General features: G+C 57.8%; 66 protein-coding genes and 1 tRNA gene (2 of these 67 only partly in view). 40 read left to right on the top strand and 27 right to left on the bottom strand.

Annotated features, from left to right (window positions below; translation table 11 throughout):
* The 8 genes in view from ACQAYK_RS12150 to ACQAYK_RS12115 are tightly spaced (at most 57 nt apart) and all read right to left on the bottom strand, a layout consistent with a single transcriptional unit that may run on beyond the window.
* On the bottom strand, positions 1-599 hold the 5' portion of the coding sequence (locus ACQAYK_RS12150; RefSeq protein ID WP_480082191.1) for a hypothetical protein. The gene continues 13 nt to the left of window position 1, outside the view; only the first 599 of its 612 coding nucleotides appear in the window; its start codon is at positions 597-599; the stop codon falls past the left edge of the window.
* Positions 600-615: 16 nt separating this feature from the next.
* A complete protein-coding gene (locus tag ACQAYK_RS12145; protein ID WP_483167648.1) occupies positions 616-1,140 on the bottom strand; it encodes a hypothetical protein in 525 nt (174 codons plus the stop codon).
* Between the two features lie 56 nt (positions 1,141-1,196).
* Positions 1,197-1,814, bottom strand: a complete 618-nt coding sequence (locus ACQAYK_RS12140; RefSeq protein ID WP_480082189.1) for a hypothetical protein — start codon at positions 1,812-1,814, stop codon at positions 1,197-1,199.
* Positions 1,815-1,830: 16 nt separating this feature from the next.
* On the bottom strand, positions 1,831-2,355 hold the full coding sequence (locus ACQAYK_RS12135) for a hypothetical protein (protein ID WP_215870559.1): 525 nt from the start codon (positions 2,353-2,355) through the stop codon (positions 1,831-1,833).
* Positions 2,356-2,412: 57 nt separating this feature from the next.
* Positions 2,413-3,024, bottom strand: coding sequence for a hypothetical protein (locus ACQAYK_RS12130; protein ID WP_215873384.1), 612 nt, complete (start codon positions 3,022-3,024; stop codon positions 2,413-2,415).
* Between the two features lie 16 nt (positions 3,025-3,040).
* Positions 3,041-3,565 carry a hypothetical protein gene (locus ACQAYK_RS12125; RefSeq protein ID WP_215890356.1) on the bottom strand — a complete coding sequence of 175 codons (525 nt, stop codon included), beginning with the start codon at positions 3,563-3,565 and terminating at the stop codon, positions 3,041-3,043.
* 2 nt (positions 3,566-3,567) lie between these two features.
* Positions 3,568-4,782 carry a hypothetical protein gene (locus ACQAYK_RS12120; protein ID WP_215885415.1) on the bottom strand — a complete coding sequence of 405 codons (1,215 nt, stop codon included), beginning with the start codon at positions 4,780-4,782 and terminating at the stop codon, positions 3,568-3,570.
* Positions 4,783-5,454 carry a hypothetical protein gene (locus ACQAYK_RS12115; protein WP_215871047.1) on the bottom strand — a complete coding sequence of 224 codons (672 nt, stop codon included), beginning with the start codon at positions 5,452-5,454 and terminating at the stop codon, positions 4,783-4,785.
* A gap of 114 nt (positions 5,455-5,568) precedes the next feature.
* On the opposite strand from ACQAYK_RS12115, the gene ACQAYK_RS12110 reads away from it, so the two are divergent.
* The 5 genes from ACQAYK_RS12110 (at position 5,569) to ACQAYK_RS12090 (ending at position 10,527) form a co-directional block, all read left to right on the top strand.
* Positions 5,569-5,772, top strand: a complete 204-nt coding sequence (locus ACQAYK_RS12110) for a hypothetical protein (protein ID WP_215871046.1) — start codon at positions 5,569-5,571, stop codon at positions 5,770-5,772.
* A gap of 123 nt (positions 5,773-5,895) precedes the next feature.
* Complete coding sequence (locus tag ACQAYK_RS12105) at positions 5,896-6,504, top strand: OmpA family protein (protein ID WP_215871045.1); 609 nt, start codon at positions 5,896-5,898, stop codon at positions 6,502-6,504.
* Positions 6,501-8,414 carry a peptidoglycan D,D-transpeptidase FtsI family protein gene (locus ACQAYK_RS12100; RefSeq protein ID WP_215871044.1) on the top strand — a complete coding sequence of 638 codons (1,914 nt, stop codon included), beginning with the start codon at positions 6,501-6,503 and terminating at the stop codon, positions 8,412-8,414. Before ACQAYK_RS12105 ends, ACQAYK_RS12100 begins: the two co-directional genes overlap by 4 nt.
* A gap of 139 nt (positions 8,415-8,553) precedes the next feature.
* Complete coding sequence (gene pyrC, locus ACQAYK_RS12095) at positions 8,554-9,606, top strand: dihydroorotase (RefSeq protein ID WP_255789765.1); 1,053 nt, start codon at positions 8,554-8,556, stop codon at positions 9,604-9,606.
* 9 nt (positions 9,607-9,615) lie between these two features.
* Positions 9,616-10,527, top strand: coding sequence for a phospholipase D-like domain-containing protein (locus ACQAYK_RS12090; protein WP_215871042.1), 912 nt, complete (start codon positions 9,616-9,618; stop codon positions 10,525-10,527).
* Here the strand turns inward: ACQAYK_RS12090 and lysA are convergent.
* The 4 genes from lysA to ACQAYK_RS12070 form a co-directional block, all read right to left on the bottom strand.
* A complete protein-coding gene (lysA, locus tag ACQAYK_RS12085; RefSeq protein WP_215871041.1) occupies positions 10,524-11,774 on the bottom strand; it encodes a diaminopimelate decarboxylase in 1,251 nt (416 codons plus the stop codon). The genes ACQAYK_RS12090 and lysA overlap by 4 nt on opposite strands.
* Positions 11,774-11,905: an LPS translocon maturation chaperone LptM gene (gene lptM, locus ACQAYK_RS12080; RefSeq protein WP_215871040.1), complete on the bottom strand. Its 132-nt coding sequence runs from the start codon at positions 11,903-11,905 to the stop codon at positions 11,774-11,776. The genes lysA and lptM overlap by 1 nt, the downstream gene beginning before the upstream one ends.
* The gene (gene argH, locus ACQAYK_RS12075; RefSeq protein ID WP_483167647.1) at positions 11,902-13,290 is read right to left on the bottom strand and encodes an argininosuccinate lyase; all 1,389 of its coding nucleotides are present in this window, start codon (positions 13,288-13,290) and stop codon (positions 11,902-11,904) included. The genes lptM and argH overlap by 4 nt, the downstream gene beginning before the upstream one ends.
* A gap of 223 nt (positions 13,291-13,513) precedes the next feature.
* The gene (locus ACQAYK_RS12070) at positions 13,514-14,497 is read right to left on the bottom strand and encodes an integron integrase (protein WP_483167646.1); all 984 of its coding nucleotides are present in this window, start codon (positions 14,495-14,497) and stop codon (positions 13,514-13,516) included.
* A 151-nt stretch (positions 14,498-14,648) separates the two neighbouring features.
* Here ACQAYK_RS12070 and ACQAYK_RS12065 point away from each other — a divergent pair, with 151 nt between their 5' ends.
* The 13 genes from ACQAYK_RS12065 (at position 14,649) to ltrA (ending at position 23,618) form a co-directional block, all read left to right on the top strand.
* Positions 14,649-15,059 (top strand): SRPBCC family protein, encoded by a 411-nt coding sequence (locus ACQAYK_RS12065; RefSeq protein ID WP_483167645.1) that lies wholly within the window; start codon positions 14,649-14,651, stop codon positions 15,057-15,059.
* A 203-nt stretch (positions 15,060-15,262) separates the two neighbouring features.
* Entirely contained in the window at positions 15,263-15,616 is a 354-nt protein-coding gene (locus ACQAYK_RS12060) for a GNAT family N-acetyltransferase (protein ID WP_483167644.1), read from the top strand.
* 29 nt (positions 15,617-15,645) lie between these two features.
* Positions 15,646-16,014, top strand: coding sequence for a bleomycin resistance protein (locus ACQAYK_RS12055; protein WP_483167643.1), 369 nt, complete (start codon positions 15,646-15,648; stop codon positions 16,012-16,014).
* Positions 16,015-16,122: 108 nt separating this feature from the next.
* Entirely contained in the window at positions 16,123-16,521 is a 399-nt protein-coding gene (locus ACQAYK_RS12050) for a GFA family protein (RefSeq protein ID WP_483167642.1), read from the top strand.
* Between the two features lie 101 nt (positions 16,522-16,622).
* Complete coding sequence (locus tag ACQAYK_RS12045) at positions 16,623-17,231, top strand: alpha/beta fold hydrolase (RefSeq protein WP_483167641.1); 609 nt, start codon at positions 16,623-16,625, stop codon at positions 17,229-17,231.
* Positions 17,232-17,615: 384 nt separating this feature from the next.
* Positions 17,616-18,404 (top strand): DUF7946 domain-containing protein, encoded by a 789-nt coding sequence (locus ACQAYK_RS12040; RefSeq protein ID WP_483167640.1) that lies wholly within the window; start codon positions 17,616-17,618, stop codon positions 18,402-18,404.
* Positions 18,405-18,501: 97 nt separating this feature from the next.
* Positions 18,502-19,272 (top strand): DUF3825 domain-containing protein, encoded by a 771-nt coding sequence (locus tag ACQAYK_RS12035; RefSeq protein ID WP_483167639.1) that lies wholly within the window; start codon positions 18,502-18,504, stop codon positions 19,270-19,272.
* 266 nt (positions 19,273-19,538) lie between these two features.
* Positions 19,539-19,643: transfer RNA gene (locus tag ACQAYK_RS12030), tRNA-Gly, on the top strand.
* A 22-nt stretch (positions 19,644-19,665) separates the two neighbouring features.
* Positions 19,666-19,971: a hypothetical protein gene (locus ACQAYK_RS12025; protein ID WP_483167638.1), complete on the top strand. Its 306-nt coding sequence runs from the start codon at positions 19,666-19,668 to the stop codon at positions 19,969-19,971.
* A gap of 76 nt (positions 19,972-20,047) precedes the next feature.
* Positions 20,048-20,677 carry a hypothetical protein gene (locus ACQAYK_RS12020; RefSeq protein WP_483167637.1) on the top strand — a complete coding sequence of 210 codons (630 nt, stop codon included), beginning with the start codon at positions 20,048-20,050 and terminating at the stop codon, positions 20,675-20,677.
* Between the two features lie 91 nt (positions 20,678-20,768).
* Complete coding sequence (locus ACQAYK_RS12015) at positions 20,769-21,494, top strand: hypothetical protein (RefSeq protein ID WP_483167636.1); 726 nt, start codon at positions 20,769-20,771, stop codon at positions 21,492-21,494.
* Positions 21,495-21,582: 88 nt separating this feature from the next.
* Positions 21,583-22,086, top strand: coding sequence for a class I SAM-dependent methyltransferase (locus ACQAYK_RS12010; protein WP_483167635.1), 504 nt, complete (start codon positions 21,583-21,585; stop codon positions 22,084-22,086).
* A 371-nt stretch (positions 22,087-22,457) separates the two neighbouring features.
* A complete protein-coding gene (ltrA, locus tag ACQAYK_RS12005; RefSeq protein ID WP_483167634.1) occupies positions 22,458-23,618 on the top strand; it encodes a group II intron reverse transcriptase/maturase in 1,161 nt (386 codons plus the stop codon).
* Between the two features lie 26 nt (positions 23,619-23,644).
* Here ltrA and ACQAYK_RS12000 read toward each other — a convergent pair whose 3' ends face one another.
* Positions 23,645-24,913: an ISNCY family transposase gene (locus ACQAYK_RS12000; RefSeq protein WP_215870423.1), complete on the bottom strand. Its 1,269-nt coding sequence runs from the start codon at positions 24,911-24,913 to the stop codon at positions 23,645-23,647.
* Positions 24,914-25,408: 495 nt separating this feature from the next.
* Between ACQAYK_RS12000 and ACQAYK_RS11995 the strand changes: the two genes are divergently transcribed.
* The 3 genes from ACQAYK_RS11995 to ACQAYK_RS11985 are packed head-to-tail and all read left to right on the top strand — an operon-like array spanning position 25,409 to position 26,164.
* The gene (locus ACQAYK_RS11995; protein ID WP_215872077.1) at positions 25,409-25,651 is read left to right on the top strand and encodes a type II toxin-antitoxin system Phd/YefM family antitoxin; all 243 of its coding nucleotides are present in this window, start codon (positions 25,409-25,411) and stop codon (positions 25,649-25,651) included.
* Positions 25,648-25,911, top strand: a complete 264-nt coding sequence (locus ACQAYK_RS11990) for a Txe/YoeB family addiction module toxin (protein ID WP_215872076.1) — start codon at positions 25,648-25,650, stop codon at positions 25,909-25,911. The genes ACQAYK_RS11995 and ACQAYK_RS11990 overlap by 4 nt, the downstream gene beginning before the upstream one ends.
* Positions 25,904-26,164: a hypothetical protein gene (locus tag ACQAYK_RS11985; protein ID WP_226827707.1), complete on the top strand. Its 261-nt coding sequence runs from the start codon at positions 25,904-25,906 to the stop codon at positions 26,162-26,164. The genes ACQAYK_RS11990 and ACQAYK_RS11985 overlap by 8 nt, the downstream gene beginning before the upstream one ends.
* A gap of 22 nt (positions 26,165-26,186) precedes the next feature.
* Here ACQAYK_RS11985 and ACQAYK_RS11980 read toward each other — a convergent pair whose 3' ends face one another.
* Positions 26,187-26,525 (bottom strand): BrnA antitoxin family protein, encoded by a 339-nt coding sequence (locus ACQAYK_RS11980; protein WP_226827704.1) that lies wholly within the window; start codon positions 26,523-26,525, stop codon positions 26,187-26,189.
* A complete protein-coding gene (locus tag ACQAYK_RS11975; RefSeq protein WP_215872075.1) occupies positions 26,497-26,826 on the bottom strand; it encodes a BrnT family toxin in 330 nt (109 codons plus the stop codon). The genes ACQAYK_RS11980 and ACQAYK_RS11975 overlap by 29 nt, the downstream gene beginning before the upstream one ends.
* A 203-nt stretch (positions 26,827-27,029) precedes the next feature.
* Here ACQAYK_RS11975 and ACQAYK_RS11970 point away from each other — a divergent pair, with 203 nt between their 5' ends.
* Entirely contained in the window at positions 27,030-27,281 is a 252-nt protein-coding gene (locus ACQAYK_RS11970; protein WP_226827702.1) for a type II toxin-antitoxin system RelE/ParE family toxin, read from the top strand.
* 3 nt (positions 27,282-27,284) lie between these two features.
* Complete coding sequence (locus ACQAYK_RS11965) at positions 27,285-27,575, top strand: addiction module antidote protein (protein ID WP_215872074.1); 291 nt, start codon at positions 27,285-27,287, stop codon at positions 27,573-27,575.
* A 225-nt stretch (positions 27,576-27,800) separates the two neighbouring features.
* Here ACQAYK_RS11965 and ACQAYK_RS11960 read toward each other — a convergent pair whose 3' ends face one another.
* A complete protein-coding gene (locus ACQAYK_RS11960) occupies positions 27,801-28,388 on the bottom strand; it encodes a cytochrome b/b6 domain-containing protein (RefSeq protein ID WP_215872073.1) in 588 nt (195 codons plus the stop codon).
* A gap of 98 nt (positions 28,389-28,486) precedes the next feature.
* On the opposite strand from ACQAYK_RS11960, the gene ACQAYK_RS11955 reads away from it, so the two are divergent.
* Entirely contained in the window at positions 28,487-28,795 is a 309-nt protein-coding gene (locus ACQAYK_RS11955) for a hypothetical protein (RefSeq protein WP_215872072.1), read from the top strand.
* 12 nt (positions 28,796-28,807) lie between these two features.
* On the opposite strand, the gene ACQAYK_RS11950 is transcribed toward ACQAYK_RS11955, so the two are convergent.
* The 3 genes from ACQAYK_RS11950 to ACQAYK_RS11940 are packed head-to-tail and all read right to left on the bottom strand — an operon-like array spanning position 28,808 to position 30,815.
* On the bottom strand, positions 28,808-29,776 hold the full coding sequence (locus ACQAYK_RS11950; RefSeq protein WP_226827699.1) for a homoserine kinase: 969 nt from the start codon (positions 29,774-29,776) through the stop codon (positions 28,808-28,810).
* Positions 29,745-30,077 (bottom strand): DUF2782 domain-containing protein, encoded by a 333-nt coding sequence (locus ACQAYK_RS11945; RefSeq protein ID WP_215872071.1) that lies wholly within the window; start codon positions 30,075-30,077, stop codon positions 29,745-29,747. Before ACQAYK_RS11945 ends, ACQAYK_RS11950 begins: the two co-directional genes overlap by 32 nt.
* Positions 30,078-30,095: 18 nt before the next feature.
* Complete coding sequence (locus ACQAYK_RS11940) at positions 30,096-30,815, bottom strand: LOG family protein (RefSeq protein WP_215872070.1); 720 nt, start codon at positions 30,813-30,815, stop codon at positions 30,096-30,098.
* A gap of 66 nt (positions 30,816-30,881) precedes the next feature.
* Between ACQAYK_RS11940 and polA the strand changes: the two genes are divergently transcribed.
* Positions 30,882-33,587: a DNA polymerase I gene (gene polA, locus ACQAYK_RS11935; RefSeq protein WP_215872069.1), complete on the top strand. Its 2,706-nt coding sequence runs from the start codon at positions 30,882-30,884 to the stop codon at positions 33,585-33,587.
* A 3-nt stretch (positions 33,588-33,590) separates the two neighbouring features.
* On the opposite strand, the gene ACQAYK_RS11930 is transcribed toward polA, so the two are convergent.
* Positions 33,591-34,049: an NAD-binding protein gene (locus tag ACQAYK_RS11930; RefSeq protein WP_215872068.1), complete on the bottom strand. Its 459-nt coding sequence runs from the start codon at positions 34,047-34,049 to the stop codon at positions 33,591-33,593.
* A 44-nt stretch (positions 34,050-34,093) separates the two neighbouring features.
* On the bottom strand, positions 34,094-34,840 hold the full coding sequence (gene yihA / locus ACQAYK_RS11925) for a ribosome biogenesis GTP-binding protein YihA/YsxC (protein WP_215872086.1): 747 nt from the start codon (positions 34,838-34,840) through the stop codon (positions 34,094-34,096).
* A 97-nt stretch (positions 34,841-34,937) separates the two neighbouring features.
* On the opposite strand from yihA, the gene ACQAYK_RS11920 reads away from it, so the two are divergent.
* Together ACQAYK_RS11920 and ccsB are read left to right on the top strand one after the other, a co-directional pair.
* Positions 34,938-36,761, top strand: coding sequence for a cytochrome c biogenesis protein ResB (locus tag ACQAYK_RS11920; protein ID WP_215872067.1), 1,824 nt, complete (start codon positions 34,938-34,940; stop codon positions 36,759-36,761).
* A 26-nt stretch (positions 36,762-36,787) separates the two neighbouring features.
* Complete coding sequence (gene ccsB, locus ACQAYK_RS11915) at positions 36,788-37,966, top strand: c-type cytochrome biogenesis protein CcsB (protein WP_215872066.1); 1,179 nt, start codon at positions 36,788-36,790, stop codon at positions 37,964-37,966.
* A gap of 2 nt (positions 37,967-37,968) precedes the next feature.
* Here ccsB and ACQAYK_RS11910 read toward each other — a convergent pair whose 3' ends face one another.
* Both ACQAYK_RS11910 and panD read right to left on the bottom strand, forming a co-directional pair.
* Positions 37,969-39,198, bottom strand: a complete 1,230-nt coding sequence (locus ACQAYK_RS11910; RefSeq protein ID WP_226827692.1) for an MFS transporter — start codon at positions 39,196-39,198, stop codon at positions 37,969-37,971.
* 6 nt (positions 39,199-39,204) lie between these two features.
* Positions 39,205-39,570 carry an aspartate 1-decarboxylase gene (gene panD, locus ACQAYK_RS11905; RefSeq protein WP_215872065.1) on the bottom strand — a complete coding sequence of 122 codons (366 nt, stop codon included), beginning with the start codon at positions 39,568-39,570 and terminating at the stop codon, positions 39,205-39,207.
* Between the two features lie 236 nt (positions 39,571-39,806).
* Between panD and ettA the strand changes: the two genes are divergently transcribed.
* The 8 genes from ettA to ACQAYK_RS11865 all read left to right on the top strand — a co-directional run bounded on the left by ettA (position 39,807) and on the right by ACQAYK_RS11865 (position 46,287).
* Entirely contained in the window at positions 39,807-41,474 is a 1,668-nt protein-coding gene (gene ettA / locus ACQAYK_RS11900; protein ID WP_215872064.1) for an energy-dependent translational throttle protein EttA, read from the top strand.
* A 64-nt stretch (positions 41,475-41,538) separates the two neighbouring features.
* The gene (locus ACQAYK_RS11895; protein ID WP_215872063.1) at positions 41,539-42,138 is read left to right on the top strand and encodes a nitroreductase family protein; all 600 of its coding nucleotides are present in this window, start codon (positions 41,539-41,541) and stop codon (positions 42,136-42,138) included.
* A gap of 90 nt (positions 42,139-42,228) precedes the next feature.
* Entirely contained in the window at positions 42,229-42,669 is a 441-nt protein-coding gene (gene aroQ, locus ACQAYK_RS11890; RefSeq protein ID WP_215872062.1) for a type II 3-dehydroquinate dehydratase, read from the top strand.
* Positions 42,670-42,690: 21 nt separating this feature from the next.
* Positions 42,691-43,164 (top strand): acetyl-CoA carboxylase biotin carboxyl carrier protein, encoded by a 474-nt coding sequence (accB, locus tag ACQAYK_RS11885; protein ID WP_215872061.1) that lies wholly within the window; start codon positions 42,691-42,693, stop codon positions 43,162-43,164.
* A 1-nt stretch (position 43,165) separates the two neighbouring features.
* A complete protein-coding gene (gene accC, locus ACQAYK_RS11880; protein WP_215872060.1) occupies positions 43,166-44,512 on the top strand; it encodes an acetyl-CoA carboxylase biotin carboxylase subunit in 1,347 nt (448 codons plus the stop codon).
* The gene (gene prmA / locus ACQAYK_RS11875) at positions 44,509-45,411 is read left to right on the top strand and encodes a 50S ribosomal protein L11 methyltransferase (protein ID WP_215872059.1); all 903 of its coding nucleotides are present in this window, start codon (positions 44,509-44,511) and stop codon (positions 45,409-45,411) included. The genes accC and prmA overlap by 4 nt, the downstream gene beginning before the upstream one ends.
* Positions 45,386-46,030 (top strand): zinc-ribbon and DUF3426 domain-containing protein, encoded by a 645-nt coding sequence (locus ACQAYK_RS11870; RefSeq protein ID WP_215872058.1) that lies wholly within the window; start codon positions 45,386-45,388, stop codon positions 46,028-46,030. Before prmA ends, ACQAYK_RS11870 begins: the two co-directional genes overlap by 26 nt.
* Positions 46,027-46,287: a helix-turn-helix domain-containing protein gene (locus ACQAYK_RS11865; protein WP_255789764.1), complete on the top strand. Its 261-nt coding sequence runs from the start codon at positions 46,027-46,029 to the stop codon at positions 46,285-46,287. The genes ACQAYK_RS11870 and ACQAYK_RS11865 overlap by 4 nt, the downstream gene beginning before the upstream one ends.
* On the opposite strand, the gene ACQAYK_RS11860 is transcribed toward ACQAYK_RS11865, so the two are convergent.
* Together ACQAYK_RS11860 and ACQAYK_RS11855 are read right to left on the bottom strand one after the other, a co-directional pair.
* On the bottom strand, positions 46,269-46,922 hold the full coding sequence (locus ACQAYK_RS11860) for a lytic transglycosylase domain-containing protein (protein WP_215872057.1): 654 nt from the start codon (positions 46,920-46,922) through the stop codon (positions 46,269-46,271). The genes ACQAYK_RS11865 and ACQAYK_RS11860 overlap by 19 nt on opposite strands.
* Positions 46,919-47,332 (bottom strand): ClpXP protease specificity-enhancing factor, encoded by a 414-nt coding sequence (locus ACQAYK_RS11855; protein WP_255789763.1) that lies wholly within the window; start codon positions 47,330-47,332, stop codon positions 46,919-46,921. The genes ACQAYK_RS11860 and ACQAYK_RS11855 overlap by 4 nt, the downstream gene beginning before the upstream one ends.
* Before the next feature lie 215 nt (positions 47,333-47,547).
* Between ACQAYK_RS11855 and ACQAYK_RS11850 the strand changes: the two genes are divergently transcribed.
* From ACQAYK_RS11850 to ACQAYK_RS11830, 5 genes are all read left to right on the top strand, one after another.
* Positions 47,548-48,474: a zinc ribbon domain-containing protein gene (locus ACQAYK_RS11850; RefSeq protein WP_215872055.1), complete on the top strand. Its 927-nt coding sequence runs from the start codon at positions 47,548-47,550 to the stop codon at positions 48,472-48,474.
* 25 nt (positions 48,475-48,499) lie between these two features.
* Entirely contained in the window at positions 48,500-49,150 is a 651-nt protein-coding gene (locus ACQAYK_RS11845) for a hypothetical protein (RefSeq protein ID WP_215872054.1), read from the top strand.
* A gap of 48 nt (positions 49,151-49,198) precedes the next feature.
* Complete coding sequence (locus ACQAYK_RS11840; RefSeq protein ID WP_215872053.1) at positions 49,199-50,041, top strand: zinc ribbon domain-containing protein; 843 nt, start codon at positions 49,199-49,201, stop codon at positions 50,039-50,041.
* A 4-nt stretch (positions 50,042-50,045) separates the two neighbouring features.
* Positions 50,046-51,242, top strand: coding sequence for a zinc ribbon domain-containing protein (locus tag ACQAYK_RS11835; protein WP_226827689.1), 1,197 nt, complete (start codon positions 50,046-50,048; stop codon positions 51,240-51,242).
* Between the two features lie 100 nt (positions 51,243-51,342).
* Positions 51,343-52,089: a complement resistance protein TraT gene (locus ACQAYK_RS11830; protein ID WP_215872052.1), complete on the top strand. Its 747-nt coding sequence runs from the start codon at positions 51,343-51,345 to the stop codon at positions 52,087-52,089.
* A 66-nt stretch (positions 52,090-52,155) separates the two neighbouring features.
* On the opposite strand, the gene ACQAYK_RS11825 is transcribed toward ACQAYK_RS11830, so the two are convergent.
* A complete protein-coding gene (locus tag ACQAYK_RS11825) occupies positions 52,156-53,160 on the bottom strand; it encodes a class 1 fructose-bisphosphatase (RefSeq protein WP_215872051.1) in 1,005 nt (334 codons plus the stop codon).
* Between the two features lie 23 nt (positions 53,161-53,183).
* Positions 53,184-53,251 carry the end of a cell division protein ZapD gene (gene zapD / locus ACQAYK_RS11820; protein WP_226827686.1) on the bottom strand. 640 nt of this gene lie beyond the right edge of the window, so 68 of the gene's 708 nt are visible here — the last part of the coding sequence; its start codon lies off the right edge, out of view; the stop codon is at positions 53,184-53,186.

Here is a 53,251-nt window from a genome sequence, read left to right as displayed (position 1 = left end):
GGGCTTTGTTGGTAATAGACCCATTCCCAATCCGTCACTTCGGCAAAGCGCTCCCCATTGGCGGACAGAGTCATGAGGGTTTCCGCGTCGGCGGGAGTGAAAGCCCCCTTACGCGCCCCGCGACCGAGCCAGGCAACGGGAGGGTAGGGGTGCTCCTGATTCTTGTTCTCGACATACTCCCGAAAGTACGCCATAGCCTCGGGGGCATTGACGCACCAGACGCGATATTTTCCGTTTGCATCGCGCTGCCAACCCGGCCGCTGCGGATCTGGCACAGCGAGGACCAGACGTTTATCCCGCAGGAGGATTTCGATCAAGGCCAAGAAAAGGGAGTGTCGCTCTGCATCGCTGTTGGCAACAGGCCGATGCAGTAGCTCGAGGAAGTCTTTTCTGACCTGCAGGTCTCCACGAACTATCGACTCGTCCTCGGGGATCACTTTGTCCGGTAACGACTGGGCCAACTTCAGGAAGCGGTGATGCAAGACATCGGCATTGAATAATGACCAGACCTCTGGCAGCCCTGCGGGGGCCACGGAGGTACAAAATACATCATAGTTCCTGAAGTAGGGGATTTGGGTGTAGAGCTCTATTGGTTCCATGCGTTCTCCTTTTCGTCTAGATACGGACATATCTGGGTTTGGGGACGGGATCCAGGTGGACCCATTTCCATTCTGCTGGTGAGGCAATGCAGAATCCGTCTGTCCAGAGGCTCATGGGATGATCATACTGATCATACCCAAGTTCCAGATCCTTGGTGGCTCCCCGTCCCAGCCAGGCGGTTACCGGAAAATAGGGATACAAGCCCGCCTCTTTGCGATCGTAGGAGGGAGCGTGAGGATCGGGTAAATACTCGCGCAGGTACTGGAGTATGGTGGGGATCTCGGTACACCACACTCGCTGCAGGCCATCCTCATCTCTATGCCAGCCTGATTGATCCTCTGGGGTGCCGAAGACCAGACGCTTTTCGCGCAGCAGGCGCTCGATGATGGTGATATAGAGCTCAAAGTGCTCTATATTGCTCATTTCGACGTTGGTGAGAGAATCCCATATATGATGCGTTTGCACTCCCCAACTCGCATCACAAAATTCTTCCCAGTTTTCATAATAGGGTGAAAGAAAAAGAAACTCTTCAATTTCCATGGCTAGTTCTGCTCCTGTGAAAGCTTTCAAGTTCTCCGGATAGTTGGGAACGATCGCTACACCTGCGAGGGGCTTTGTTGGTAATAGACCCATTCCCAATCCGTCACTTCGGCAAAGCGCTCCCCATTGGCGGACAGAGTCATGAGTGTTTCCGCGTCGGCGGGAGTGAAAGCCCCCTTACGCGCCCCGCGACCGAGCCAGGCAACGGGAGGGTAGGGGTGTTCCTGATTCCTGTTCTCGACATACTCCCGAAAGTACGCCATAGCCTCGGGGGCGTTGACGCACCAGACGCGATATTTTCCGTTTGCATCGCGCTGCCAACCCGGCCGCTGCGGATCTGGCACAGCGAGGACCAGACGTTTATCTCGCAGGAGGATTTCGATCAAAGCCAAGAAAAGGGAGTGTCGCTCTGCATCGCTGTTGGCAACAGGCCGATGCAGTAGCTCGAGGAAGGCTCTTCGGATTTTTACCTCGCCGCCACCAGAATTTACTGTTTTTTCGTCGGGAATCGCTTCTTCTGGTATCGACTGGGCCAACTTCAGGAAGCGGTGATGCAAGACGCCGGCATCGAATAGTGACCAGATCTCTGGCAGCCCTGCGGGGGCTACGGAGGTACAAAATACATCATAGTTTCGGAAGTAGGGGATTTGGGTGTAGAGCTCTATTGGTTCCATGCGTTCTCCTTTTCGTCTAGATACGGACATATCTGGGTTTGGGAACGGGATCCAGATGGACCCATTTCCACTCTGCTGGTGAGGCAACGCAGGTTCCGTCGGTCCAGAGGCTCATGGGATGATCATACTGATCATACCCAAGTTCCAGATCTTTGGTGGCTCCCCGTCCCAGCCAGGCGGTTACCGGAAAATAGGGATACAAGCCCGCTTCTTTGCGATCGTAGGAGGGAGCGTGGGGATCGGGTAAATACTCGCGCAGGTACTGGAGTATGGTGGGGATTTCGGCACACCACACTCGCTGCAGGCCATCCTCATCTCTATGCCAGCCTGATTGATCCTCTGGGGTGCCGAAGACCAGACGCTTTTCGCGCAGGAGGCGCTCGATGATGGTGATATAGAGTTCAAAGTGCTCTACATTCCTCATTTCGACATAGTTGAGAGCATTCCATACCTCGTGCGTTTGCGCTCCCCAGCTTACATCACAAAATCTTTCCCAAGTATCCTCATACGGTGAAATAAAAAGAAACTCTTCAATTTCCATGGCTATTTTTTGCTCCTGTGAAAGCTTTCCAATTCTCCGGATAGTTGGGAACAATCGCTACGCCTGCGAGGGGCTTTGTTGGTGATAGACCCATTCCCAATCCGTCACTTCGGCAAAGCGCTCTCCATTGGCGGACAGAGTCATGAGGGTTTCCGCATCGGCGGGAGTGAAAGCCCCCTTACGCGCCCCGCGACCGAGCCAGGCAACGGGAGGGTAGGGGTGCTCCTGATTCCTGTTCTCGACATACTCCCGAAAGTACGCCATAGCCTCGGGGGCATTGACGCACCAGACGAGATATTTTCCGTTTGCATCGCGCTGCCAACCCGGCCGCTGCGGATCTGGCACAGCGAGGACCAGACGTTTATCCCGCAGGAGGATTTCGATCAAAGCCAAGAAAAGGGAGTGTCGCTCTGCATCGCTGTTGGCAACAGGCCGATGCAGTAGCTCGAGGAAGTCTTTTCTGACCTGCAGCTCCCCACGAACTATCGGCACGTCCTCGGGGATCACTTTGTCCGGTAAGGACTGGGCCAACTTCAGGAAGCGGTGATGCAAGACGCTGGCATTGAATAGTGACCAGATCTCTGGCACCCCTGCGGGGGCTACGGAGGTACAAAATACATCATAGTTCCTAAAGTAGGGGATTTGGGTGTAGAGCTCTATTGGTTCCATGCGTTCTCCTTTTCGTCTAGATACGGACATATCTGGGTTTGGGGACGGGATCCAGGTGGACCCATTTCCATTCTGCTGGTGAGGCAATGCAGAATCCGTCTGTCCAGATGCTCATGGGATGCTCGTAGTTGTACCTGCCGCTTCGCGGAGCTTTGGTCGCTCCCCGTCCCAGCCAGGCGGTTACCGGAAAATAGGGATACAGGCCCGCCTCTTTGCGATCGTAGGAGGGAGCGTGGGGATCGGGTAAATACGCGCGCAGGTACTGGAGGATGGTGGGGATATCGGCACACCATACCCGACACAGGCCATCCTCCCCCTCAGACCAGCCTGATTGATCCTCTGGCGTGTCGAAGACCAGACGCTTTTCGCGCAGCAGGCGCTCGATGATGGTGATATAGAGCTCAAAGTGCTCTATATTGCTCATTTCGACATAGTTGAGAGCATTCCATACCTCGTCAGTTTGCGCTCCCCAGCTTACATCACAAAATCTTTCCCAAGTATCCTCATACGGTGAAAGAAAAAGAAACTCTTCAATTTCCATGGCTATTTCTGCTCCTGTGGCACTCTCTCAATTTTGATTTCTTTGAATTGTTCATAGGGTCTCATCTCCTTTGGGATGTCAATTGTCCAGGCTGGGCCAGACTCGTCGATGGAGCCCCCAAAGTTCCGTAGTGTAATAACTTCCCCGTTTTCTGCCGGAATTTTGTAAAGAACAGGCTCCTCTCCTGGAAAACCGGTCTCTTTACCCTTAAATAGCTCTGCCGGCTCCGCTTTTGGCAGTTTCTTGGTCCCCGCCAGCTCCAGGGCCATTTTCCTGGCAATTGCCTTGGAGTTCCGCATTTGCTTTCCGGGGCGATTCAGGATGCGAAGTACCAACTGGTTGTTGTCTTTTCCCAAAAGATTTTCACGAACCACGTACAGTAATTTTCCATCATGGGAGAGGGTATCCAATTTTGGGTGCCCATCTTTATGTTTTCTCCAGGCCTCGGTGACGCCACGAAACAGGTCGTTATCGATAACGGAGATGTTACCGATGGCACCTAGTTCACCCAAACCAGCCGCTTTGGCGGCAGCATCACTTTCGGCGACGGCCTTCGCTACTTCCTTGGCACCTTTGGCACCCAGCACCATGATGGTGATCCGGCCCATAAGATTGCCGGCCGCACGACCGGTCTCGTAGGATGGTGCGCAGACAAAGGCAACCAAGTTTTCTAGTGCCTGTTTGCCTGCTGTATGGAGGGCTTCGAGCAGTAACGGCGGGTGCTGAAAAACGGCGGCGATGCTGGAAGCCACCTCGTCAGGCTTGGTAACCAGGGTTATCGCAAGCTTGACTGTGTCCCGAATTTCTTGCGCAGCACCTTCGTAAAAACCTTGAAAAAAGCCTGCCTGCGCCGCGAGGCCTTGTAATTTCTTAGAAAGAGAGAGAAAACTCCCGTTTTTGATCTCCTCGAGCTGTTTTTCAACACAGGTCAGGTCATTTCGTTGCGCTACCGCCGCCTGGTTCTCCGGAGCGACGCAGGCCTGCAGGGTGCCGTGCTGATCCGATGCTTGCACGGGTTCGGACTTTGGCACCCAGACAAGATATTGGGTGTTTGCATAGTTGGCATTGGCAGTTTTTCCCGTGAGAATATCCACGCTGGACTGCGGCAGGGTGTATTGCTGCCAGTCGGCAAGCGCCTGTGGCGTGGAAGCCCAGAGCAGTACCAACAAGAGCCACCAAGTGATCCACCTGCGATATCTACGTAAAGGCTCCAACATCTACTTTCCTCCTACCCGATGCGATGGGGATGTCGTTTTTTCTGAAAGCACGGTCTGGACAATGTCGTGCATTTGCTCTGCGCCGATTTTTCCATACACCGCTCGAATCCCCTGGCGACTGGGGTAGAGAAGCAAAGGGAGAACACCAAAGCTGCGCCGCCAGTACTGGGTATTGGCGTAGAGCACGGCAAGCCAATAGGACGCCACCTGAGGAGTCGGTCCAGCTGGTTTTTCGCTGGGGCCGGTTTTACTGAGCTGCTCTTCTTGCTGCGCAAGGGCTTCCAGAGGCTCGGTAGCGCTGAGTATCTTGGCGCCGTAGGCCAAACTTTGTGGCTTGACGGTTCCTACGGGTACCCAAAGAATGTGCAGCTGTTGGCGATATGGCTGCAGAGTTTGCCATTCTTGGGCGCCCAGGACGCAGAGCGGGTCGAAAAAGACCACAACGGCAGGTTTGTTGCCGGGACCTTCTGCTACTGGATGGAGCTGATGCGCGTGGGCATAGCCTTGCTGGAGGATTTTTTCGAGGGACGATCCCGAGTGGGTGAATATGGCGCTGGGCTGAGCAGCCCAGGCAGAGAGTGCGAATAGCACCATGCCAATACCGCACACGGCGCATAGCATTTGGCGCGCGACAAGACCGAGAACGTTTCCCGGCACCGAGAAACTGGACACGAAGCTCCCTCCTACTCTTTTCTGCGAGTATAATTCTCTATAGAAAAATTTCAATAACATGATTTTATTATTTATTTTTAAAATCTTCTGTAAACTGAAGAGAGGGAGGATGCGATGTCTGGCTATTTACTGGGAAATCTTCTGGGGCGCTTGCTAGTCTCCTGGCTGGTAGTGTTTGTGGTAAGTCTGCTCATGAAAAAGGGGCAACTGAAGACCGCTTTGCGTGCGAGCGTTTGGCCTTGGGGATGGTTGTGGGTGCTCGTCCTGTTTGGCATGGGCCTACTGGGGGCTGTCATTCGCCTGCGGCAGGGAGGCTGAAGATGAGCCTCGTATCCACCTGGTGGGAGCGGCAGGTATAGCGGTTGTGGATCACCATTGCCTGAGAACTGAAAAGAACAATTGCGGTCATAGGGATATACCGACAAGTGAAGGAATATTCTCATGCCGCAATGTCTGTCTTCTGCTTTGCCCAAGGGGATCTTGGGTTTTGCCGTCATCTTTTCTGCTTCCCTGCTTCTTGGCGGCTGTGCGCAGCAGGTATCTCCTGCCAGTCATGCGCAGCTGCAGCCGAGTCGCGCAGTCCCCAGTTCGAGTGCCAATACCCAGGCGCTGAACCAGGCCGAGGAACGGGAGAAAAGCCTGAATTACGGTCCCCTCGGCGGCCAGAACGAAAACCTTTCCAATGCCGAACTTGCGGCCCTGCCACGACACCTGCGCGTGCATTTTGCCCAGAACAGCTTCCATGTGAGTGCTCGTGCCCGCCATATCACCGCCGAGAATGCGCGTTTTCTGCTGCGCTTCCCGAACCTGCATGTGCGCCTGGAGGGGAACTGCTCACAACCAGGCACGCAGGAATACAATCTCGGTCTTGGGGAATGGCGTGCCCATGCCATCAAGGAGTTGCTGGAGGCAGATGGTGTCCCCGCCCGTCGCATCAGTACCGTTTCCTTCGGTAAGGATAATCTCCTTTGTAATCAGAACACTGCTGCCTGCTGGCGGAAAAACCAGCGGGTCGATTTCGTCTATCGCGCCGCGACTGGCAGAGAATGAATCCGCCCGGCCGACCCTTTCGTCCATTGCCGCGCTCGCGGCCTCTTTGGCTTGCGGGCGTCTTTGCGCTTGGCTTTCTCGCGGTGCTCGGCCGCGATATCCAGGTGCAGTATCTGCAGACCGGGCAACTGCGCGCGCAGGGACAGATGCGGTATCTGCACAATCAGCGTCTGCCCGCCCAACGCGGGGTGATTTTTGGGGACAACGGCCTGCCGCTGGCGGTCAACACGGCGGCCAGCACCATCTGGGGCGATCCCAAGATACTCGGCAAACACCAGGATCAATGGCCGCAACTGGCCAAGGCACTGCATCTCTCCGTGATCGAGCTCGGCCAGCGTCTGGCCAGCGGTGGCGCCGATTTTGCCTACTTGGCGCGGCAACGACCACCGAGCGTGGGCAAAACGGTGCGCGCTTTGGGGATCCCGGGAGTTGGGGTGCTGCCGAGTTCGCGCAGCTATTTTCCTCTGGGTGCGGCGACGACCCCGCTGATTGGATTGGTAGATCAGGCCCATCAGGGGGCGACGGGCATGGAACTGAGCTATAACCAGTGGTTGGACGCGCATCCCGGCTCCGAGGAAGCTCTGTACGATGGTCATGGGCAGATCGTGCAGGTGCTCAAGGTAGCGCGACTTTCGCATCCGGGGCACGCCATTCACCTGACCATCAACCCACAGATGCAGTATTGGGCCTATATGGCCCTGTTGCGCTCCCTGCATCAATTTCATGCGAGGGTCGGCTCGGCAGTGCTGATGAATGTGCACACCGGCGCCATCCTTGCGATGGTCAGCGCGCCGAGCTGCAACCCCAATCAGAAGGGTTCCTGTACGGCGCCTGCAGATTACGTCAACAATGCCGTACATCAGGCCTTTGAGCCCGGCTCGGTGATGAAGCCCTTTGCCATTGCCGCGGCCTTGGCGAGTCACAGTGTTTCTCCTAGCCAGAAGTTCAATGTGTATCACCCGCTTTGGGTAGGAGGCTACCCCATCACCGATGATGTGCGCCATCATATCCTCAACATCGAGCATATTCTCAAGTATTCCAGCTGTATCGGCACTGCCAAGATTGCCCTGCTGACCCCCAAACGTACGCTATACAATATGTACCAGGCCGTCGGCTTTGGTCGGGAGCCGCCTCTGGGCCTGCCGGGAGAGACGGCGGGTGTTTTGCCCCCCTGGCAGTCGTGGGGCGTTGCCCGGCATGCGACGATTTCCATTGGCTATGGCGTCTCGGTGACGACGCTGCAGTTGGCAGCGGCCTATGCCAGCATTGCCAATGGCGGCTGGTATGTGCGCCCGCATCTGTTTGCCGGGGAAAAAAGCCAGCGCCATCGGGTGATGCCTGCCTGGGTGGCCAATGATCTGCGGCGCTGGCTGCAGTCGGTGGCGCGCCCCGGCGGTACGGGCATTCTGGCGGCGATTCCCGGCTACGCGGTGGCGGGGAAGACCGGGACCTCGAATATGGCCAATGGCAAGGATGGTTTCTACCATCACCGCACCAATGCCACCTTCGTCGGTTTTGCGCCGGGCCCGCGTCCGGACCTGGTGATGGCGGTGAACCTGCGCGGCAGTCACTATTCCTGGAATTTTGGTGGGATCGAAGCGGCGCCGGTGTTCCGTTACACCATGCGGCGCGCCCTGCGCACCCTCGATGTTGCGCCGCGCTGCAACATCGGCGGCAAGTTCCTCGACATTCGTGTGCCTGCCGGTTCCGACCTGCACGAGCTAGCGCTCAAGTATCACAGCACCAGTCGTTATCTGGAGCAGATCAACCATCTGCCGAGCCCGCAGGCCTTGCAGGCCGGGGCCTTTTTCCAGGTGCCCATGCCACTGGGGGAGAAAGACTTTTGTCGGGTACAAACGCCGGCGGTCAGTCGTGCCCAGGCCGAAATCTGGAGCGAAGGCGGCGGCTGAGCGAATGCTTCGCGGAGCAACGGAAAGGTACTTGCTGTGGGCAACGGTGGCGACGGTTTCGGATCCTCCGCGGGAGCATAGGCGAGGGTAGCGCGCAATGGTACCCTTGGCAACGTGCGAAAGATTGGGGGCTTCCGGGGTGAAATCGACAGAGGTAGAAGAAATCCGCATCCTGCGGCCAGACGACTGGCATCTGCATCTACGGGATGGGGCCATGTTGCGCAGCGTATTACCCGACACTGCCGCGCGTTTTGGTCGCGCCATCGTCATGCCCAATCTAAACCCCCCGATCACCACGGTTGCGGCTGCCGCAGCCTATCGCCAGCGGATTCTGGCGGCCTTGCCAGAGGGGATGCGCTTCACGCCGCTGATGACCCTGTACCTGACCGAGGCGACACCGGTTGCAGAGATACGGGCAGCGAAGGAAAGCGGCTTGGTGCACGCGGTCAAATACTATCCGGCGGGAGCGACCACCAATTCGGAAAATGGCGTGCGCGATCTGCGCCAGGTGCTTCCCGTCCTTGCCGCGATGGAGGAGCTGGATTTGCCCTTGCTAATGCATGGCGAAGTGACGGACCCGGCGGTGGATGTGTTCGATCGGGAGGCGGTATTCATTGATCGCCATCTGGCGCCCCTGCGTCGCGATTTCCCGGAACTGCGCATGGTGCTGGAGCACGTCACTACCAGCACTGCGGTGGATTTTGTGCAAGCTGCGGGGCCGCGCACCGCCGCCACCATCACCGCGCACCATTTGCTGCTCAATCGCAATGCCCTGTTCCAGGGCGGGATTCGCCCCCATCATTACTGTCTGCCTGTCCTCAAGCGGGAGCAGCACCGGCAGGCACTGATAGCCGCCGCCACCAGTGGGAGTCCTCAGTTTTTTCTCGGTACCGACAGCGCCCCGCATCCGCGCTCAGCCAAGGAGTCGAGCTGCGGTTGCGCCGGTATCTACACCGCACATGCGGCCATCGAGCTCTATGCCGAGGCCTTCGCCCAGGCCAATGCCCTGGACCGGCTGGAGGATTTTGCCAGTCGCCATGGCCCGGCCTTCTACGGACTGCCCTGTAATCCTGAGCAGGTAACGTTGCGTCGGGAAACATGGCCGGTGCCAGAGCGTTTGGGTTGCGGAGACGAGACGGTCGTACCGCTGCGGGCGGGTGAGCAGGTTTTCTGGCGTCTGCTGCCATTCTGAGGTTTTTGCATGCTCTATATCGAACCCCAAGCCGGACCGGCTCCTTTAGTGCAGATCGTTGATCAGGCCAAACACCAAGTGGATGTGGGTGTCTATTACCTGAGCGATCGCAAGTTGCTGGACGCTCTGACGGCTGCCGCGCTTCGTGGCGTGCAGGTGCGGGTGATCATCGATAGCAAGCCCTACCATATGCGGCCCTGGCAGGTACATAAGGAAGAGCGGGAGATTCGCGCTACGGGTGCCGAACTGCACTGGGCTCCCTATCGTTTTACCAGCCACGGCGACCAATACGCCTTTTATCACGCGAAATATCTCTGTAATGATACCGAGTGTGAGATCGGCACGGCCAATTTCAGCTGGTCCGCATTTCACCACAACCGGGAGTATCTCTGGGTGACGCACGATCCGGTGCTGGTCCGCGCCGTGCATGCGGTCTTTGCGGCGGATTGGGAGCAACGGCGCGCGCCAGCCTTCACCCATCGCGATCTCGTCCTATCGCCGGGAACGTCGGTGCAGCAGTTGCTGGAGATTATCCAGCAGCCCGGGCCTCTGGATGTCGAGAGTGAGGAGCTGGGTAAATATTCTCCCGTTCTTGATGCCCTGGCGGCGAAGGGTGCGGATCTGCGTCTGATTTTGCCCGCCACGCTCAGCGCTGAGGATCGGGAAAATGTCGCTTTTCTCCGTGCACATGCTTGCCAGGTGCGTTTCTTGCCCGAAAAACCCGTATATCTTCATGCAAAGATGATGGTCGGCGCACGATTGGCCTTCGTTGGTTCGGAAAATGTCTCGGAAACCAGCCTGCAGAAGAACCGTGAGATGGGGGTAGTGCTGCGCGATGAGGCATTATCCGTGCTACGCGCCCAGTTTGTTGCAGACTGGGCGCAGGCCAGTACCGAGATGCCCAAAGGCGGCAGCGCTTAGTCGAGGGGGCAGTCCTCTTCCGGGCTGAGCAGATCGGCAAGGGTTTCGCGGCGTCGAATACAGCGACTTTCCGCTCCCTGTACCAAGACTTCCGGAGCGCGTGGGCGCGTATTGTACTGGCTGCTCATGGCAAAGCCGTAGGCGCCGGCACCGAGGATGGCGAGGTTCTCCCCGACGGGGACGGCAGGGAGAGAACGGTTCTTGGCGAAGAAATCACCACTCTCGCAGACCGGCCCCACCACATCGCATTCCTGCAGCGGCGCTGCGCTTTGTCGCAGCGGCAGGATCTCGTGCCAGGCACCGTAGAGGCTGGGGCGCAACAGGTCGTTCATGGCCGCATCGACCACGCAGAAATGCTTGCCCTCGTTCTCTTTCCAGTATTCGACACGGGTGAGCAGGGTCCCGGCATTGCCGACCAAGGCGCGCCCTAACTCCACCACTCGATGGACCTCCAGACCGGCAAGGGCATCATCGAGAATGGCGGCATAGTCGGCTGGGCTCGGGGGTACTTCGTCGTGGTAGCGGATACCGACTCCGCCGCCCAAATCGATATGCGCCAGCTCTATGCCGTGGCGGCGCAGGCGTTCGTACAGATCCCGCAGACGCCGGGCAGCGGCACCCAGGGGTTGCAGATCGATGAGCTGGGAGCCGATGTGAGCCGCTACACCAATGAACTCGATACTTGGCCACTCTGCCGCGCGCCGGTAGAGATCTTCGGCAGCGGCGATGGGAATGCCGAACTTGCTCTCCTTCAGGCCGGTGGCGATGTACTGGTGGGTGCCGGCGTCGACATCCGGATTAACGCGCAGGGCAACCGGTGCCCGTCCGCCCATCTCGGTCGCCACTTCGGCAATGCGCTCGAGCTCGGCGGCAGATTCCACATTCAGGCAGAAAATCCCTGCATCCAGGGCGGCGCGAATCTCCTCGCGACTTTTTCCTACCCCGGAAAAGACGATCTTTTTTGGATCGCCGCCGGCCCGCAGCACCCGCGCCAGTTCCCCGCCGGAGACGATATCGAAGCCCGCACCCCATTGTGCCAGAAGGCGCAATAGATGCAGGTTACTGTTGGCCTTGACCGCGTAGCAGGTCAGGGTCTGCGCGCCCAGCGCATGCGCGAAGGCGTGGTAACGCTCGCGCAGATGCAGTTCGGAGTAGACATAGCAGGGCGTGCCATAGCGCGCCACGATTTCGTGCAGCGGGCAGTCATCCACGTACAGCTGCCCGTTTTGATAATGAAAGGGGTGCATCAGTGGCTACTCGTTGGGGCGCTGACGGGGGTGGGGGCCTTGGGAAGGGTGAGCGGCGTTTTGCGTCCGCAACCGGCCAAGGCCAGACTGCCAAGCAAGAGCAGCAGGACCCAGGGGCGTAATGGCGTCATGCACCTTCTCCCGCCAATCGCTGCCGAGCGCGGGCAATGGCGGCATGCACTTGTTCGGGCGCGGTGCCGCCGAGGTGTTTGCGCGCCGCGACCGATCCTTCCAGAGTGAGCACCTGGAAGACGTCTTCGCTGATTGCCGCAGATAGGGCCTGCAGTTCGGCCAGTGGCACGGCTTCCAGGCCGATGCCGCGCTCCTGCGCCAGGCGGACGGCGCGACCGACCACCGCATGGGCATCGCGGAAGGGCACCCCTTTGCGTACCAGGTAGTCGGCGAGATCGGTGGCGGTGGCAAAGCCCTTTTCCGCTTCTGCCCGCATCCGCGCTGGACGGGTCTGCAGGCCGGGCAGCATGCGGGTCAGGAGCTGGAGGCTGGCCTCGATTTCGTCCAGCGCGGTGAAGAAAATACTCTTGTCTTCTTGATTGTCGCGATTGTAGGCAAGGGCTTGCCCTTTCATGAGGATGAGCAAAGCCGTGAGTTGCCCCATGACCTTGCCACTCTTGCCACGAATCAGTTCCGCGACATCCGGGTTTTTCTTTTGCGGCATGATGCTTGAGCCGGTACAGAAGGCGTCCGGCAGGTCGATGAAGGCGAGCGCCGCCGACATCCAATAGATCAGCTCTTCTGCCAGACGCGACAGATGCATCGCGATGAGGGAGAGGGCCGCCAGGGTCTCGAGCAGAAAATCGCGATCGGAAACGGCGTCGAGACTGTTTTCCGCGACATGATCGAAGCCGAGTTCGCGCGCCACATCCCAGCGGTCAATGGGGAAGGTGGTCCCGGCCAGGGCCGCAGCGCCGAGGGGCAAGACGTTGACCCGCTTGCGGGCATCGCGCAAACGCTCGGCATCGCGGCGGAACATCTCGACATAGGCCATACAGTGGTGGCCGAAGGTGACGGGCTGGGCCACCTGTAAATGGGTGAGGCCAGGCAGGATGGTGTCGACTTCGCGCTCGGCAAGATCCACGAAGACCCCCTGCAGCGCGCGCAGAAGAGCGAGCAGGTGGTCGATGGCGCCGCGGGTGTACAGACGCATGTCGGTAGCCACCTGGTCGTTGCGCGAGCGGCCGGTGTGCAGTTTTTTGCCGGTATCGCCAATGAGCGCAATCAGACGGCTCTCGATGTGCATGTGGATGTCTTCGAGGCTGTCCGAATAGGCGAATTGACCGTCGGCAATCTCTTGGCCGATTCTCTGCAGCCCGCTGCAGATCGTCTCCACCTCGGCCGCTGTCAGCACGCCCACCCGCCCCAGCATGCGCGCGTGCGCCATCGAGCCGCGAATATCCTCGGCATAGAGGCGTCGATCCACGGCAATGGACGAGGTAAAACGCTCGACCAGAGCATCGGTACCGGCGGTAAAGCGCCCGCCCCACATTTTTTCACTCATCACAGACCTCCTCGCTTGCCGCGACTATACCCAAAGCGCTCGTGACGGACCAGATCGACGGCACTTTGGTCGCTGGCCAACCCGCCTAACGTCGCCAAGCGCCACTATGGGCCGGGAAGGCTTTGATCTGGCAAGTAGCTTTCGGCAGCACCGCAAATTGCACTGGCATGAAGCAGCCGGGTTTGCCAGTACCAGAACGGCGCAGGGGACGCTGTGCGTGCGTCTATCTATCCAGCGGGCTGATGATGCCGCGCCCGCCTTTGTTGAGCACGTGGGTATAGATCATGGTGGTATTGACGTCTTTATGGCCAAGAAGCTCTTGCACGGTGCGAATATCGTACCCCGCCTGCAACAAGTGGGTGGCAAAGGAATGGCGTAACACATGGGGTGTCACCGGCTTGACGATGCCCGCCCTGCTTGCTGCCGTGCGGATGGCACGCTGAATGGACGCTTCATGAAGATGATGCCGCCTTTGTGCTCCAGAACGAGGATCCTGGCTCAGCACCGGCGACGGGAATACATACTGCCAGCCCCATGATTTAGCGCTGGCGGGGTATTTGATAGACAGGGCATCGGGCAGGAAGACCTCCCCCAAACCCTGCTCCAAATCCGTATCGTGCAGCAATTTTGCTTTGTCCAACTGCCTTTTGAGGGGTAGCACAATATTTTCCGGAAGCACGGTCACCCGATCTTTCGCTCCCTTGCCATCGCGCACAATGATTTCACGCCGCTCGAATTCCACATCCTTAACGCGCAGGCGCAGCCCTTCCAGTAAGCGCATGCCACTGCCATACAGCAGGCTCCCCACCAGCCACATGGTACCCGAAAGCTCGTGCAGCAGGGCGCGGGTCTCCGTGGGCGTGAGTACCACGGGCAGGTGCTGCGACGGCTTGGCGGTGGTAATGCCATCCAGCCAAGGCAGGTCAACGCCCAGAACCTGTTTGTACAGAAAGAGTAGGGCTGCCTTGGCCTGATTTTGGGTAGACGAAGAGACATTGCGCTCCGTCGCAAGGTAGCTCAAAAACGCCTCCACCTCCGCAGCACCCATGGATTTAGGATGCTGTTTGCGGTGAAACAAAATGAACCGGCGCGCCCAGTCTGTGTACGCTTCTTCCGTCCGAATACTGTAGTGCAATGCCCTTATCCGAGCGCGCACCTGATCCAGGAGCTTGGGCGGCACGGTGGGGGCGGCGTGGTTGACTTCCATCCGTTGGAGTTTAGGCTTCCCTAAATGTATTGGCAAGACTGCAAGGACAGTTAGGACTGGATGATGGAATCATCGACTGTAGCATTGGGGAAGCACGCCATGGTAGGATGTTGCAATCTAAATTACGTTAGCCCCATGGAGAAACCATCTCATGCAGTTTGAAGAAAAAATTCTCATCAATGCTTCGGTAGACAAGCTGTATTCGCTCTACGCCAATGTTTCAGGTTGGTCCTCTTGGGACCAAGACGTAAAGTCTTCCTCAATTAACGGGCAATTTTCCTCTGGAGCCACCGGCACGCTTCAACCAGCGAGTGGTCCCAAGGCAAAAATCACTTTCACCGAGGTAGTGCCGAATCGTTCGTTTACCGTTGAAAGCAAGCTCCCATTGTGTGCCATGCGTTTTGAACATGAGCTTGCACCTCTCGGGAATCAAGTTCAGGTGTCGCACAGGGTTTCTTTCGTTGGCCTTCTTGCCCCTTTGTTTGGTCGGCTTATCGGTTCTCAAATACGTAAAGGCTTGCCGCATAGCCTTGAAGGGTTGAAGCGTGTTGCCGAACAATAGGGCTAACATTTCATTCCAGCGGACCGCCAAAAAGCTGCGCTTTTTGCCGTCCGCTGAATTCGAACGTTGGGCGCCAGAACAGAACCACCATGAACATTAGCGTCGCTACAACCAATACCGAGATCGCAGCTTGCTATCCCGTAATGAGGGAGCTTCGCCCCCACATTGCGGAGAGCCAATTTCTTTCCCGAATCCGGAGCCAAATGAACTCCGGCTATCGGCTGGCCTTTGTGCAGGACACAGATGGAGTGGTTGCCGTCGCGGGTTTCCGCGTCGGTGAAAACCTCGCGTGGGGTCGTTTCCTGTACGTTGACGATCTTGTGACCCTTCCCGCCCATCGCTCCAAAGGTTATGGCGCCAAGTTGCTCTCGTGGCTGAAGGAACTCGCTGCAACAGAAGGTTGCCAACAAATGCACCTGGATTCAGGAATCCAAAGAAAGGACGCCCACCGGTTCTATGAACGAGAAGGCATGACAATGGCGAGTTTTCATTTCGTCAAAAACGTAGCGCCCAACCCGGCGCTCCAGCGGGACGCGCCGCCAGCGGCGCGCCCCTGAGCTGGCACGTTAGGCGTCAGAACTCCCGTATGAGCATGTCTATCAACTTCATTTCCGCAACTCCCGTTCTCGCGTCCCTCGATATAGAGCGAAGCACAGAATTCTTCGTTTCCAAGCTGGGTTTCGGCAAGGTGCATGTGGCCCAAGGTGAGTACGGCATTGTTTCCAGCGGCGCAGTAGAAATTCACTTCTGGGCCTGCGAAGATCGGCACATTGCGGAAGCAACAGGATGCAGGGTGAAAGTCCAGGCGATCGAAGAACTGCATGCTCAATGCGCGAGTCAAGCCATAGTTCATCCGAATGCCCCGTTGGTAAGCAAACCGTGGGGAACGAAGGAGTTCGCTATCCTCGACCCCGATGGAAACTTGGTGACGTTCTATGAAAATATCAACGCCTAACTCTGCGCTCCAGCCGACCGGCTACAGCGGGCTTCGCCCGCTTTCGCCGTCGGCTGGGCTTGAACGTTGGGCGTCATCAGGCTACCGGATTTTGCTTAAGGGGAAGTTATGAAGGGCAGTTGTTTGTGCGGTGCGATTGAGTACGAAGTCGATCAATTGGATATGCCAATCAGTCACTGTCATTGCCGCACTTGTCGCAAGGCTCATGCGGCACCGTTTGCATCGAACGCTGGTGTTATGCGAGAGCATTTTCGCTGGGTCAAAGGTAAAGAAAAACTATCGGCCTTTGAATCGTCCCCGGGGAAGCTCAGACATTTCTGTTCTGTTTGCGGTTCTCACCTTATGGCTGAGCGGCTAGCGCAGCCCCACGTCATTGTCCGCGTGGCAACACTCGACGAAGACCCCGGTTCTAAGCCCGTCATGCACATATGGTGTTCGCACGATGTGTCGTGGTTGCAGGACGGCGATAACACACAGTTCTATCAAGAATGGCAACCCGGTCGGTAATGAGCCTGCCGCCCAACCCGTCATTCGAGAGGGACAGCCCAAAAGCGGGCTGCCCCTCAATTTAACGTTAGACCGATAATCGCGAAAGCCATATTGTGATCATGCCATCTAAATTACTTTTTCTGCCAGGTGCTGGTGGCAATCCCAGTTTCTGGGAGCCTGTGTCTGAGTTGCTCATGCATCCCGCATCGAAAACCCGCCTTGGTTGGCCCGGCTTTGGTTCAGTACCGACTGACCCGCTTATCAATGGCATCGATGACCTCGTTGCTAAAGTCATTTCCGAGATTGATCAACCCACTGCAATTATTGCTCAGTCAATGGGAGGGGTTATTGCCATGCAAGTTGCGCTTAAACGGCCAGAATTTATTACTCACTTGATTCTCACAGTTACATCAGGCGGCATTAATGTTAGCGATCTTCGTGCCGAAGATTGGCGACCGGCCTTCCTTAAATCCAACCCATCATTTCCTCGTTGGTTCACTGATTACAAGTCCGACTTGTCTGCCAATATTGGATCAATCAAAGTACCGGTCTTGCTCATTTGGGGGGATGCTGATCTCATCAGTCCTGTAGCAGTAGGTGAGCGTTTAAGAGATCTATTGCCACATGCCCGTTTGCATGTTTTGCCCGGAGGTGCGCACGATCTTGCTTTCTCTTTAGCTTCCAGTGTCGCGCCTCTCATCGATGAGCATCTCAGTCATGCGGTCTAACTTTACGTTCAAGAGGGACGCCGCAGAGGCGCGGCGCCCCTTAACTCCACGTTAGAGCGCAACCCAAGATGCTTGATGCCGTTTTTGATTTTCTATCCGAAGTCGTGGCCTTTCATCTTGGGAGGTTTTATCTCGCAATCATTACGTTCGGGCGTTACAAGCCGAAGATTGGCGACACCAGCCAGCCCCTCGTGAGTTTATTTGGTGGTGCGCTTACGGTCGTTCTCATAGTCGGAATCTTCGCGTGGATAAACCATTCCTAAACCCGCTGGCTGCATCGCGCTCTAACCCGGCGCTCAACCTCGCTCCCTCCGGTCGCTGGACGGCGCTAAAGCGCCGCCGGTTAGCTCTACGTTGGGCGTCAGAAGTACTTTGGGGAATTGAATGTCTGAACTGAAACTCAAGTTTCGCTATGAGCACGGTGCAGCTGATACCGGAAGGCTCGAAATTTACGACGCAGCTGTAGCATTACGCGGAATCGCCCGAGCCACTTCAATAATTACCCACGCATATTTGAATGGAGAGATTCGAACGCACGGAGAGGCTGCCAAGGGTGCAAAGATTTACATCGATACACCCAAGAAAGGTAGCTTCCTGTATGAAGCAACCATTTGGACCGCCGGAGCCTTATCCAGCGGAGTTTTCTACGATTTCATTAAGTACGCGGTGACCGAGGCTGTCGGCAAGACCAATAGTGCCGATGGCTACTACAAGGCACTAGACACGAGAATTGAACCCACCATTGGTGAACTCCCCGCAGTTCTCGAATCTGCATTGGATGAAGTCCACCGACCAATTCGTCAAGACAACAAGATTACATTGGCGGTAACGCGCCCGCGGGGCGAAGAACTGGCCGCCCTCGATTCGGATACGTTGCTATATCTGCAACCTTCTACCGTTCCAGCGCCACACGAAATTTCCGGCAACGTGACAAAGTACAACTCGCTCACAGGCTGGGGAAAGTTCTTCGACCTCATCGAGCGAAGGACGGTTTCATTCAACATCGACTTGAATAGTTCAGAACGGCAACGCTCCCTCGTCACTTGGTCTCTTCATGAAAACAACATGAAGCGCAGCGGCCTTCTGTATTTGCGTGCGAATGCGGTTATCACGCCAACCGGCAGAATCAAACGATACATCGTCCACGGCGTAAGCGACACACCGTTCGTATGACGCCCAACAAATCATTCCAGCGGACCGTCAAAAAGCTGCGCTTTTTGTCGTCCGCTGAATTCAAACGTTAGGGCTACACAACAAAAGGAGATTATCAGTGGCAGACTGGCCTGAAAGATTGTTTGACCTTGTCTTTTTCCCCGCGATGGACGACAAGCTAGATGACTTGGCTAATTTAGCCGAGCAGGAAAGCTGGGATTATCAGTTCACATCTGACAATCACCACAAACCAATCCTTTATAACTATTTGCAGCACACATACAAACGCCTGCAAGACGAAAACAAAATATTTGTGTCCGACGATGGTCAGGCTCTTACATTTAATACGGGCCTTGTCACGCCAAACCAAGAAGAAATTTTCTGCTACTGCACAACCAACAGAAACCAGAATGCAAAGCAAGACTGGCACTTCACAAACTGGCGTAGAAAAGGAGAGAACGATTTAACCAAGTTCTCTCAACTACCCCCTATGGCTCACTATTTTGAAGACCCGTCAGCGCTTGTTTTCGATCCCAGAAAAAAAGTTCGCTCGAATGTTGAGCACATCATTTCGGACAACAAAGATCGGTTTCCAGAGCCATATCTAAGCATGGGCGAGTATGCGTTACAAACGTTCTTAAAAGGCGCTCTAGACAATGCAAAAGAGAGAGTGCGCAGAAACTACAAGACCGCAATTCCTCACTTTTACAGAGGCCGTGTCCAATTGCTTTTGCCCTTGTGTCTTGGCAATCCAAACAAAGCAGACCTCGCCATCGTTGTAGAAGACATGGGCAATTTCTACCGCGCTGCAACCTGCCTCACATTAGACATGGCCTACAACAATGCACGTCAACTTACACGCCCTGACCGTGATTGGCTATTGCCCTAATAAACGCTTCGAGTAGGACGCTCCAACAGCCGGCTTCGCCGCCTGTTTCCGCGCCCCTCAAGCTAAACGTTAGCGCTACAGAATCATCGCAACTCGACCGACTTGGAGGTACAGGTACACATTGAAATGAGCGTTGCAGTCTCGTTTGGGTTGGACATTTTCATTTCCGTTATTGCAGTTGTCTTAACAACAATGGAGGTAATCATGGAAAACTCATTCGCCGTTTCTTATTTCATGGCATGTGTTTGGTGCGGAATTGCGTTCCTGCGGAGCCTGGTGGAAATTCCAACCCAAGCGAGAGATCGCGAACATGAATTTGTGTAGCCTGCCAAGAGTGAACGTGGAAGGTTCGATTCCTTCCCTCCGCACCAATCAACAATAGGGAGCATGAGCGTGCTAAACAAACTTTGGAGCGCATGGAAGACCCGTAAGAAATTCGCGTCCTATGCGGAAATGCCAACCGCATTGGTTGCTTTTTTCGCTATTTGCGGCTTTCTCGTCTCAGGCTTCTACGGTTTTGTTCTGGCCAAAGTTGTTCCAGAGTATTTGGAGGTTGCAAACAAAACTCCGCTTGATACTTGGGGAATCAAAGGCTGGTTCCTCACCGCAATTCTTGGAGCGCTTGGTCTAACAACTTGGTTCTTTGGCTCAATCGCAGTGCGCTGCAACACCATCCTCCGTGAAAGATTGTTCAAGTAGCGCTAACCCGGCGGTCCACCGGACGCTGCGCGATAAAGCCGCGCAGCGCCGGTGACCTACACGTTAGAACTCAGCCATGAGCTACAGCCCAGAAGATGCAGCATGGGACGAAGCTTACGAGAGCATGTTTCGTGAGCTGTATCCCGAACACAAAGAACAAGCGATCGCCGAATTCACCAGCGAACGCCTGCGCTCTTACTATGTTGCTCATCCGGAAGTTCTCGTGCCAGCTGCCCGAGCGTTCAAAGAAGCGAAGATGCTTCACGCGAATGGACATCACAGTGCCGCATTGGTATTCGCCGCATCGGCTACCGAGTTGTTTCTCAAGTCATCCTTGCTCAGACCGGTCGTCTACGGGCTCGTCCATAACGAATCTCTAGCTGAACTTGTAGTTGCGGCCGCGCTCTCGCAAACTGGATTTATGCGATATGAAAAACTTCTTGCGAAATTGTTTGTAGAACTGGCAGGCGTTGAACTGACCACGCTACGTCGACAACCAGAAGCAAAGCCATTACTTCGAGAGGCAGCTGATATTCAGGAGCTCAGAAACGCTGTAATTCATCAAGGCCAAGCAATTACCCTTGAGCAAGCACAGCACGGAATAGACGTTTCTACAGAAGTTTTCAACCAAATGCTCGCCGCCGTACTGAGCAACCTCGGACTTTCACTTGAGAAAGGCGGGCGTCTTGTCACCAAAGAGTTCTAACCCGGCGCTCAACCCCGTTCGCTTCGCTCTCTGGACGCTGCGCGATAAAGCCGCGCAGCGCCGGTTAGCTCTACGTTAGCCGACTACTGCCATGCTCAAAATTACGCTTACTCTCATGGTTGTGCTGATCAGTGTTTATTGGGTTGGCGAAAAGACCAGAAGAAACACAAAAATTGACGCATTTCTGTCAGCGATTGAGGGGCATTACTCAAGACTTAACAACAGGCTTGAAGATGCCACAATCATAAGTGGGCTGCGCTTCCTTCGCCGCCTCTATGGCTGGGCAAGCGTTTTTTTGTTCGCCTGTCTTTTTGCTTTTCAACGATTTTCCCAGCAAAGCCAAACGAATTTTCTATCCCTGTTCTGGGTATTTGGGTTTACTTTTATGGGCTGGTTCTCAATCAAGTGGGTCATCGACCACAAGAACACTATTGGTGAATTTTCAAAAAACCATGCGCTAATGATTTTTGGCCCACTTCTCATGGGTGTCTTTGATCTGCTCTTTCACACCACTTTTACGGAAATCCTGCTTCTCCCGTTTCAGCAAGCCGCGGCAACATTACATTTCAACCTCCCAAAGGTATCAAACCCACTTGCCATTGGCGGCGCTGTCTCACTAGTATTTCTCGCCTTTTTCGTCTTCTACTATTTGCTTACTTGGGCTGTCACAGTTCCCCTGTTTATGGTTTCTGTATTCGCAGTGGTGCTTCCCATCAAGTTCGCACGCGTTCTGGCCCAAATAGATCGCAACAACACATTTTTTTGGTTCACCGTGTTAGTGATGATTGTGATTTCGGTATGGCTAACACAGCTATGAGTCGGCTAACCCATCATTCCACCGGACCTGCGCAAAAAGCCGCGCAGGCCGGTGAATTCAAACGTTGGGCATCACAGGAACAGTCGCGATGAGTAACTTCACCACTATCGCTCCGAAGTATCAGCAGACAGCCACGCTTCAGAAATCCGCGAGCGAGCGTCTGTTCGAGATGTTGCAAATTTCACGAACCGATGATGTTCTGGATCTCGGCTGTGGAACAGGCCACCTCACACAAACTATCCGTTCGAAAACCGATGGAATCGTTGTCGGCACTGATCCGACCGATGAAATGATTGCCGAGGCGACACACCATTACGGCAAGAATATCGAGTTTTATATCGGAATCGCAGAAACGCTCGATATGCCTTCGCGCTTTGACGTAATCTTTTGCAATTCCGCATTTCAGTGGTTTCGCGACCCATCTCGCGCCGTCCTAAATTGCCACAATGCTCTGCGCCCCTCCGGGCGTATCGCCATACAAGCACCGGCACAAGCAAACTACTGCCCGAATTTCGTGCTCGCCACGGATTTCCTGAAACATGATCGCGAGACACAGGACGTGTTCAGCCGTTTTCGCTCTCCTTGCAGGTGAGAGTCCTGTGGCCAGGTATACGCAGAGCCGAAGGCAAGGAGAAGGGCAAGTGTGTCGCCGCGAGGCGGGGTCTGGAGGAAGCCCAATCCGAAGCTGCGGGGCGATGAACAAAAACCGGATATGAGGCGTGATGCATCCGGGGCGAGCGGGCACGTGACCGCGAAGCCCTCCATCTGCGAATGGGGTGCATTTTGTAAATCCGGCGTCTATGCAGTGAAGGTAACGTGTCTTATCCCGGGAGATCTCCCCAGTGCTTCGGAAGCTCGAAGCTGGGCGTTTGGAAACGAACGCTGAATACTGTGGAGAAGTCAGCAGAGGGCATAGTAAGCGGCGCCCCCGCCGAAGGCCCGAACGATGAAAGACGAAGGACCATGATGGAGAGAGACGGGAACGCATCTGACCACCTGCCAAGGCAGGCTGCGGGCATACCGCAGGATGAACTCGTCGCTGGACCGTCAGGACAACCGGGGTCGATTCACCCCCAAGCGTTGCTGGCCCAGGTGTTGGAACGGGCCAATCTGCAACGCGCATTGAAGCAAATGCGCCAGAACAAAGGCGCGCCCGGCATTGACGGCATGAGCGTCGATGAATTGCCGGGCTACCTTCGCCACCACTGGCCGGGAATTCGCGCGCAATTGGAGGCGGGGCAGTACCGCCCGCAACCGGTCAAGCGCGTGGACATCCCGAAAGCGGACGGCAAGACCCGGTCGCTGGGCATCCCTACGGTGTTGGACCGCTTCATCCAGCAAGCCATTGCGCAAGTTATATCGGCCCAATGGGAACCGCATTTTCATTGCCACAGCTACGGATTCCGCCCTGAACGTTCGGCCCATCAGGCCGTGCGCGAAGTACAGGGGACAATCCGCGCAGGTTACGGCTGGGTGGTGGACATGGACTTGCAAGCCTTCTTTGAGCGGGTCAACCATGACCGGCTGATGGCGCGACTGAATAGCCGTTGCCTTGATACCGGCCTGCTGCGCCTGGTCAATCGCTTCCTGAAGGCGGGCGTGAGCGTCGGTGGACACATCGAGCCGACGACGATGGGCGCGCCGCAAGGCGGCCCACTCTCGCCAGTACTGGCCAATGTGGTGTTGGATGAACTGGATTGGGAACTGGACCGGCGTGGCCACCGCTTCGCCCGTTATGCCGACGACTGCAATATTCTGGTCCGAAGCAAACGTGCGGGAGAGCGGGTGATGGGCAGCGTGACACGCTACGTCAGCGACACACTGAGGCTCACAGTGAATCCGCTGAAAAGCGCGGTGGACAGGCCCAAGAACCGCAAGTTTCTGGGCTTCACGGTCAGCCGCAACGGAGCTAGGCTGAAGGTAGCCGACAAGGCTATCACAAAGCTGAAGGACCGGGTGCGGGAACTGACCCGTCGTCCGCGAGGCAACAACATTGGCGTTATCGTGGCAGAGCTGAGGAAAGCCCTGCTTGGTTGGAAAGCGTACTTCGGCATCGCCGAGGTGCTGAGCCCTCTGCGCGATATGTCAAGGCACATTAGAAATGTCCGGCGTTGGGCAAGATAGAGATGTCCGGTTCTCCTGGGTATGGATTACTTTCCAGGACGATCTACGGTGGGGTAACGACGCCAGGGATGGTCGGCAGCAGGCCGGGATTTTTCTGACCAACGTCGGGAAGTCAGGATCGCATCGACGCGAGCGTTGAGGCTTTTGTCATCGACAGGATGGGGGATTTGCTGGGGCGAATCGAAGACCTGGTAGGGCAAGACTTCGCCGCCAGTTACCAGCTCGATTCGCCCGTCGGCATGGACCACGACATCGACTTTCCGTCCGCGCAGTGCATAGCGTGGGGCGCCACCGGTCTGGATGATGTAGCGCTGTCTTTGAAAGGACAGCACCAGGTCCTTGGATAGGGTACGGCGGTGGTGGATGGCGCAGATCCGGGCGAGAGTTTCTGGACTTCCATCATAGGGTTGGTGGGCGTCCTCGTCGTCGCATGCCGCCACGGCAAAGCGCGCATTGTGTTGCTGCAGGTACTGGGGGAGCCAAGCGTTGGCGGTATCCTGATCGCTGATACCCTTCAGGCGCAAGGCCTTGACCAGGCGATCCTGAAGCGTTTGGAACAGGCGTTCTACCCGACCTTTGGCCTGTGGGCTCAAGGCCTGGATGGTGGCAATTCCCAAGGCTTCGGTGGCACGCTGAAACTGCGTGGGTTCGTTGTCTTCTGGGTTGTGTTTGGTGAAGATGCTGTGCCGATCGCTGTAGAGCGCCACGGGGCAGCCATGAGTCGTGACGTAGGTCTGTAGGGCGGACAGGTAGGCCTGACTGCTTTCTACCGGCGCAAAACGGGCATACAAGACCCGACTGGTGGCATCGTCAATGAAGGCGATCAGGGTGCAGCGCGGCCCACGGCCTTCGAACCAATCGTGGGGACTGCCATCGATCTGGATCAATTCCCCCAGTCGCGCTCGGCGCGGCCTGGGTGGGTGCAGGCGCGTGCGCCGCTTGCGCTGGGCTTGCCACAGGCCCGCAGCGATCATCCAGCGACGCAGCGTCTCCTTCGATACGGTATAGCCATCTGCGCGCAGATATTCCGCTGCCAAGGTGGGGCCAAAGTCCGCATAGCGTGCCCGCACCTGCGCCAGGATGCCCTCCCGGACCGTCGTCTCTACCCTTCGGTTGGAGGGTCTGCCACGGCGTCGACTGATCAATGCCCGTGCCCCTTCCCGCTCAACCCCGCGCTGCAAGCGCCGAATCTGCCGCTCCGACAAGCCTAATGCCAGCGCTGCCTGCCCCTGACTTCGGCTCCCATCGATCACCTGCTGCAGCACCGCAAACCGCTTGAGCTCCCGCTCGCTCATCTCTATCCGCTCCTGCGTCATTCGTCCTTGCCTCTCTACTCTTCCAGGCGGACATTTCTAACGTGCCGAAAGCGGACATTACTAATTTGCTGCTACAGCCCTCTGCGCGATATCGACAAGTGGGTACGACGCAAGCTACGCTGCTACGTCTGGAAACAATGGGGATCGGCCGGTTACCGGCAACTGCGCAAGCGTGGCGTGTCTGTGCGCGAAGCGTGGAACACCAGTAAGTCGGCGCATGGGCCGTGGCGGCAGTCGAAGACACCGGCGCTGACCATTGGCCTTCTTCAAGAACCTGGGAGTGCCGAGCCTTGCGGCCCGGTAAGAATGCAATTCATCGAACCGCCGGATACGTGATCCGTACGTCCGGTGGTGTGGGAGGGGGGAGCCGTGAGGCTTCCTCCTATCCTGATTGGCCTTCCTGTGACGCTCGCATAGCCACTTGACAAACGTACGTAATGGCGTACCATCAAGACTTCTTTGAAGGAGCGTGAAATGAATACACTTACCGCCAGCGAAGCTCGCGCAAATCTGTACCGACTCATTGATCAAACAGTAGAGTCTCATGAGCCAATCATCATTTCTGGAAAACGCAGCAGTGCCGTGTTGCTTTCTGCGGAAGACTGGAGCGCAATTCAAGAAACCTTGTATCTACTGGCCGTACCCGGCATGCGCGAGTCCATCAAGGCTGGTATGGCCGAACCCCTTGCAAAAAGCTCGAAGGCGCTTAAGTGGTGAGTTGGGAAGTTGTTTATGCCAAGCAAGCAATGAAGGACGCAAAGAAGCTTGCTGCAAGTGGCCTTAAAGCAAAGGCACAAGAACTGCTCGAGGTTCTTGCCAACGACCCATTTCAAAATCCACCACCCTTCGAGAAGTTGGTCGGTGATCTTGCCGGCGCATACTCTCGCCGCATCAATATTCAGCACCGCATAGTTTATGAAGTCTTTACCAAAGAGAAAACGGTTCGTGTCCTGCGTATGTGGACACATTATGAGTGAGCAGAGGCCCAACCAATCCATCAACACGGACTGGCGCGATAAGGCCGCGCCAGCCGGTTATGTCAGACGTTGGGAGTCACAAGTGGAATCGGATCGTTACAAGCGCGGTTGGGAAAACCTCAAGGAAATCGATGGTCACGCTGGCGAATTGAAGTCACAAACTACCGCCAAGAGCGCCATGACAATTGGTAATCTGAGAGCTATAACCCGGCAGTCGAGCGGACCGGCGCATAAAGCCGCCCAGCGCCGGTGACCTCCACCTTATGCCTCGGACATTAAACTGGGGAGTGAGTTTTGAGCCAGTCGCGCAGAGCCGCATTCATGCGCGTCTGCCAACCCGGACCGCCTGCACGGAAGGCCGCGAGAACGTCGCGGTCAAAGCGAATGGTGGTCGATTCTTTGTCGCTTCCTGCTGGGCGCCCGCGCTGTCTCCGGTATGCTTCAATCCCGGCCTGCATCTCCTCGCGCGACATCGGTCGCTCGTCCTCGTTCTTGCCGTCCCATACATACGGTGCCTTTCCGCGCACTTTCGCCGCGTCGGTCTTGCTTTCACCGCGCTTGAGGGCGGCGCGCATCTTATTAGGTTCATTTGAAGTCATCTTCGAGCCAGCCATGGTAACCGCTCCTTTCCTCTTCACTCGCCGGCCGAAAGCTAACAATCCGCAGCGCCTCTTCCCGCGCCACATGCACCACCGTCAGCACCGCCAGCACATCAAACACGTAAGCGAACGACTGTGTGCGCTGTTCGCCGCCTCGCACGCTCTCGACGTCCAAGTGGTAAGGGCTCTCCAGCACCATCACGGCATCGAGGAAATCTAGCCCATGCTTGTTGAGGTTGGCTTCCCGCTTGGCTTCATCCCAGAGAATGTGCCTGTTTATTGATTTTATTTTGATAACGGTAATTCGAGAAGTCAAGAATTTTTGTTACTACACCACCGAGGCATAACGCTGCGGTCAACCGGACCTGCACGAAAAGCCGCGCAAGCCGGTTATCTTCACGTTGGGCCTCTCAGGCTACACATGGAGCATGAGTAGTTGCGCAGTAGTATCCGTACGGATACACTAAGCTCATGAACACCTTTCTTCGGACGGACGAATTCGATGCTTGACTCTCAGCCTTGAAGGACAAGGTTGATCGTGCGCGCATCGCTCATCGTATTCGCTCTGCCGAACATGGCAATTTCGGCGACTGCGAGCCGGTCGGTGAGGGCGTCTCCGAAATGCGCGTACATGTCGGCCCCGGCTATCGTGTCTATTACACACGCCGAGGAGTGGTGGTCTATTTGCTTCTGCTGGCTGGCGATAAGTCTTCCCAGAAGCGCGACATCAAACGCGCCATTGAGATGGCGCGCTCTTTGGACAAGGAGTGAACCATGGCCAAACTTGCCCCTTTTGACGCTGCTGACTACCTCGACGACGAAGAAACCATCGCGGAGTTCTTGACCGCGGCACTGGAAGATCAAAACCCCGACGTGTTTCTTTCCGCCGTTCGTGACGTTGCCCGAGCCCGCGGCATGGCACAACTCGCCAAGGACGCTGGCCTTGGCCGCGAGAGTCTCTACAAAGCCCTCACACCGGGCGCCAAACCACGTTATGACACTATGCTAAAGTTGCTTCATGCCCTGGGTGTCAAGCTTTCTGCGACGCCGCTGATTCATTCATGAGGTCCACCGAGGCTCAATCAATCATTCCAAATGACGATTCTCGTAGAGGCAAAGTGAACCACCCCGGGTTTTGAGGAGGCTTCGATTCGAGAGAGAATGAAGCCATGAACAGAGCCAAGAAGTACTCCCCCGAAGTGCGTGAACGGGCGGTACGTCTGGTGCAGGAGCATCGTAGCGAATATCCGTCCCTGAGATCTGCGCCTTGGTCCTTGCCATGACCACAGCTCAGAGCTCGAACAGACGGAAGATGTTCCAGATGCCATCGCGGCGCAGCGCGTGCAGCAGGGTAAAGGCGACATGACCGATCCAGTAGGCCCAGACGAGATTGGCCAGTGCCTTATGCAGGGGGATGAGGGCCTGCAGGATGGCGCCGGGCGGGGTACCGCCCTGGGGTAGAAAGAAGAAGATGGCGGTACCGGTGAGCGCCATCCAACTGACCAGTAGGAGCCCGAGACCATGTACGATCGCAGCGAGTCCTGGTGCCGGTCCACTGGGCCGTAAGCGGCCGCGTAGCAGGGCACGCAGATCGTCCCAGATGGGTCGCCAGGGTCCGCGCAGGGGGAATAGCTGGGCGCGAATAGCAGGGGTGGTGAAGATCCACAACCATTCCCAGAGCAGAAAGAGCGCCGTCGTCAGGCCGATCCAGGCATGGGTACTGAAAAGTAGCTGGGTAATACTGCCGTAGTCGGCATGCTGAAAATCCGGCGTCATCCATAAGGAGCTGAAGAGCTGCCAGGTGACACCAAAGGCGATACCGGCATGCAGCCAGCGTGCCTCGCGTGGCCAGGGATTGTCGCGGGAATCGTCGGACATCTTTCCTCCCAGATGGATTACGCCCAGTATATCGTGATTTTCAGGCTTTCCCATAAAGGGACGAAAAAGTATGATGATAGCAAAGAGGGGGGCGTCTGATGATCATACTCTATCTGTTGAACACCCTGTTTGTGCTGGGTATTGTGTTGGCGTTGTGGTTTCCCGCAGAAACGCGGCGGATTCTGACGCGCCTGGGCCTGTGGGACTGGATACAGGGGATCGATCGCGAGGTCTTCAGTCGCTGGGTGGAGCGGGCGGGCATCTTTTTGATGATTGCCGCGCTGGCGCTCTTCGCTTCCATTGCCATGGGTGGGCATCCTTGGGACTGGATCTTGCCTGCGGGAGAGGGGCTTTTCTTTGGTGTCGCCCTTTGGCTGGCGGGCTTTTGGTCGCGACCTAAGTCTTGAAGCATGCAGCGATCAACAAAACTCGCGGCGCCGCTCCAAAATGCGCTGATATTCCTCCGGATCACGTAGCTCGGTGAGCTGGCCGCCGCGGGGGAAATGCTTGGCCTCCAGACGCAGGAGCCAGAAGCGCAAGGCGGCGGCACGCATGTAGGGAAACCACAGGCCATGCTCGCGCCGTTCGAAAGGGCGGACGCTTTCGTAGGCTTGCCAGAGAATGGCGGCAAGGTTTTTGTCGAGACTGCCATCGGGGAAGGAGCACCAGGCATTGGCGACGATGGCCAGATCATAGAGCCAGGCATCGTCACCCGCGTAGTAGTAGTCGATGGTACCGGTGATGGTGTTGCCCTGAAAGAGGACGTTATCGGGGAAGAGATCGGCGTGAATCACCCCGCCGGGCAGCTTATCGCGGGGCCATTGCTTCTGCGTTTCCCGTTCATCGGCAAGCAGCTCTCTTTCGGCCGGGCTCAACTTGGGGAACAGCCGTCTGCCGGTTTCCTGGCACCAGCCGAGCCCGGCGGGGTTCGGATGCTCCTCGGGAAAGCCGCGACCAGCGAGATGCATGCGTGCGAGCAGCTGCCCGAGGGCGCTGATCTCGGCCTCGTTGGGCACGCGGCCCTCGATGGACTGCCCGGCCAGGCGTTGCACGATGGCGGCCGGTTTACCGCAGAGAGTACCGAGGATCTCGCCAGCGCGCGAATGCACTGGCGCCGGGCAGGGAATGCCGTGCTGACTCAGCCACTCCGTAACGTGCAGGTAATAAGGGATGCTCTCTCGCGGCAGACGTTCAAAAATGGTCAGAACGAAGCGGCCGCCTTGGGTATCGAGAAAAAAGTTGCTGTTCTCGGTACCCGCGCAGATGCCGGTAATCTGTTCCAGGCTGCCAAGGTCATAGGCGGCCAGAAAGCTTGCCAACTCGGCATCGGGGAGTTCGGTGTAGACAGCCATGCGTTTACCAGCGGAAGAGAGTCCACTGCGGGACATCCATTTTTTCCGCATCGGAATTGGGTACACGGGTGAAGCCATGGCCGCTGCGGTTGACGAGATAGTACGGAGGGAAGGGCTTGGGCGGGATGACCTTGACCATGTAGACCTCGCCATCGGCCTTGTATTCTTCGATCCGGGAGCCCTTGGGCACATGGAGTTGGGCCTCGGGCACACTGTTTTTGGGCGGTGCCAGGCGTGGCAGATGATAGGGGTATTTCTCGGGGCCGCTCTCGGCCAGCACAACGCCAGCGCAGAGAAATGCCCCCAGACCCAGAAAGATTGCAAGAGTACGCGGCATGACGAGGTTCCTCCCTTGTTACAGGTTGAGCAGGGCTTCGGTTTCTGCCGACGAGGGGGCAAAACCGCGTTTTTCGTAATGATCAAAGATAGCAGCAACAACGGCATCGGGATCGTCGAGTACGGTGACCAGATCCAGGTCGGCCTCGTTGATGGTGCCGTGCGCCAGCATGGTGCTTTTCCACCAGTCGATCAATCCATTCCAAAAGCCGGAGTCGAAAAGAATGATGGGCATGCGGCGGGTCTTGCCGGTCTGCACCAGGGTGAGGCATTCCGCGAGTTCATCGAGGGTACCAAAGCCGCCGGGCATGACCACATAGGCGGCAGCGTACTTCATGAACATCACCTTGCGCGAATAAAAATGTTCGAAGGACAGGGAGATGTCCTGATAGGGATTGCTGTGTTGCTCATGCGGCAGTTCGATGTTGAGACCGATGCTGTAGCCGGTGCCGCGATAGGCACCGCGATTGGCCGCCTCCATGACGCCCGGACCACCGCCACTGATCACCGAAAAACCGGCGTTGGAGAGTTTCTCGGCAATGCTCAAGGTCTGCTGATACCAGCGGTGCTCCTCGGGCAGCCGCGCCGAGCCGAAGATACTGACACAGGGCTCAACGGCGGCCAGCTTTTCATAGCCGCGCACAAACTCCGCCATGATCTGAAAGATTTTCCAGGCTTCGCGGGTGAGGCGACTCTCGCCGCCGTCAAGAAGACGTTCCGTGTCCAGGGGTGCGCGCATTGCAGGCCTACCGTAGCTGCTCAAATTTTCCGTATTATGGGGGAAAGCTGCCGAAAAGTCCTGCTCATGACCGAAAATTCTCGTATCCTGGTTGATGCCTCCAGTTTTCTCTACCGCGCCTTTCATGCCCTCCCGGACCTGCGCGCCCCCGATGGCCTGCCAACCGGCGCCATCTATGGGGTGGTCAACATGTTGCGACGGTTGCGGCGCGAGTATCCGCAGGGCGAGATCTTCGTCGTTTTCGACGCCGCCGGGCCGACCTTTCGGGATGCGATCTACCCCGAATACAAGGCACAACGTCCGCCCATGCCACAGGAACTGCGCGTGCAGATCGAGCCTCTGCTGCAGTGGATAGCGGCCATGGGCCTGCCCCTGCTGCGTGAGGCGGGCGTCGAGGCCGATGATGTCATCGGCACCCTCGCCTGCGCCACGCCTGCCGATCGCCCCCTCCTGATCATTAGCGGCGATAAGGATCTTGCGCAGCTCATCGATGCGCGTACGCAAATCGTCGATACCATGAAAAACACCGTGCTCGATGGGCAGGGAGTGCGCGACAAGTTTGGCGTCCCGCCGGAACAGATGGTGGACTACCTTGCCTTGGTGGGCGACAAGGTGGACAACATTCCGGGCGTGCCGGGCGCCGGACCCAAGACGGTGGCCAAATGGCTGGGACAATACGGCACCCTGGACAATCTTCTTGCGCATGCCGATGAAATTGGCGGCAAGATTGGTGATGCCCTGCGTGCCAGTCGTGACTTTCTACCACGCAGCCGGGACTTGGCCAGGATTCGCTGTGATCTGGAGCTCCCCGCCGCCGCGCTCGTGCAACAGCCGGCCAATACGGCGGCGCTTCTTGCCCTGGCGGAACGTCTGGGCTTCAATAGCTGGCGCCGCGAGTTGCAGACCGAGTTGGCAGCGACAGGGGATCCTGCGGGATTTTCCCCTCTCTCAGGAGATCCCATCGACCGCAGTCGCTACCTACTGATCGATACGGAAGACGCCCTGCAAGATCTCCTGGCGCGGATAACGGCGGCAGAGCGGGTGGCCATCGATACCGAAACCACCTCTCTCAATCCCCATGATGCCGAGCTGGTGGGGATTTCCTTTGCTTGGCGGGAGGGCGACGAGATAGAGGCAGCCTACCTGCCCCTCGGACACCGCGAGGGGCGGCAGTTGCCGCGCGAGCAAGTCCTTGCAGAACTACGATCTTGGCTGGAATCGGACGCGGCGAAGATTGCCCAGAATGCCAAGTTCGACTGGCAGATCTTTTGGGGTCAGGGCATAGAGCCGCAGGGCCTGCTGCGCGATACCCTGCTCGAAAGTTATGTGCTGGACTCCAACGGGCCGCACGACCTGGATCATCTGGCGGAGCGCTTTCTGCAGCACCAGAACATCGCCTATGAGGACGTCGCTGGCAAAGGCAAAAAGCAACGCAGTTTCGCCGAGGTTCCGATCCGCGAGGCCCTGCCCTACGCGGCGGAAGACGCTGATGTCTGCCTGCGCCTAGATGCTCTGCTGTGGCCGCGGATCGACACGGAAGCGGGGCTGCGGCGGGTGTTTGTAGAGATCGAAATGCCCCTTGCGCTGGTATTGGCGCGTATGGAATGGGCAGGAGTGAAGATCGACCGGCAGCAGTTGGAGGCCCTCAGTAGTGAGCTGGCTGCGGCCATGCAGCAGGTCGAGCGGGAGGCGCAGGAATTGGCTGGGCAGCCCTTCAATTTATCTTCCCCCAAGCAGATTCAGGAAATCCTCTTCGACAAGATGCAGTTGCCAAGCCAGAAGAAGACCAAGGGCGGGCAGGCCTCGACCGACGAGGATAGTCTCGCGCAACTGGCCAGCCATTCACCCCTACCGGGCCTGATTCTCGAATATCGCAGCCTCGCCAAGCTGCGGAACACCTACGCCGATGCCTTGCCGCAGATGATCCATCCGCGTACCGGGCGTGTGCACACCCACTATCGCCAGGCAGTGGCGGCTACGGGACGACTTTCCTCCAGCGATCCGAATCTCCAGAACATCCCGGTGCGCACGGAGCAGGGGCGACGGATCCGTGCCGCCTTCATCGCCGAGCCGGGGCACCTGCTGCTGAGCGCCGATTACTCACAGATCGAACTTCGTCTCATGGCGCATTTTTCCCACGATGAGGGTCTGCTCGCTGCCTTTGCGGCGGGGGAAGACGTCCACCGGGCAACCGCCGCTGAGGTCTTCCAGATTCCGCTGGAGGACGTCGATGCGGAGCAACGACGGGCCGCCAAGGCGATCAATTTTGGTCTGATCTACGGCCAGACTGCCTTTGGCCTGGCGCAGCAGCTGGGGGTCGATCAGGCCAGTGCACGGGCGTACATGCAGCGCTATTTCGAGCGCTATCCCGGGGTCCGGGCGTATATGGAGGAAAGCCGCAAACGGGCGCGAGAGCAAGGTTTTGTCGAAACCCTCTATGGCCGCCGTCTCTATGTGCCTGAGATTCAATCGCGCAATCCGGCGCGCCGGGCGTACGCCGAGCGTGCCGCCATCAATGCCCCGTTGCAGGGCAGCGCCGCCGATCTAATCAAATTGGCGATGATCGCCGTCGACTCCTGGTTACAGGAAGACCGGTCGCGGGGGCGAATGATCCTGCAGGTACACGACGAATTGATTCTGGAGGTCGCGGAGGAGCGTCTGCAGGAGGCCAGTCAGGCCCTGCGGGCACGTATGGAAGGGGTGGCGCAGCTCGCCGTCCCCCTGGAGGTGAGTATGGGCTGGGGCGCTTCCTGGGCGGAAGCGCACTCCTGATGTTTAGCGTTGATTGTTGCCTTGAAACATCTTCAGGATGGCGTCGCTGCTGAGCTCTTCACCGTTCAGTGCCATGGCGAGGACCTCGCCGCCAATGACCTGGGGGGCGATGATCATATCCGGCTGCACCCGTTGCACGCGCTTGAGATTTTTACTGTCGTTGACCGCGGCCACGGTCTTCGCAGAGCCTTGTAGTTCGCGCGTAGCAAGGATGATGAAGGCGTTTTCCGAGTCATCGGCACGCAGGGCGAGGACCGCGGCAGCGACATTGGCCTGCACTTGGTTGAGGACGTCGGTGTCGCTGGCGTCGCCGATGATCACATCCTCGGCTTGAAAATAGGTGTCGTCGGGCTGGCGCAGCAGAATGACCCGCACGACCTGTCCGCGGTCTTTCAACTGACGATAGCTGTTGCGTGCCAGCGGCGTGTCACCAACGATAATGTAATGATCTTTCAATGGCATGAGAGATTCCTTGGGCCGCTTCGCAAAAAAAATTGAACTTTACTTCAGTCTTTAGATTCTAAGGGGAGTGGTTTTTCCCGGACTTCACCTCCCTGTCCGGGATGGGAGTCCTCTCCTCCCTTTGAGGACTCATGTTTGTTCCCCGCCGGCGGCGGGGGACTTTTTTCCAGCCAAGCGCTCAGCCTGCTCTGTAACTCTGGGAGCCCTTCGCCCTCTTTCGCGGAAAACAGCTGTGCCGTACTCCCTGCCATTTCTCCCGCACGCAGCACCCGCTGCAGGGTCTGCCTTGCTGCCCCACGCGACAGTTTGTCGGCCTTGTTGAGGAGGACGTGCACGGGTCGCTGGCAATGCGCGGCAAAGCGTAGCAGATCGCAGTCGAAAGGCATCAGCGGATGGCGAATGTCCATCACCAGAATCAGCCCCTTCAGACTCTGGCGACTGCGCAGATACTGGCTGAGAAGCTCCCCCCATTGGGCGCGCATGGCCTCCGGAACCTTGGCGTAGCCATAGCCCGGCAGATCGACGAGTCGCTGCTCCGGGCTGCCCAGGATGAAGAAATTCAGTGCCTGGGTACGACCCGGAGTGCGGCTGACGCGGGCCAAGGCGCGTTGTTGGCAGACGCGGTTGAGGACCGAGGATTTGCCCACGTTGGAGCGTCCGGCCATGGCCACTTCGGCACCGCTATCGGCGGGGAGTTGGCCTAGGCGGGTCACGCTCAGCAGGTACTCGGCCTGCTGCAGACCAATAGTGCGCGCTTTCTCCGGCCTCGGAGTTTCCTTGGTATGTTCCATGCTAGGAGCATAGCCGTGCCACGCGGCTACTGGCAATTCTTTCCTGAAGCGCTAGACTGCGGGCAGACAACAGAATGGGGAGGTGGTCTTGCAGACCATGAGTCGTGTTCACTCTGCGCAGTCTTCGCGATTGCGTCTACTGCTGCAATTTTTGGGCTCGATGCGCTTGGCGGTGAGCCTGCTTGTCCTGCTCGCCATCGCTTCCGTCATCGGTACGGTACTGAGCCAGCAACAGCCCTACGACAACTACCAGCTCCAGTTCGGTAGCTTCTGGTTTCAGGTTTATCGCGAGCTGGGGCTCTACAACGTCTACCGAACCCTGTGGTACACCGGGATCGTCGCCTTTCTGGTCCTCTCTACTGCTACCTGTGTCACGCGTAATGGCCCGCGCATGCTGCGCGACATGCGCGCCCTGCCCGTCCGGCAGCGCCACGCGGCAATCCGCGCACAGGAACATTTTTTCTCGACCGATGCGGAGCTGTCGGCCGAAGGCATGGCCAACCGCCTTGCGGCATTGCTACGCCAGGCCGGTTTCCGCCCGCGCCTGGAGCGTGAGGGTAGTGAGTTCTATGTAGCCGCGCGCAAGGGGCGCTTTCACCGGCTGGGATATTTCCTTACCCATCTGGCCATCATCCTCATCTGCGCGGCGGCCCTCTACAATGCCGATATTCCGGTGAAATGGGCAGAGTGGACGGGTACTCTCCAGCCCGCCAAGAACTTCGATCTGCCCCTCAGCGAAATCCCCCGTTCGGCCTGGATGCCGCTGCACAATCCTGCGTACCGCGGCATCATCACCCTGCCGGAGGGACAGACGGCGGATGCCGTCTTCGAGCTGGCCGGCGATGGTTACCTCGTGCAGCCCCTGCCGTTCCGCATTCATCTGCGCTCGTTTCACGTCAGTTATTACTCTACCGGTATGCCCAGCGATTTCGTTTCCGATGTCGTGCTCTACAGTCCGTCGGGCAAGGTACTGAAAAGTGGCATTATTCGCGTCAATCATCCGATGTCCTACGATGGCGTGGAAATTTATCAGTCGAGCTTCAGTGACGGTGGCTCCCTCCTGCACCTGCAAAGTTACGTATTGGGAATGCCAGCGTTGCAGCCGGGGCAGCTCACGGGACGGGTCGGGCAGACCCTGCAGGCGGGGGGTTCCGGTTATTCAGTGCAATTGAAGAACTTCTCCCTCTACAATGTCATGCCGCGCACGGCGGTAGGCGACAAGCCCGACCCGAAAAACCCCATGATCAACCTGGGCCCGAGTTACACCTACGTGGTGCATGACCCGCACGGTGGCGCGGCGGAATTCAAAACCTACTTCAGCCCCATCAGCCGCAATGGACAAGGCTATTTCGTGCAGGGATATCGGCAGGCGCTCGGTGATCCTTATCACTACGTCTATCTGCCCGTCGGGCCCAACGGCGGCATCTCCCTGTTTCTGAATTATCTGGCTGCCCTGCAGGTGGCGGCGCGCGGCGGTGCACAGGCATCTCCGGCGGTCTTTCAGCAGATTTTTGCGATGCTTGCCGCGCGTGTGGCACCCAATATGTCTACTGCCGAGCAGGGTCGTTTCGTGCAGGCGAGCCTGAATGCCTTGGCGCAGATGCGGGATTATCCCGCCCCCTTCATTCTCCGCCTGCAGTCCTTCGACCATCGCTGGGCGGCCGGTCTGCAGGTTACCAAGTGGCCCGGTACGGTGCCCATCTACTGGGGTTGTGTGGCCCTGGTACTGGGAATTTTCATTCTCTTTTACCTGCCGCAACGGCGGATTTGGGCGCGGGTAGAGGATCGGGAAGGCGGCAGTCATCTGGAACTGGGCGCCAGCGCTGATCGGAACAAGCGGGAGTTCGCCCGCGAGTTCGCTGCCTGGGAGCGTGCCTTGCGGACGTCGCCTAGAAAAGAAGATACTACTTTGAATTGTTGACTTATTTAGAGAGAGGAGCGGAACACATGGCAAAGAGCATGGAATCCTGGGCAGAAGAACTGCCCGCGGAGTTTCGGCACCGGACCCTGGCGGAGATCCTGCGTCAGGAGGCCGCCTGGATCCTGGGCCTGACGGCGGTGGCGGCATTCATTCTCGCCCGCTGGGGCGCGCAGTTCGACTATTGGCAATATGTGGTACTGGCGTCCTGGTATGTGGGTCTCTTGCTGGCTGGCGTTGCCTGGCGCCCGCTGCAGTGGGCGACGGTAGCCAGTGTCCTGCCGGCATTGGGCGCGGTCTGGCTCTATGCCCACGGTCAGACGGCAGAAAACAATTTCCTCTTGCACTACGTGTTACAGGGTGTCGCTGCTGCAATGTGGATGTCGGTACTCCTCCTCCTCGCTACTGCGGCCTACCTGCTGCATTTTTTCTCGGGGCGTGAGGCGGTGGGGCGCTGGGCGACGCGCCTGACCTGGGGGGGCGTGATCTTCGGCTTCATTGGTCTGGGCGTGCGTTGGCGCGAGACCTACCTCGGACACCCGAGCTGGGGACACATCCCCGTCAGTAATCTGTGGGAAGTCTTTGTGCTTTTTTGCGCGACGACTCCGCTGTTTTACCTGTATTACGAGAAAAAGGCGCAAAATCGCAGCCTGGGCGCCTTCATCATGCCCTTAGTGGCGGCGGCGGTAGGCTTTTTGTTGTGGTTGACTCTGGCGCAACACATGGATCGCGTCGAGCCCTTGATCCCCGCCTTGCAGAGTTTCTGGATGAAGCTGCATGTGCCGATGATGTTTGTCGGCTACGCCAATTTCACCATCGCCAGCCTGATTGGGGCGGCATATCTGCTGCGTGAGGGATCTGTCCGACGCCGCGGGATCTTGGCCGCCCGCCTGCCCGACGCCGACCTGATGGACGAGGTCATGTACCGCGCCATTGCCCTGGGCTTCCTGTTTTTTACCGTGGCTACCATCCTTGGTGCGGTCTGGGCGGCGCGGGCCTGGGGTGGCTTCTGGTCCTGGGACCCCAAGGAAACCTGGGCCCTGATCGTCTGGCTCAATTACGCAGGCTTCCTGCACGCCCGGGTGGTCAAGGGCTGGCGCGGTCGCAGCATGGCCTGGTGGTCTTTCCTGAGCCTCTGGGTAGTCAGCTTCTGCTTCCTGGGTGTCAACATGTTCCTGTCGGGCCTGCATTCCTACGGCAAGCTCTGAGCTCAGGCATCGGGTTTCTTCCTCGCCGCTTCGGCATTGCCGAAAAAGCGATGGAAGAAAAGCAGATACAGCGCCTGTAGCCCGGCGCCGAGGTAGAAGGGCCAGCTGAGCAGGCCAGCGGCGAAGAAGAGCCCGGCGATGACCGGGCCGATGGCGCGCGGTGCCTGGATGCTCAGGCTATTGATGGTGGCCGCGAGACCCCGGTGGCGCTGGTCGACAATGCCGAGAAAGAGGGCCTGCCGGGAACCGATGCTGCCCTGATTCATGGCCGAGCGCAGGATGTAGGCGAGCATCGCCAGCCAGAAGTTCGGCGCCAGAGGGATCATCAGTAACATTAACAAACCGACCAAGCGCAGGCGCACCACTGTACCTACCATGCCAAAGCGTCGGTTCAGGCGAATGCTGAACAGTGAGCTGGCCGCCGCCACCAGAAAGGCAATGGCCATACCGGGGCCGATCAGCGCCGGGCCCGCATGAAAACGCAGGTGCATCCAGTAGGCCATCAGCGGGCCGATCAAGCCGATGCCGAGGCCGTTGAGGCTGTTGATGGCGCCAAAGCTGAGCAGCGGACGCCAGCGAAAGCTGGTCGGTGCCGAGGCCGTCTCCTCCGCGACCGCTGCGGATGCCGCCCGGGGTCCGGGTTCGCGGGCACGGTACAGTAGCCACAGACTGGCCAATGCGCCGAGGAGGACCAGAGCAAAGAGACTGCGGTACCCCAGGAGTTCGGGAAAAGCGGGGGCAAACTGGCCTGGCAGAGCGGCAAGCGCTGCCCCCAGACCCATTCCCGCTAGTCCAATGGCGGTATTGATCGGTAAAACCCGGCCCCAGATTTCCTGCGCCAGGCTGCGCGACAGCCACGCCTGTTCTGCGGGCGCAAAGGGGCCGGCGCCGCCATTGGCGCCACGTCCAAAGGCACCGAGCAGGGCGGCAATGCTGAGGATGGCGGGATTACTGCTGAGCAACGCCAGAACGGCGGCAAGGACCTGGGTGCCTTCGTAGCCCAACAAAAAACGTCGTGCGCCATAGCGGTCACTGGCGGGCCCCACCAGCAGAGTCGCAAGTCCGCCCAGCAGAAGACTGGCGGAGTAAAGAGCGCCGATCGCCACCGCCGTCCAGTGCAGGGCGTGCAGATACAGCGCAAAATCGACCACCAGGGCACCCTGCCCCACACTGCGCGCCGCGCGCGCCGCCAGCAGTCGGCGCGCGCTTGCAGGTACGTTGGTGAGCAGCAAAACGCTTCAGACAGCGAGGGTGGGACGAATTTCCCGATTTTGTGTATCGACGTGGACCACTTTGGGTCGCCAGCCTTGCGCCTCCTGGGGACTGATTTGGAGATAGCTCGCGATAATGAGCAGGTCGCCCAGGGCCACGCGTCGGGCAGCGGCACCATTCACCGAAATGCAGCCACTGCCGGGCGCGGCACTGATGGCGTAGGTGGTGAAGCGCTCGCCGTTGTGCACGTCATAGATCTGAATCTGCTCGAAGGGAAGGATGCCCGCCGCCGCCAACAGCTCGGCATCGATGGCGCAAGAACCCTCATAATCGAGCTCTACCGCCGTGACCCGCACCCGGTGCAGCTTGCTTTTCAGCATCGTGATCAGCATCAGTGTTCCTTGTGCTCGTCGGAATGACGGCGAGCGAGGCGATTGACGCCCAGGGCGACGAGCAAGAGCAGGACGGGCGTCCCCACCAGGATCACGATTTCACCCCACATGCTGAGCATCTCTTTGCCCCTCCACTAAGCAAACCGTGGGTATTGTAACTGCTTGCCCGAGGGCGGGGAATCGCGCCCGCGTTTTTGCTACACTGGCGCCCGACCAGATCGCAGCAAGGATTTCCGATGGCCCAATACGTCTTCACCATGAATCGTCTGAGCAAGGTAGTGCCGCCCAAACGCGCTTTGCTCAAAGACATCTCCCTGTCCTTCTTCCCCGGCGCAAAAATTGGCGTGTTGGGCCTCAATGGGGCCGGAAAATCGACTCTGCTCAAGATCATGGCGGGGGTCGACAAGCAGTATGAGGGCGAAGCCACACCGATGCCCGATCTGAAGATTGGCTATCTGCCGCAGGAACCGCACGTCGATCCGGAAAAGACCGTGCGCGAGGCCGTAGAAGAAGGTTTGGGCGAGATCCTCACGGCGCGTGCCGAGCTCGACGCCATTTATGCCGCCTACGCCGAGCCGGATGCCGATTTTGACCACCTGGCCAGCGAGCAGGCGCGCCTGGAGGCGATTCTGGCGGCAGGTGACGGACATCAGGCCGAGCAACAGATGGAGGTTGCCGCCGATGCCCTGCGCCTTGCCCCCTGGGACGCCAAGGTGGGTAGTCTCTCGGGTGGCGAGAAGCGACGGATTGCGCTGTGTCGCCTGCTCATCAGTCGCCCCGACATGCTCCTTCTGGATGAACCTACCAACCACCTCGATGCCGAATCGGTGGAGTGGCTGGAGCAATATCTGGCGCGCTTTCCGGGTACCGTGGTGGCGGTCACCCACGATCGCTATTTTCTCGACAACGCCGCCGAGTGGATCCTGGAGCTCGATCGTGGCCAAGGGATTCCTTGGAAGGGAAATTACTCCACCTGGCTGGAGCAGAAAGAGAAGCGCTTGGAGCAGGAGGCGCGTACCGAGGCCTCGCGTATCAAGGCGATGAAACAGGAGCTGGAATGGGTACGGCAGAGTGCTCGCGGACGGCAAAGTAAGAGCAAGGCACGTCTGGCACGTTTCGAAGAACTGAGCTCCTACGAGTATCAGGCGCGCAACGAAACCCAGGAAATCTTCATTCCGGTGGCCGAACGCCTGGGCAATGAGGTGATCGAATTCGAGAATGTGACCAAGGGCTTTGGTGATCGTCTCCTGTTCGAAAACTTGAGCTTCAAGGTCCCGCCAGGTGCCATCGTTGGCATTATCGGCCCCAACGGCGCCGGCAAGTCGACCTTTTTCAAGCTCATCACCGGCCAGGAGCAGCCCGATAGCGGCACGGTAAAGATCGGCCCCACCGTGCAGCTCGCCTACGTCGATCAGTCGCGCGATGCCCTTGCCGCCAAAAACAACGTCTGGGAGGAGATCTCCGGCGGTCTGGATATCCTGCAGATCGGCAAGTTCGAGATTCCCTCGCGCGCCTATTGCGGGCGTTTCAATTTCAAGGGCGCGGATCAGCAAAAGCTGGTGGGACAGCTCTCTGGCGGTGAGCGTGGCCGACTGCATCTCTCCAAGACCCTGTTGACCGGTGGGAATGTGCTGTTGCTGGACGAGCCTTCCAACGACCTCGATGTGGAAACCCTGCGCGCCCTGGAGGATGCCCTACTCGAATTCGCCGGTACGGTGATGGTGATCTCGCACGACCGTTGGTTTCTCGATCGCATCGCCACCCACATCATCGCCTTCGAGGGCGATGCCCATGTGGAGTTCTTTACTGGCAACTACCGCGAATACGAGGAAGACAAGCGCCGTCGTCTCGGAGAAGAGGCTGCACGCCCGCACCGGCTTCGCTTCAAGCCGATCAGCCGCTAGCCTTTGCCATTATACAGACTGGTTGGTATGATTCTTCCACATTGCCTATAGGGGAGAAAATCGTATGGATGTCACTACCGCCGTTCAAAAGCGCCGCGCTGCCAAGAGTTTTGATCCGCAGCATCAAATGTCCGCGGAGACGCGCCGTGTGCTGCTCGAAAATGCCGCCCTCGCGCCCAGTGCCTATAACATCCAGCATTGGCGGGTGGTCGATGTGCAGGATTCGCAGTTGCGCCAGGCTATTCGGGAAGTGGCCTGGGGACAGGCGCAGGTCACCGACGCTTCGCTGCTTCTCGTTCTCTGTGCCGATCTGGATGCGTGGCAGGAAGAGCCGCAGCGCTACTGGGCGACCTCGCCGCAACCGGTGCAGGACTTTTTGCTGCCCAAGCTCGACGAATATTACCGGGGAAAGCCACAAGTGGCGCGCGATGAGGCCATGCGCAGCCTGGGGATCTTTGGTATGACCGTGATGTTGCTGGCGCAGGATCTGGGCTACGACAGCTGCCCGATGGATGGCTTTGACTTCGATGCCGTGGCGCGTCTCATCCATCTGCCCAAGAACTATGTGATTGGGTATATGGTGGCCGTTGGCAAGGGCATGGACAATGCTTGGGAGCGCAATCGCCTGCCGAGCAGCGATTGGTTGATCAAAGATCATTTCTGAGGGAAAACGTTCCATTATCTGGATTTGTGGGACACTTTGCGGCAGACTCTGGGCCATGTATCGAACGACCCCAGACGCAAGGTTGCCCGAGTGCCCCACATACTGACCCTACACGGACCCAACCTCAATCTCCTCGGCCGACGCGAGCCGCAGCACTACGGTCAAAGCACGCTGGCGCAGATCGATGCTGCCCTGCAGGCGCAGGCCCAAACCTGGGGCTGGAAACTACGCTGTCTACAAAGCAACGCCGAGCATGAACTGGTCGATGCGGTGCAAGCCGCGGCGGAACAGGGGGTCGATTACCTCATCATCAACCCCGCAGCCTTTACCCATACCAGTGTCGCCTTACGCGACGCCCTGAGTGCCGTCGCCATCCCCTTCATCGAAGTACACCTCTCCAATATTCACGCGCGAGAGCCCTTCCGCCGCCATTCCTATTTCTCCGATCTAGCCCAGGGAAGCATCGTCGGCCTCGGGCCGGATGGCTATACCCTGGCCCTCGAGGCGATTCGCCGTCGTCTGTCCGCCTGAACGACATCAAAAGGAAAGCATATGGACATACAATTCATTCGCCGCCTGGCCGACCTTCTCGAAAAGAGCTCCATCGATGAAATCGAGGTGGTCGAGGGAGAGAGCAAGGTACGCCTCTCCCGGCATCGGGAGGTCCCCGTCGCCGCCGTGTCCTACGCTGTGCCCCCTGCCGCGCCCAGCGCTGGCCCCGCAACCATGCCGGTGGCAGAGACCCCGCCCAGTGCGGTGAAGGCGGAGCCGCCGCAGCCGGAAGGTTACATGATCAAATCGCCCATGGTCGGAACCTTTTACCGTGCCCCGTCACCAGAGGCGAAGCCTTTTGTGGACGAGGGAAGTGTCGTGAAGGCCGGTCAGACCCTCTGCATCATCGAGGCGATGAAGCTCTTGAACGAGATCGAGGCGGATGTGAGTGGCAAGATCCTCAAGATCCTCGTCGCCAATGGGCAGCCGGTGGAATACGGCGAACCCCTCTTCATCATTGCGCCCGAGTCCTGAAATGTTCGGCAAGATCCTGATTGCCAACCGTGGTGAAATTGCCCTGCGGGTGCAACGTGCCTGCCGCGAGATGGGAATTCGCACGGTGGCGGTGCATTCGGAGCCCGATCGTGACCTGATGCACGTCAAGCTGGCCGATGAGTCGGTCTGTATCGGCCCGGCGGCTTCGGACAAAAGTTACCTCAATATTCCGGCGGTGATTGCCGCGGCGGAGGTGACCGATGCCGAGGCGATCCATCCCGGCTTTGGTTTCCTCTCCGAGAACGCCGATTTTGCCGAGCGCGTCGAACGCAGCGGCTTTGCCTTTATTGGCCCGCGTCCCGAAAGCATTCGCATGATGGGGGACAAGATTGCCGCCAAGGTTGCCATGCGTAAGGCGGGTGTTCCCTGTGTGCCGGGTTCCGATGGTCCTCTGCCCGAGGATCCCGCTGAGATTCATCGACTGGCCCGAGAGATTGGCTATCCGGTGATTCTCAAGGCGGCCGGTGGTGGCGGTGGGCGGGGTATGCGCGTGGTGCATACCGAGGCGCACTTGCTCAATGCCGTCAGTCTGACCACTGCCGAGGCAGCGCGGGCCTTTGGCAACCCCGCCCTGTACATGGAGAAATTCCTCGAAACGCCGCGTCACATCGAGTTTCAGGTGCTTTGTGACGGCCATGGCAACTGTGTTCACCTGGGCGAGCGCGATTGTTCGGTGCAACGCCGCCATCAAAAGGTCATCGAAGAGGCCCCAGCACCGGGAATCAGCGCCGAGCAACGGCGAACCATGGGCGCTAGAGTCGCGCAGGCGTGTCAGGATATTGGCTATCGCGGCGTAGGGACCATAGAATTTCTCTATGATGCGGTCGCCCAGACCTTCTTCTTCATCGAGATGAACACCCGCATACAGGTCGAACATCCGGTAACGGAACTCATTACCGGCATCGACATCGTCAAGGCGCAGATTCGTGTCGCCGCCGGAGAAAGGCTCTGGCTCAGCCAGGACGACGTGCAACTCCGTGGGCATGCCATCGAGTGCCGCCTCAATGCCGAAGACCCCGAGCGCTTTGTTCCCTCTCCGGGGCAGATCACCGCTTGGCATCCTCCCGGAGGACCTGGGATTCGGGTCGACAGCCATATCTATGCCGGTTACCGGGTGCCGCCGTACTACGATTCGATGATCGGCAAGCTGATCGCCTTTGGTAGCGACCGGGACGAGGCCTTGGCGAGAATGCGCAGTGCCCTGCGCGAGATCAACATCGAAGGTATCCACAGCAATATCGCCTTGCATCGGCGGATTGTTGACGATGCCCAGTTTGCTGCCGGCGGGGTGCATATCCACTACCTGGAGGCATTGCTCGACCTATGAGTCCCGCATGGTGGCAGCTCCATCTGCGCGTGCCGGGGCAGGATTTAGCGGAAGTCGAGGAGCAGCTGCTGGCGGCGGGTGCCGAGGCGGTGAGCTGGCTGGAGGATGATGCGGCGGCCCCCGTCTTCGTCGATGGCGAAACCTGGCCGGTCAATCAGGGCGAGGCACTCTTTGCCGGTACCCAGGAGGGGCGCGAGGCCATCGCTGGACTGCTGGCGCAGCCAGACTGGCAGCGCTATCAGCCACGCGTCGAGGCGCTAGCCGAACAGGACTGGGTGGCGCAAACCCAGGCAGCATTTCCTGCTCAAGCATTTGGACGACTCTGGGTGGCGCCCCATTGGGCAGAGGTTCCCGCCGATGCCCTGCTGTTGCGCCTGGACCCCGGACGTGCCTTTGGCACCGGCTCGCACGCGACGACGGCACTGTGTCTAGAGTTTCTGAGCGAGACCATTGTGGGGGGCGAGACGGTACTCGACTATGGCTGTGGGTCGGGAATTCTGGCCATTGGCGCTCTGTTGTTGGGTGCGGAATCTGCGCTGGGGGTAGATACCGATCCGGTTGCCCTGGAGGTAGCGCGGGAAAATGCCATGGAAAATGGTGTGGCCGAGCGGCTGTCGCTGTGCTTGCCGAAGGAGGAGAAAGCGCGGCAATATGCGCTTGTCGTCGCCAATATCCTTGCCGCGCCGCTCATCGAGCTCGCCCCCCTTCTAGCGCAGCGAGTGTTGCCTGGGGGGCGAATTGCGCTTTCCGGGCTGCTCCATGCACAGGAGGACTCGGTGCGGGCAGCCTACGCCCCGTATTTTGCCTTTGCTCTGGGCAAGCGGCGCGAGGATTGGTCGCTGCTGATTGGAACACGTTTGCCAGGAGGGCAAGATGGAAGTCCAGTGCCCGCGTTGTGAATCGACTTTTGCGGTAGAGCCCCTTTCTCTACGACAGCATCAGGGATTGCTGCAGTGCAGTGTCTGTGGTGAGGTATTTCGCGTGCCGATCGCCGCACCTGCGGTAGCCAAGGCTATGGAAGCCGAATCTGCCCGTCGCCGCGGCATCGGTAGCTGGTTTTTGCTGGCGATCATTGTCTTTCTGCTTTTGGTATTGGTCGTGCAGATTCTCTGGTGGACCCGTAGTTATGCCTATCTGGCGAGTTCTCCCGCCATCCGCACAGTGGTTTTACAGTCCGCGAATGCCCTGGGAGTAGAGATGCCGTGGCCCGGTCCCAACCGGGAGATCCACATCGTCCAGAGTACTGTGACGCCGTTGCCCAATCAGCTCGCGTTGATTCGTGGTCAGCTGGAAAATACCTCGAGGATGGTACAAGCGTATCCGCAACTTCAGGTGGTGCTCAGTAATGCCTACGGCTCGACGATTCGTACCCTGACCTTCGCCCCCAGTACGTACCTTCCAGGAAATGTACTGCCACGTGATGGATTCTCCCCCGGGCAGAAGGTGCCCTTCACCTTGCAGGGACCCCAACTCGAAGCGGCGCCTGGCTATCAGGTCACGATCCTGAGTCTGCCGTGACGGATGTTCCGGCCCCTGGCAAGGAGATGCCGAGCCTACACGACTGCGTTTTGCACCAGGTTGGGCGCTATTTTGCCGATTTGGGATCGGAAGCGCCGCAAAACCTGCACCAAAAAGTCATGGAAGAGGTCGAGCGCGCCCTTCTGGAGAAAGTGTTGCAACAGCATGCCGGGCAGCGCGGCATCGCCGCGCAGTGCCTGGGAATCAACCGCAATACCTTGAGCAAAAAGATTCAGTACTACGGGCTGGAGATCTGAATCACCGGTTTTATCCAGCGCGTGCCAGTCTCCTGAGGCGGCGTACCGTCGGCAAACTGTTGGTAATAATCCATCACCTTGGGCACGTAGTTTTGTGTCTCCTGGAAGGGTGGGATGTGGTAGCCCGCCTGGATCACCGCCTGACTGCCGGCGTTGTACGCTGCGAGAACCAGACGTAGATCGCCGCCAAATTTGCGCATCAGATCGGCCAGATAGGCGGCGCCGCCGCGGATATTTTCCGCGGCATCAAAGGGGTTTTGCACCCCAAAACGACTCGCCGTGGACGGCATCAACTGCATCAAACCCATCGCCCCCTTGCTGGAGACCGCGCCGGGGTTGAATCCGGACTCGACGCGAATCACCGCATTGAGCAGCGCGGCGCTCAGTCCATATTGTTTCGCTGCCGCCTTGACGAGGGGTTGCACTTCGCTGCGAGCGATGGAATTGACGTTTTGCCGGGCGATATGCGTCGCCATCTTCGGCGTACGCATGACTAAGCGATATGGTTCTTTGTGTTGGGGCAGGTTGGTGAGATGGATGACACCATCGCTTCCGGTATAGGCATAAATATCCGCTTGCGCCGAAGTGCTCAGCAGTGCAAGCCAGACGACCGCCAGTATCCGCCGTCGGGTCATTTGATGACTCGCAAACCCGGTCGTTGTGCCACCGGCTTGTCGCTTTTCTGTGCCGGTTCTGGCGCGGAAGGGGGCGTGACTGGCTCGGGAAAACCCATCCCCTCCTGGGTTTCTGCGGCGTAAATGGCTACCACTGCGGCCATCGGCACAGCAATGCGACGGGCAACGCCACCAAAGCGCGCCTGAAACTGAATCCAGGAATCGGCCATCTGCAGGCCCACTACCGCCGCAGGGGAGATATCGAGAACGATGCGACCGTCACGATCGTAACCTGCGGGCACTTCGACGCCGGGATAATCGATCTTCACGACGATGAAAGGGGAGAAGCCCTGCTCCACACACCAGGTATGAATGGCGTTCAGTAAAAAGGGCTTGGCGGATTCTGGTAGCAACTGCATCCCTCGGTTCACGATTGGCTCCCTGGATAAATTAGAACAGATGCCAAGTATGACAAGCTTGCTACCAACTTGCAGCCGGTAGATGGTCACGGCGTAACCGCCTGTCCAGTTCAGCGATGGCTTCATTACAAGGATATTGGAGGCACACAAGGTGTCTTGCCAGAAAATGTAAACTCAGGATAGACTCCAATCAATAATTTTAATTGCCGCAAAATCTGGGAGATTCCATGCGCTGCCCCGAATGTGGTGCGGAAAACGCTGAAGGGAAGAAGTTCTGTATCCAATGTGGTCACCCGCTGTTGACTGCAGAGCCGGCGGTAGAGACGCCCAGACGAAAATTTTGTCGCTATTGTGGGGCAGATTTGCAGGGTAAGACATTTTGCACCCGCTGCGGGAAAAGCAATGATGCTGAACCCGTCGCACCCGTCGCACCCGTCGCACCCGTCGCACCCGTCGCACCCGCGACATCCTTGCCGGCGTCGGGGATGCCTCTGGCAGCAGCGGCAGCACAGAGTCCATCGGAGTTTTGCAAAATTTGCGGAGCGACCTATGGTGCCGGCGCATTTTGCACGTCTTGTGGTAAATCCATCGTTCCCGGGACGGCAAAGATCGAGCCAGACGAGGAAGTTGCGACCGGTAGCGAGCGGAAGTCCCAGAAGTCTCTGTGGATTGTGTTGGCGCTAGTCGTTCTGGCAGCCATTGCTGCTGGTGCGTATTTTTTCCTGTTTGCCGGTAAATCCAGTCCGAAAACAAGTCTCCCTGGCATGACGACCAGCAGTACGGCGTCCGTTGCACCGACGGCCAGTGCGCGAAGTGCTGAACTTCCTGCGGCTACGACGAAATCACCTTCCATTTCTTCGGGGGTGACGTCTCCAACGGTGTCCGTCCCGGTTGCCGTTGCGCCAAAGTCCAGTCATGAAGCTGCCTCTGTCGTGACGACGAAACGCCAGCCCGTGCCGGCGGAGGCCGTGCCGCAGTCGACGACGCCGGTGCTAAAGCCCAAAACAGCCTCTGCGGCGCCGGTTCGGCCTGCGGAGCATCACCCCGCGATGGCTCCGAGCTATGCTCCGCAGCCCCCGGTGGAGCCGAAGCGGCAAGGTATGTCTCCCGAACAGATGCAAAAATTGCTCTCCCCGTTTGGGGGTAACGACTGATGTGGGAATTATGGAGGATTTGACAATGAGTCTGTTGCAGAAAACTTGGTATGGTGCCTTTGCCCTCTCCCTTGGCGCGACGCTGCTGTCTGGCTGTGCTGCCAAATACGGTACCCAGGCGCCAGCCATGCCAATCTCGATGAATCAGGCCCAGGCCCAAGCCAATATCAAGCAGGCAGGGGTCAACGTGTCACGACAGTTCGTTACCCAGTGGGAAGCGGCCAAAAGTGATATGAAAAATTCTTTGGAGCAGTGTTCTCTGGCCGCTGGATCGGGTTACGGGACGCAGAGCCATTGTTGGGACCAGATGCAGAATCAGGCGGCCAATTATGCAGGAGAGTTTGCCGGGCTGACGGTTTCGGGACTGACCGTGGCACAAATGCAGAGTTTTGGTCTGGCCAAGCAGGCAGCGGTCAACTTCTTCCACCTGAGCGGACAGTATGCGCAGGAATGCAGCATCAGTGCCGAAAGGTGCTTGCATAACCAGGACTTGCGCATGCAGATGAATAGCGAGCGAAAAGCGGTGGACAACTACCTCATGCATGCCACTACGGGCAACCAGAGTGGTCTGCAATATGAGAACCAGGCCGTAGATGGCAGCCTGGAGAGTATGCGGACTCCAGACATGGTTCCTCCAGCGGCCAATCAACCGCAAATTGATAGTAGCGGCAATTGAGGATTGGCGGTTAGCGGTCGAGATCACTCGCTTTGGAGAGTAACTGAAATGAATATTGCTGCCCGGACCTCAGTGTCTGCCGCGATTTATGGCTTGGCTAAATGGCTGTCTCTGATTATTGCAGTCATTGCTCTGGTTTTTGCAGTTTTCCTTGGGGCGAGTTCGGCCTTCCCGTCTTCGTCCTTTCATGTTCCCAGTTTTGACGCAGTCGCCAAGGCCGCGTTCGTCGGTAATCTGCCTAGTGAGCAGGCAAGCATTGCGCAACAGAAGCTCGAGCTGCGGACAACGAATAGATACGGATCCAGCATCATTTCCGTGATCGCCAAGTACAATATTACCGCAGTGAAGGATCAGCAGGTGATTACAACCATCGATCAACTGCCGAGAGAATATCGTGACAGTTTTGTGCCGGGCTGGCGGGCTTATCTGGAAAGTGGCATCGCCTACGCTAAAGAAAAAGGCGTATATCGGGCCACTACTGCGCCAGCACAGGGATTGTTTGGCAACTCTCAGCTATCGACAGCAGACCAGCTGACCGTATCTTACTTTCATGAATATGATCGTGCCATTTCGGCAGCTGAAGAGAAGAAAACCCAAAACAAAGTGGCTGATCTTGCGAAAATTGGCATGGCGATTTCGGCATTGGTGATTTTTATTGTAGCAGTCATCGTTCCGATTCTCGTGCAGGTGGAAAAGAACACTCGACTGCTTGCCATGGGACAGCTTGCGGCGCCGGCCACGGCCCGCACGGGAGCCGCAGTTTCACCGCAGGCAAGCGCTGCCGCGAGTGTGACGGCCAAGCGCGATGAATGTCCCCAGTGTCACGCGCCGATCGCGTCTGACGATTTATTTTGTGGTGTCTGCGGCTATCACTTGAAGGACGGGAAATAGGGCCATGTCTAACTCACAGGAAATGCAACAAAAGCAAATTGCTGGTGGTTTGGACCTGTCTATCCTGACAAAGGCGTTAGCTGGCTTGACCTATTGGCGGCCACTGGCGATTTTCGCTCTGGCCAATTTCGTTGGTCTCGCCTGTCTGGTGCTGTTATCGGCGGCGAAATCTGTCCCACTGACACTCTTGGGCGGCCTGGTCTGGCTGGTGTTGTCCGGGGCCGGTTATCTGGGTGCCGGACACAGCATGGTGGCTGTAGTCGAAGAGCGCTCCCCTCCGGCGATCCTGGAGAGTCTGCTCTTCGGGATTTTTACCCTGCCGAGATTTATTGGTTTGGTGATCATCGAGTTCCTGTTGATCTTGGCAGTGTTGATCATCGAAATTATTTTGCTGGAAATTTGCCGAATTCCAGCGCTGGGTGGACTCTTGTCCCTCGGTATTTTGCCAGCGCTTTTTCTCGTGAACGTGGGGCTGGTGGTGGGCGTCATGGTGATGTTCGGTTTGACGGGGCCGGCATTATGGTTTGGCGAAACCGTGTCCGGTGCGCTGAGTCATCTCCTGGCGGTTGCCCGCGGACGACCGGGGGCAACCCTTTTTTTGCTGCTGTTGCTGGGAATCCTCGGGGTGCTGCTCGGGGCGCTGCTGCTGGCAATCGGCGGCTACGCGCTGTCGCTAACCGCCACCTTTGCTGGAGGTATCTTGAATACCTCTTCGGTATTGCTGTCTGACCTGCTGGGCGTGTTTCCTTGGTTCCCTGGGAGTTCGCTCGATGCAATGAGTGGGTGGTCATCCGGCGGGGGGGCATACGTGTTGCAGCCATCCTTCAATGACCATGTTTATGTGTTGAGTGGCCTGCTAACGGCGGCCACCTTTGGAATATTGGTAGCTGCGATCCCCAACAATGTGATGATGCTGGGCCTTGCCTACGTGTACCAGCGAAGCGTGCAGGAGGTAGATCGCTCGGCAGGTGACAGAATTATCGGCGGTGTAGTAAGCAAGGTATCGGAAATGCGCGAAAAAACTCAACAAGCGGCGGCGAGCGTACGCAAGCCCAAGCCGTCTGGGGAGGAGACAGAGTCGCCGACACATGCCGTTGATACGGCTGCGGCTCAGCCTGGTGCCTCTTTCTGCAAGGGCTGTGGGGCGAAGTTGCAGGAGGGAGATCAATTCTGTGGAGAATGTGGCAGGCCGGTTTCCTGAGAGCCTTGCACACTTATAATTATCTTCTAAAATACCTGAATGTTACAGTTGTATTCATACCACCGCATCGACCGCAAGGTCCTCTTAACCTGGAGGAAACATGTCTGTTTTGCAGAAGTCGTCATTCCGTGTACTCGGCTATAGCCTGCTCGCGGGAACTGTCGTTGCGCTTTCGGGCTGCGCTGCTACCCAAGTAGCCTTGGAGCACAAGAATCTCGATGTGCAGACCAAGATGTCCAATACCATCTTTCTGAATCCGGTGCCACCTTCAGAGCAGACGGTCTATGTGCAGTTCAAGAACACCTCGGACAAAACTCTGAATGTGGCAGCGTTGGAACAGGAGATCGACGCCAACCTGACTAATCAGGGTTATCGTATCGTACCCTATAATCAAGCGCATTACATGCTGCAGATCAATGTGCTGTCGGTGGGCAAGATGTCGGAAGCGGCGGCCCAGAAATCACTGACCAACGGGTATGGTGGCGCCGCTTTTGGTGCTCTGGCTGGCGGTGTAATTGGTCAGAGTTGGACGGGAGCGGGCGCTGGAGGACTGGTTGGTGGTGCCATCGGCTTGGTTGCCGACTCTTTGGTGAAAGATGTGACCTACGCCATGATCACCGACGTGCAGGTGGCCGAGCGCAGCAAGGAAGCAGTGCAGCAGCAAACCAATGCCAACCTGCAGCAGGGAACCAGCACCACCACCACCCAGCAGGTTTCCGGGGAGGGCCACTGGATTTATTACCGTACCCGTATCGTCTCTACAGCCAATCGGGTCAATCTGGATTTCAAGGACGCCGTGCCGCCGTTGCAGGGACAACTCGTGCACAGTATCTCCGGCATTCTATAAGGACGCTGGATGCAACAGAAAAGGCCGCCCGTCGGGCGGCCTTTTTCGTCAGCTGCTCTATTTGTTTCAGGACTGGTGATACTGCGTCACCCGCTCGACCTCATTTTTGGCACCGAGAATCACTGGCACGCGCTGATGCAGGCCCTCGGGCTGGATGTCGAGGATGCGCTCCCTGCCGGTGCTTGCCGCGCCGCCCGCCTGCTCGATCAGAAAGCCCATGGGATTGGCCTCATAGAGCAGGCGTAGTTTGCCCGGCTTTTTGGGATCCTTGGTGTCGAAGGGGTAGAGGAAGATGCCACCGCGGCACAGGATACGGTGCACGTCGGCTACCATGGAGCCTACCCAGCGCATATTGAAATCCCGTTCGCGGGGACCTTCCTTGCCGGCATTCAGCTCATCGATATAGCGCCGGACGGGTGCCTCCCAGTGCCGATGGTTGCTCATGTTGATGGCATATTCGCTGGTATCTTCCGGAATCCGCATCTGCGGATGGGTGAGCACGTACTCGCCCACCTCGGGCAAGAGGGTGAAGCCATTGACCCCGAAACCCGTGCTGTACACCAGCATATTGCTGGAGCCGTAGAGGGCATAACCGGCGCAGACCTGCTGCGCACCGGGCTGCAAAAAGTCCTCCAACTTGGCGTTTTCGCCGGCGGTCGGGGCCTTGAGGATGCTGAAAATGGTGCCAACGCTGATACCGACATCGATGTTGCTGGAGCCATCGAGGGGATCGAAGAGCAGAAGGTACTTGCCACGTGGTATCCCTGCCGGGATCTCGTAGGGGCCATCCTCTTCCTCGGAGACCATGCCCGCTAGATGTCCGGTCCAATCCATGGACTTGAGAATGGCGTTATTGGCAATGACGTCCAGCTTCTTTTGCACTTCGCCCTGCACATTACCGGTATCGGCACTGCCGAGGGCGCCGACCAGCGCACCACGGTAGACCTGGGAGCCGATGAATTTACAGGCGACCATCAGATCGTTGAGCAATGCCGCAAAATCTCCGGAGGCCTCCGGATACAAACGGGTTTCTTCGATGATGAATTGGCTGAGGGTGGTACCGATCTGCATGTTGGGAGATCCTTTGGCAGGGTTCAACAGGCGCTGAGCGCCAGACGAAATGGGATGGTGGATTCTAGCGCGCGGCTTGGTCCGGGGTCCA

Source organism: Acidithiobacillus sp. AC3, assembly GCF_050261095.1.
In the GTDB taxonomy this organism is placed as follows: domain Bacteria; phylum Pseudomonadota; class Gammaproteobacteria; order Acidithiobacillales; family Acidithiobacillaceae; genus Igneacidithiobacillus; species Igneacidithiobacillus copahuensis.
Note: the sequence above shows the minus strand (reverse complement) of the source record. Positions and strands in the feature narration are given on the sequence as shown.

Bases quoted from the DNA above. Each gene is read 5' to 3' on its own strand.
- ACQAYK_RS12145 (WP_483167648.1), bottom strand. From the start codon at position 1,140: ATGGAAATTGAAGAGTTTCTTTTTCTTTCACCCTATTATGAAAACTGG.
- ACQAYK_RS12140 (WP_480082189.1), bottom strand. From the start codon at position 1,814: ATGGAACCAATAGAGCTCTACACCCAAATCCCCTACTTCCGAAACTAT.
- ACQAYK_RS12135 (WP_215870559.1), bottom strand. From the start codon at position 2,355: ATGGAAATTGAAGAGTTTCTTTTTATTTCACCGTATGAGGATACTTGG.
- ACQAYK_RS12130 (WP_215873384.1), bottom strand. From the start codon at position 3,024: ATGGAACCAATAGAGCTCTACACCCAAATCCCCTACTTTAGGAACTAT.
- ACQAYK_RS12125 (WP_215890356.1), bottom strand. From the start codon at position 3,565: ATGGAAATTGAAGAGTTTCTTTTTCTTTCACCGTATGAGGATACTTGG.
- ACQAYK_RS12120 (WP_215885415.1), bottom strand. From the start codon at position 4,782: ATGTTGGAGCCTTTACGTAGATATCGCAGGTGGATCACTTGGTGGCTC.
- ACQAYK_RS12110 (WP_215871046.1), top strand. From the start codon at position 5,569: ATGTCTGGCTATTTACTGGGAAATCTTCTGGGGCGCTTGCTAGTCTCC.
- ACQAYK_RS12105 (WP_215871045.1), top strand. From the start codon at position 5,896: ATGCCGCAATGTCTGTCTTCTGCTTTGCCCAAGGGGATCTTGGGTTTT.
- ACQAYK_RS12100 (WP_215871044.1), top strand. From the start codon at position 6,501: ATGAATCCGCCCGGCCGACCCTTTCGTCCATTGCCGCGCTCGCGGCCT.
- ACQAYK_RS12090 (WP_215871042.1), top strand. From the start codon at position 9,616: ATGCTCTATATCGAACCCCAAGCCGGACCGGCTCCTTTAGTGCAGATC.
- lysA (WP_215871041.1), bottom strand. From the start codon at position 11,774: ATGCACCCCTTTCATTATCAAAACGGGCAGCTGTACGTGGATGACTGC.
- lptM (WP_215871040.1), bottom strand. From the start codon at position 11,905: ATGACGCCATTACGCCCCTGGGTCCTGCTGCTCTTGCTTGGCAGTCTG.
- argH (WP_483167647.1), bottom strand. From the start codon at position 13,290: ATGAGTGAAAAAATGTGGGGCGGGCGCTTTACCGCCGGTACCGATGCT.
- ACQAYK_RS12070 (WP_483167646.1), bottom strand. From the start codon at position 14,497: ATGGAAGTCAACCACGCCGCCCCCACCGTGCCGCCCAAGCTCCTGGAT.
- ACQAYK_RS12065 (WP_483167645.1), top strand. From the start codon at position 14,649: ATGCAGTTTGAAGAAAAAATTCTCATCAATGCTTCGGTAGACAAGCTG.
- ACQAYK_RS12060 (WP_483167644.1), top strand. From the start codon at position 15,263: ATGAACTCCGGCTATCGGCTGGCCTTTGTGCAGGACACAGATGGAGTG.
- ACQAYK_RS12055 (WP_483167643.1), top strand. From the start codon at position 15,646: ATGAGCATGTCTATCAACTTCATTTCCGCAACTCCCGTTCTCGCGTCC.
- ACQAYK_RS12050 (WP_483167642.1), top strand. From the start codon at position 16,123: ATGAAGGGCAGTTGTTTGTGCGGTGCGATTGAGTACGAAGTCGATCAA.
- ACQAYK_RS12045 (WP_483167641.1), top strand. From the start codon at position 16,623: ATGCCATCTAAATTACTTTTTCTGCCAGGTGCTGGTGGCAATCCCAGT.
- ACQAYK_RS12040 (WP_483167640.1), top strand. From the start codon at position 17,616: ATGTCTGAACTGAAACTCAAGTTTCGCTATGAGCACGGTGCAGCTGAT.
- ACQAYK_RS12020 (WP_483167637.1), top strand. From the start codon at position 20,048: ATGAGCTACAGCCCAGAAGATGCAGCATGGGACGAAGCTTACGAGAGC.
- ACQAYK_RS12015 (WP_483167636.1), top strand. From the start codon at position 20,769: ATGCTCAAAATTACGCTTACTCTCATGGTTGTGCTGATCAGTGTTTAT.
- ACQAYK_RS12010 (WP_483167635.1), top strand. From the start codon at position 21,583: ATGAGTAACTTCACCACTATCGCTCCGAAGTATCAGCAGACAGCCACG.
- ltrA (WP_483167634.1), top strand. From the start codon at position 22,458: ATGATGGAGAGAGACGGGAACGCATCTGACCACCTGCCAAGGCAGGCT.
- ACQAYK_RS12000 (WP_215870423.1), bottom strand. From the start codon at position 24,913: ATGAGCGAGCGGGAGCTCAAGCGGTTTGCGGTGCTGCAGCAGGTGATC.
- ACQAYK_RS11995 (WP_215872077.1), top strand. From the start codon at position 25,409: ATGAATACACTTACCGCCAGCGAAGCTCGCGCAAATCTGTACCGACTC.
- ACQAYK_RS11985 (WP_226827707.1), top strand. From the start codon at position 25,904: ATGAGTGAGCAGAGGCCCAACCAATCCATCAACACGGACTGGCGCGAT.
- ACQAYK_RS11980 (WP_226827704.1), bottom strand. From the start codon at position 26,525: ATGGCTGGCTCGAAGATGACTTCAAATGAACCTAATAAGATGCGCGCC.
- ACQAYK_RS11965 (WP_215872074.1), top strand. From the start codon at position 27,285: ATGGCCAAACTTGCCCCTTTTGACGCTGCTGACTACCTCGACGACGAA.
- ACQAYK_RS11960 (WP_215872073.1), bottom strand. From the start codon at position 28,388: ATGTCCGACGATTCCCGCGACAATCCCTGGCCACGCGAGGCACGCTGG.
- ACQAYK_RS11955 (WP_215872072.1), top strand. From the start codon at position 28,487: ATGATCATACTCTATCTGTTGAACACCCTGTTTGTGCTGGGTATTGTG.
- ACQAYK_RS11950 (WP_226827699.1), bottom strand. From the start codon at position 29,776: ATGTCCCGCAGTGGACTCTCTTCCGCTGGTAAACGCATGGCTGTCTAC.
- ACQAYK_RS11945 (WP_215872071.1), bottom strand. From the start codon at position 30,077: ATGCCGCGTACTCTTGCAATCTTTCTGGGTCTGGGGGCATTTCTCTGC.
- ACQAYK_RS11940 (WP_215872070.1), bottom strand. From the start codon at position 30,815: ATGCGCGCACCCCTGGACACGGAACGTCTTCTTGACGGCGGCGAGAGT.
- polA (WP_215872069.1), top strand. From the start codon at position 30,882: ATGACCGAAAATTCTCGTATCCTGGTTGATGCCTCCAGTTTTCTCTAC.
- ACQAYK_RS11930 (WP_215872068.1), bottom strand. From the start codon at position 34,049: ATGCCATTGAAAGATCATTACATTATCGTTGGTGACACGCCGCTGGCA.
- yihA (WP_215872086.1), bottom strand. From the start codon at position 34,840: ATGGAACATACCAAGGAAACTCCGAGGCCGGAGAAAGCGCGCACTATT.
- ACQAYK_RS11920 (WP_215872067.1), top strand. From the start codon at position 34,938: ATGAGTCGTGTTCACTCTGCGCAGTCTTCGCGATTGCGTCTACTGCTG.
- ccsB (WP_215872066.1), top strand. From the start codon at position 36,788: ATGGCAAAGAGCATGGAATCCTGGGCAGAAGAACTGCCCGCGGAGTTT.
- panD (WP_215872065.1), bottom strand. From the start codon at position 39,570: ATGCTGATCACGATGCTGAAAAGCAAGCTGCACCGGGTGCGGGTCACG.
- ettA (WP_215872064.1), top strand. From the start codon at position 39,807: ATGGCCCAATACGTCTTCACCATGAATCGTCTGAGCAAGGTAGTGCCG.
- ACQAYK_RS11895 (WP_215872063.1), top strand. From the start codon at position 41,539: ATGGATGTCACTACCGCCGTTCAAAAGCGCCGCGCTGCCAAGAGTTTT.
- accB (WP_215872061.1), top strand. From the start codon at position 42,691: ATGGACATACAATTCATTCGCCGCCTGGCCGACCTTCTCGAAAAGAGC.
- accC (WP_215872060.1), top strand. From the start codon at position 43,166: ATGTTCGGCAAGATCCTGATTGCCAACCGTGGTGAAATTGCCCTGCGG.
- prmA (WP_215872059.1), top strand. From the start codon at position 44,509: ATGAGTCCCGCATGGTGGCAGCTCCATCTGCGCGTGCCGGGGCAGGAT.
- ACQAYK_RS11870 (WP_215872058.1), top strand. From the start codon at position 45,386: ATGGAAGTCCAGTGCCCGCGTTGTGAATCGACTTTTGCGGTAGAGCCC.
- ACQAYK_RS11860 (WP_215872057.1), bottom strand. From the start codon at position 46,922: ATGACCCGACGGCGGATACTGGCGGTCGTCTGGCTTGCACTGCTGAGC.
- ACQAYK_RS11850 (WP_215872055.1), top strand. From the start codon at position 47,548: ATGCGCTGCCCCGAATGTGGTGCGGAAAACGCTGAAGGGAAGAAGTTC.
- ACQAYK_RS11845 (WP_215872054.1), top strand. From the start codon at position 48,500: ATGAGTCTGTTGCAGAAAACTTGGTATGGTGCCTTTGCCCTCTCCCTT.
- ACQAYK_RS11840 (WP_215872053.1), top strand. From the start codon at position 49,199: ATGAATATTGCTGCCCGGACCTCAGTGTCTGCCGCGATTTATGGCTTG.
- ACQAYK_RS11835 (WP_226827689.1), top strand. From the start codon at position 50,046: ATGTCTAACTCACAGGAAATGCAACAAAAGCAAATTGCTGGTGGTTTG.
- ACQAYK_RS11830 (WP_215872052.1), top strand. From the start codon at position 51,343: ATGTCTGTTTTGCAGAAGTCGTCATTCCGTGTACTCGGCTATAGCCTG.
- ACQAYK_RS11825 (WP_215872051.1), bottom strand. From the start codon at position 53,160: ATGCAGATCGGTACCACCCTCAGCCAATTCATCATCGAAGAAACCCGT.